Origin of the sequence: Nonomuraea endophytica, assembly GCF_014203235.1 — a bacterium.
GTDB lineage: Bacteria > Actinomycetota > Actinomycetes > Streptosporangiales > Streptosporangiaceae > Nonomuraea > Nonomuraea endophytica.
The window spans coordinates 113339-169362 of record NZ_JACHIN010000010.1 but is presented as its reverse complement, the minus strand read 5'-3'; the positions used below and the strand labels follow the sequence as shown (position 1 = coordinate 169362).

The following is a 56024-nucleotide window of genomic DNA, read 5'->3' as shown; positions in this document are numbered from 1 at the left end:
CGTAGACGGCCAGCGCGCGGCGCAGTGCGTCGGCCTGGCTGCTCAGCCTCCAGGTGGGCGGCACCCACCGCGGCGGTCGAGCGTCGGCCGCCACCGGCCCGCGCGACTCCCACGCGGTGCGGGCGGCGGCCATCAGGGCGTCTTTCCCGTCGGCACCACCTCGGCTCCGGTCGGCATCGCGGCGCCCTCCCGGTAACGGCCCGGGTCTGATGATCTGGTGTGGCGGGCCGCCCGGCCGCCGGGTGGACCGGCGCGGCCACGGGTGCCTGCGTGCGAGTTCGCGGCGCGTTTGGTGAAATGGCACCCATGACCGTCGCTGAAGAGCTGCCCAGCGGAACCGACCCGGCCGTGCTGCGCAAGACGCTGGACGAGGTCCGGCGTGTCATCGTGGGCCAGGAGCACATGGTGGAGCGCCTGGTCGTGGCCCTGCTCGCGCGCGGCCACTGCCTGCTCGAAGGCGTGCCGGGCGTCGCCAAGACCCTGGCCGCCGCCACGCTGGCGACGGTGGTGGGGGGCACGTTCGCCCGTATCCAGTTCACTCCCGACCTGGTGCCCAGCGACATCGTGGGCACCCGCGTCTTCCACCCGTCGAGTGAGAAGTTCGACGTCGAGCTCGGCCCGGTGTTCGTCAACTTCCTGCTGGCCGACGAGATCAACCGCGCCCCGGCCAAGGTGCAGTCGGCGCTGCTGGAGGTCATGGCCGAGCGGCAGGTCACGCTGGCCGGCGTCACGAACCCGCTGCCGAAGCCGTTCATCGTGCTGGCCACGCAGAACCCGATCGAGTCCGAGGGCGTCTACCCGCTGCCCGAGGTCCAGCGCGACCGCTTCCTGTTCCGCGTGCGGGTGCCGCACCCGAGCGCGCACGAGGAGCTGGAGATCCTGCACCGGATGAGCGTGACGCCGCCGGTGCCCGAGCGGATCCTCGACCCGGACACGCTGATGGCGCTGCAGGATCAGGCCGAGCAGGTTTCGGTGCACCAGCTCGTCGCCGACTACGTGGTGCGCCTGGTGATGACGACGCGCTCGCCCGCCGAGTACGGCCTGCCCGACCTGGCCGAGATGATCGAGATCGGCGTGAGCCCGCGGGCCACGCTGGGACTCGTGTCGGCCGGAAGGGCGCTGGCGCTGCTGCGGGGGCGCGACTACCTGCTGCCCGACGACGTACGCGACGTGGCCGTGGACGTGATGGCGCACCGGCTGATGCTGACGTTCGACGCGCTGGCCGACGGGGTCGATCCGGAACAGGTGGTCAGGCAGATCCTGCACGCCGTGCCGCCGCCTCTGGTGGTCTGGAACCAGAACCGATGACGGAGGCGGGAGCCGTACCCCCGAAGAAGCGCGGCGCCGAGCACGCGCTGCGGCGGCTGGAGCTGACCGTCACCCGGCGGCTGGACGGGCTGCTGCACGGCGCGCACCAGGGACTGCTGCCGGGACCCGGCAGCGAGGCGGGCGACAGCCGCGTCTACGTGCCGGGCGAGGACGACGTGCGGCGCATGGACTGGGCGGTGACGGCGCGCACGACGGTCCCGCACGTGCGGGACCTGATCGCCGACCGCGAGCTGGAGACGTGGGCGCTGGCGGACCTGTCGGCCAGCATGGACTTCGGCACCGCCGACACCGACAAGCGCGATCTGGTGGTAGCGGCGATCGGCGCGATCGGCTTCCTGTCCAGCCGGATGGGCGACCGGTTCGGGGCGCTGGTGCTGCACGAGGAGTTCATTCACCGGCTGCCGGCGCGCACCGGCCGACCGGCCCTGTACGGGCTGCTGCACGCGCTGATGGACGCGCCGCGCGGCCGTCCGCAGCAGGACGCGCCGGACCTGGCCGAGGGCATCGACGTGCTGGCGGCCACGCGCAGGCGGCGCGGCATGCGGCTGGTGGTCTCCGACTTCCTCGACGCCGAGCCGTCCCTCGACCCCGACGTCGAGCGCCCGTGGGAACGCCCGTTGCGGCGGCTGGCGGCCCGGCACGAGGTGCTCGCGGTCGAGGTGATCGACCCCCGCGAGCTCGAACTACCCGATGTCGGGCAAATCGCGTTCGCTGATCCGGAGAGCGGGAAGGTACGCGACGTGCACCTTTCACCCAAGGTACGGCAGGCCTACGCCGAGGCCGCGGCGCTGCAACGCGAGGGCACGCGGGTCGCCCTGCGCCGGGCCGGCGTCGCCCACCTGGTGCTGCGTACCGACCGCGACTGGGTGTTCGACGTGGCCCAGTTCGTGCTCCGCCGCCGCAGGATGGCGCACCTGGCCCACCGGAGGGGCGCGTGACGTTCCTGTCCCCGGCCTGGCTGTGGCTGTTCGCGCTGATCGTGGCGCTGATCGGCGGCTACGTGGCGGCCATGTTCCTGCGCCGGCGCTACACGGTGCGCTTCACCAACCTCGCCCTGCTCAACCTCGTCGTCCCCGAGGGCCCCGGCTGGCGCCGGCACGTGGCGCCCGCGCTGTTCCTGGTGATGATGTCGCTGCTGGTCATCGGCGCCGCCCGGCCGGCCGACCAGGTGCGGGTGCCGCGCGACCGGGCCACGATCATCATCGCGCTGGACGTGTCGCTGTCGATGGAGGCCGACGACGTCCAGCCCAACCGCATCAGCGCCGCCAAGGCCGCCGCCCAGGCCTTCGCCCGCGACCTGCCCGAGCGCTTCAACGTGGGCGTGGTCGCCTTCGCCCGCTCGGCCAACGTGGTCATCTCCCCCACCACCGACCACCAGGCCGTGGTGACCGCCATCGGCAACCTGACCACCCGGCCCGGCACCGCGATCGGCGAGGCCGTCTTCAACGCGCTCGACTCGATCCGCTCCTTCGACCAGCAGGCCGCCACCGACCCGCCGCCGTCGGCGATCGTGCTGCTGTCCGACGGCGACAACACCTCCGGCCGCTCGGTGCCCGAGGCGATCGAGGCCGCGACGTCCGGGCGGGTGCCCGTCTCCACCATCGCGTACGGCACGCAGGAAGGCACGGTCTCGATCGACGGCCGGGAGGTGAACGTACCGGTCAACAAGCAGACGCTCCAGTCGTTGTCCGAGGGCACCAGCGGCCGCGCCTACGCCGCCGAGTCGGGCACCGAACTGCGCGAGGTCTACGAGCAGATCGGCACCTCGCTCGGCTTCAAGCTCGTCAACCAGGAGATCAGCCAGTGGTTCATCGTGGCCGCGGTGCTGCTGGGCGCGCTGGTGGCCGGTGCCTCGGTCTGGTTCGGTGCCCGGATCCCGTAACGTTTCTGCACGTGGCCCACTATTTCTCCGAGCGGCCTGACACGAGCCACAAGCCGGGCTCGGTCAGCCTCGTGCTGCCCGATCTGCACCTGCGGCTGGAGACCGACAGCGGCGTGTTCTCCCCCGAGCGGGTCGATCTGGGCACGAAGATCCTGCTGGAGAGCGTGCCACCGCCGCCGCAGGAGGGCGACCTGCTCGACCTGGGCTGCGGTTACGGGCCGATCGCGCTGACGATGGCCACGCGGGCGCCCGGTTCGACCGTCTGGGCGGTCGACGTGAACCGGCGCTCGCTGGAGCTCACGGAGCGCAACGCCCAAGCCGCTGGCCTTTACAAAGTAAGACCGATTCATATCGACGACGCACCAGATGACGTGAAATTTCGGGCTATCTGGTCTAATCCGGCGATCCGGATCGGCAAACCGGCACTCCACGCCATGCTCACCAGGTGGCTGTCGCGGCTGACCCCCGACGGCGTCGCCTACCTGGTCGTCCAGAAACACCTCGGCTCCGACTCCCTGCAGCGCTGGCTCGGCGAGCAGGGCTGGCAGGCCTCCCGTGAGGCGTCCAGAGCCGCGTACCGAATCTTGAAGGTGACACGATGAGAAGGCAGCTTCGCCCCACGGACGTGAAGCGGCTCAACCGCACCTGGCGGCGCGGAACCGAGCACCGGATCGCCCTGATCCTCGAATCGGTGACCGGCCCGTTCAACGTCGGCTCGATCTTCCGCAGCGCCGCCGCGTTCGGCGTCGACACGATCTGGCTGGCCGGCAACGCGACCCCGCCCACCAACCCGAAGGCGGGCAAGACCGCGCTCGGCACCGAGCGCCTCGTCACCTGGCACGAGCCCATGCCCGCCGTGGACGCGGTCAAGGCGGCCCGCGAGGACGGCTACGCCGTACTCGCGATCGAGCTCACCTCCGACGCACAGCCGATCTTCCGCGCCGACCTCGGCCGCGACGTCTGCCTGGTCGTGGGCAGCGAGGACCACGGCTGCTCGCCCGCGCTGCTCGACGCCGCCGACGGCGCCTGTTACATCCCGCAGGTCGGCCGGGTCGGCTCGTTCAACGTCGCGGTGGCCGCGGCCATGGCGCTGGCCGAGACCCGCCGCCAGGAGTGGGCAGCCCTGCCTGATTCGTAACCCAAACGTTCACCCACGGAAGGCATACTCGACCCGTGCTCAGCCGTCGCTTCCCGTTCCTCGACCATCCGGGCCCCCTGGCCTTCGCCCACCGGGGCGGGGCGCTCGAAGGACAGGAGAACACCGCTGCCGCCTTCGAGCGGGCCGTCGCCCTCGGCTACACGTACCTGGAGACCGACGCCCACGCCACCTCCGACGGCGTGCTGCTGGCCTTCCACGACCACACGCTCGACCGGGTGACCGACCGGCGCGGCCGTATCGCCGACCTGCCCTACAGCGCGGTACGCCGGGCCCGCATCGGCGGCACGGACGAGATCCCCCTGATGGAGGACCTGCTCGGCAGCTTCCCCGAGGCCCGCTTCAACATCGACGTCAAGGAGTCCGGCGCGATCGCCCCGCTGGCCGAGGTGGTCAGGCGCACCGCCGCCCACGACCGCGTCTGCCTGACCTCCTTCTCCGACGAACGCCTCGAACGGGCCAGGGCGGCGATGGGCCGCGAGGTCTGCTCCTCCCTCGGGCCGCGCGGCGTGGCCGCCCTGCGCACGGCCGCCAGCACCTCCGGCTACGGCCGGCTGCTCACCCGCCTGGCCCGCTCCGGGGTCCCCTGCGCGCAGGTCCCGGTGGGCTTCCGCGGCCTGCCCGTGACGACCAGGGCCCTGGTGCACACCGCGCACGCCGTCGGCATGCAGGTGCACGTGTGGACCATCAACGACCCGCTCCGCATGGAACGCCTGCTCGACCTGGGCGTCGACGGCATCATGACCGACAACATCTCCGGCCTGCGCGACGTCCTCGACCGGCGCGGCCTCTGGCATCCCGGCTCTCTGGCCGCATAGGAGAAGCATGACCGTCCCCTCACCCCCCGCGGTCTTCGACGACTCCCCCGCAGCGCGCAAGCGCGAGCAGTGGGGCTGGTACTTCTACGACTGGGCCAACTCCGCCTTCCCGACGACGGTCCTGACCGTCTTCCTCGGGCCGTACCTGATCACGATCGCCGAGGCGGCCGCGAACGGCGCGCCGTACGTGGACGTGCTCGGCTTCGACGTACGGCCGGGCGCGTACTTCTCCTTCGTCGTCGGCGTCGCGGCGATCCTGCAGATCATCTTCATGCCGGTGGCGGGCGCGCTGGCCGACCACACCGGGCGCAAGAAGCAGCTGATGGGCTTCTTCGCGATCCTGGGCGCGCTGGCCACGGTCTGCTTCTGGTTCGTCGGCGACGGCCGCTACATCCTCGGCGGCCTGCTGTTCCTGATCGCGAACGTGGGCTTCGCGTGCGCGTTCGTCATCTACAACTCGTTCCTGCCCGACATCGCCACGCCCGACGAGCGGGACAAGGTCTCGGGCATGGGCTGGGGCTTCGGCTACCTCGGCGGCGGGCTGCTGCTGGCCGTACACCTGGGGCTGTTCCTGTTCGGCGAGGACCTGCTCGGCATCGACAAGGGCACCGCGGTGCGCATCGCGCTCGCCTCGGCGGGCCTGTGGTGGGGCGGCTTCACGATCATCCCGCTGCTACGGCTGCGCAACCGGCGCGGCGCCGCGCCACGTCGTGAGACGGCGGGCCAGGCGATCGGCGGCTCGTTCCGCCAGCTCGGCCGGACCGCGATCGGGCTGAAGGCCTACCCGCTGACGCTGGCCTTCCTCGTCGGCTACCTGCTCTACAACGACGGCGTCCAGACCGTCATCTCCTTCTCCGCGACCTTCGCCGAGAAGGAACTGGGCCTCGACACGACCGTGCAGATCGGCGCCATCCTGATGGTGCAGTTTGTGGCGTTCTTCGGCGCGCTGTTGCTGAGCTTCGTGGCCTCGCGGATCGGCGCGAAGAAGGTCGTGCTGATGGCGCTGGTCGCCTGGACGGTCGTCGTCGCGATCGCCTACTTCCTGCCCGCCGGCTCGGCCGCCGCCTTCTACGCGCTCGGCTTCGCGATCGCCATCGTGATGGGCGGCACCCAGGCGCTGTCGCGCTCGCTGTTCTCCCACGTGATCCCGAAGGGCAAGGAGGCGGAGTACTACAGCCTCTACGAGATCAGCGACAAGGGCTCGACCTTCCTCGGCTCGGCCACGCTCGGCATGGCCATCCAGATGTCGGGCAGCTACCGGCTGGGCATCATCTCGCTGGTCGTCTTCTTCATCCTGGGCGGCGCCATCCTGGCCGCCGTCAACCTGCCCAAGGCCATCCGCGCCGCCGGCAACGAGGTCCCGGACAAGCTCTAGTCCGGCTTGGCCAGCACCATCGTCCCCGGCCCCTGCGCGGCGCCGGGGCCGCCGACCATCGTGATCGTGTCCGCGCCGGCGGCGCCGCCGCAGTGCGGGCACGTCACCTCGGGCGTGAACTGCCGCCCGCAGGAGTGGATCAGCAACGCGGGCGGCCCGCCGGGCGGCGTCGCCCACCGGTCGCCCCACGCCATCAGCGTGATGAGCGCGGGCACGATGTCGCGGCCCGCCTCGGTCAGGTGGTACTCGTGGCGGGCCGGCCGTTCCTGATAGGCGACCTTCTCCACCACGCCCGCGGCCTGCAGGCGCTCCAGGCGCTGGGTGAGCAGGTTGCGCGAGATCCCGAGGTCCTCGCTCAGCTGGTCGAACCTGCGCAGGCCGAGGAACAGGTCGCGCAGGATCAGCGGCGTCCACGGCTCCGCCACCACGCCGACGGCCTGGGCGATGGAGCAATGCATGTCACCGAACCTGTTCATGACCCCAGCATAGTCAGTTGCTAAAGTGAACCCATGACAGTTCACTTTCAGGACTCACTCAACGAGGTCAGCCGGCGCTACCGCGAGGCGGGCGAGGCCAAGGACGTCGACGCCCTGATGGCCACGCTCTCCCCCACGGTCGCCTTCCACTCCCCGCTGAGCGCCCGCGCGGGCTTCTCCGGGCACGCCCAGGTACGCCAGCTGTTCACGGTGGCGCTCGGCGCGCTGCGCGAGCTGCGCTACCACACCGACGTCGGCGACGAGCGCACCCGCATGCTCGCCGCCACCGCCCGCCTCGGCAAGCACGAACTGGAGGAGGCCGCCCTGGTCAGGATCGGCGAGGACGGCCTCATCGAGGACGTCACCATGTGGATCAGGCCCCTGCCCGCGCTCACCGCCATGATGGCGGCGCTCGGTCCCGGCATGGCCCGCGCCGCCGGCAAGCCCGCCCTGGCGGCGCTGGTCGGCGCCTCGGTCAAGCCGCTCGCGTTCATGACCGACTTCGGCGACCGCACGCTGGTGCCCCTCGTCACTCCGAAATGACGCGTACGTGCGCGCAGTGGCGGAAGACGTCGTCCGGGTCCCAGGCCGACTTCACCCGCCGCAGCCTGCCGTAACGCTCCTCGCCCATCGCCCAGCGCACCCGGTCGTCGTCCGGCGCCTCCAGGTTCAGGTACGTGCCGGTCACCTCGTGGCCCCGGATCGCGGCGGTCACCTTGGCCGCCCAGGCCCGGTTGGCCTCGTCGTCGGCCGGGTCCGTCCAGACCGCCATGGGGTGGATGAGATAACGGCCGCCCTCCCGGCCCGGGTACGCCGAGTCGGGGCCGTTCCTGACCGCCTCCGGCATCGCCGCGACGACCAGCTGCGTCAGCGGGCTCGGGGCGGTCATCGCGGCGTCCTGCAGGTCGGAGACGAGGCCCGGCGGCAGGGCGCGGACGAGCTCGGCGCTCCACCGGTTGCGCCAGCCCGGCTGGGCGCTGCCGTCGATCATCGACTGCAGCGCCACGTAGGGCATCGGCTGGACGGCGTCGAACAGGGGCTCGGCCGCCGCGTACAGGGGCCTGATCAGCTCCTTTCCGGCGTCCGGGTCGCCCAGCCACACCGGCGCCACCGCGAGGATCGGCCGGCCGACCACGTGGCCGGGCACGAACGGCTCCGGCGGCGCGGTCATGAAGATCGCCGCCGGGTTGAAGTCGGGGAACTCCTCCAGCCCGGCCAGCGCGTCCAGGACGGCCGGCGCGTCGGCCACCCGGTAGCCGATCAGCCCGCCGAGCATCAGCGGCTCCACCGGATGCAGGCGGAAGGTGAAGGAGGTGACGACGCCGAAGTTGCCGCCGCCGCCGCGCAGCGCCCACATGAGCTCCGGCTCGTCCCGCTCGGTGACGGAGACCACGCGGCCGTCGGCGGTGACCATCTCCACGCCGATCAGGTTGTCGGAGGTCAGGCCGTGCCGTCCCGACAGCCAGCCGTGGCCGCCGCCCAGCGTGAGCCCGGCCACGCCGGTGTGGCTCACCCGGCCGCCGGGGACGGCCAGGCCGTGGGCCTGCGCGGCCTGGTCGACGTCGCGCCAGGTCGCGCCGCCGCCGACCACCGCGGTGCGCTCGCGGGCGTCGACGGTGACCCCGCGCAGCGCGGACAGGTCGATCACCAGGTCGCCGCCGAGCGCGAGCCCCGCCACGCCGTGCCCGCCGCCGCGCACGCTCACCTCGATGCCCCGGGCGCGGGCGTGGGCCAGCGCCACGACCACGTCCTCCGTGCCGCCGGCCCGCACGATCAGCGCGGGCCGCCGGTCGATCATGCCGTTGTAGAGCCTCCTGGCGTCCTCGTAGCCCGGGTCGTCGGGGGTGAGCGCTTCTCCTCGTACGGCGAGCCGCATCGTTGTCTCCTCAGGCCGTGAAACCGATGCCGCCCAGCCTGGACGGGCGACCTTCCACCTCCGTTTCACCGGCGTCTCACCGGCGAGCCTGGGATAATCCAGCCCATGTCATCGCCCTCCGGACTGGACGTCCTCGTGCTCGGACCGGTCGTGATCCGTGCCGGGCAGGCCCTGGTCCGTCTGGAGCGCCCGCTCGAACGCGCGCTCCTGGCCCGGCTCGCGCTGGCCGGCGGGCGCCCCGTGCCGGACGAACGGCTCGCCGCCGACCTGTGGGGCGAGGCCGAACTCACCCGCCCCACTGAACGGCTGCGCGTCCTGGCCTCCCGCCTGCGCACCGCCCTCACCACCACGCCATCCCCATCCCCGTCCCTGGCTGGGGCGCGGTCGGACGGAGCGCGGCTGGTCAGGGCGGCAGGTGGCTACTCCCTCGACGCGGGCCCCGCCGACCTGCGCGCCGCCCGTGAGGCGGCCGAGAGCCTGCACGCCGCCGCGCGCGCCGGTGACCACCGCTCGGCCAGGACTGCGGCGGCCGAGGCGCTCGGGCTGTGGCGGGGCTCGTCGCTGGAGGATCTGCGGGCCGTTCCCTTCGCGGCGGCCGAGGGCGAGCGGCTGGACGCGTGGCGCTTCGACCTGCTTGTGGAGCGGCTGCAGGCCGACCTGGCCCTGGGCGCCGCCGCCGAGGCCCGGCCCGAGCTGGAACGGCTGGCCGCCGACCATCCCCTGCACGAGCGGGTGCACGGGCTGCTGGCCACCGCCCTCTACCAGACCGGACGGCAGGCCGAGGCCCTGGACCGGCTGGCCAGGCTGCGCCGCACGCTCGCCGAGGACCTCGGCGTGGACCCGGCCCCGGAGACGGCGCGCCTGGAGTTGCTCATGCTCCGCCAGGACCCCTCCCTGCTCCACCAGCCGCCCGGCCCGGCGCGTGAAGCAGGCGGGCCGCCGGGGGCAGGCGGGCTGCCGGGAGCAGGTGAGTCGCCGGGTGGAGGTGGCTTGCCGGGCGAAGGCGGGGTGTCGGGAGATGGGGCGGTGCGGCTGCCTGGGCCCGGGACCAGTTTCGTGGGCCGTGACGGCGACCTGGCCGCCCTGGTGGGCCGGTTGGCGCGGCCGGGGCTGGTGACGCTCACCGGCGGACCGGGCAGCGGGAAGTCCCGGCTGGCGATCGAGGCGGCAAGATCGGTGGCCGGGCAGTGGCCCGCCACGGTGGCGGGACAGCGCCCGGTCGCGGTGACAGGGCACCCGGTCGCGGTGGCAGGGCAGCGGGCGGTCACTGTGGTGGAGCTTGCTCCGTTGCAGAGGGAGGACGCGGTCTGGGCGGCCGTCGGGGCCGATCCCGGTGACCCGGGCGAGGCGGCCGCGCGGCTCGACGGTTCGCTGCTGGTGCTGGACAACGCCGAGCACCTGGTCGAGGCGGTGGCGGAGCTGGTGATGGCGCTGCTGGGCCGTACAACAGGGCTGACTGTGCTTGTCACCTCACAGCGGCCGCTGCTGGCGCCCGGCGAGGAGTTGCACAGGGTCGGGCCGCTCGCGCCCGCGGCGGCGGCGCGGTTGTTCCTGCAGCGGTGCGCGCCCGACCAGAGCGGCGCCGACCCGGCAGCCGTGGCCGCGATCTGCGCCGCGGTGGACCGGCTGCCGCTGGGCATCGAGCTCGCGGCGGGACTCACCCGGGCGCTGACCGCCGCCCAGCTGGCCACGCGTGTGGAGGACCGGCTGCGGCTGCTGGTCGGTGGCGCGCGCGGCGCCGGCGGACGGCACACGAGCCTGCGCGCCGCCCTCGACTGGAGCCACGACCTGCTGGAGGAGCGCGAGCGCGCGGTCCTGCGCCAGGTGTCGGTCTTCAGCGGCGGCTTCACGCTGGAGGCCGCCGAGCACGTCGCCGCCGCGCGCATGCCGGTCGGCGACGTCGCCCCCGCGCTGGCCGAGCTCGCCGACCGCAGCCTGGTGACGGTGGAGACCGGCGGTGGCGAGCGCAGGTTCGGGCTGCTGGAGACCGTCAAGGACTATGCCACGGTACGGCTGGCCGCCGCCGGCGAGACCGAATCGGCCCGCGCCGCGCACCTGGGCTGGTGCCTGGAGTTCGTCAGGCAGGCCGGCGACCCGGACGACTTCGCCGCCGCCGAGGCGGTCGGCGCGGTGTTCGCCGAGTGGCCGAACCTGCTGGCCGCGCTGGACGGCGCCCCGGACACCGAACGCGCCGCCGACGGCCTGCGGCTCGCGCTGGAACTGCACACCCCGTGGCTGATCAGAGGCTGGTACGCCGAGGCCAGACGCCACTTCGCGGCCCTGTCCGACGCCCCCGGCAGCACCCGGGCCGAACGCGCTGCCGCCCTGTGCGACCACGGCTTCGTCACGACCATGGTCGGCCAGTTCGACGAGGCCGCCGCCCTGCTGGCCAGGGCCGCGGAGCTGGCCGACGACGACACGCTGACCATGAACGTCCGCTACTACCGCGGCATCGTGGAGATCGAGCGCGGGCGGCTGAAGGACGCCCTCGCCCCGCTGCTGGAGGGCCAGGAGCTGGCGGAGCGGCTATCCAACGCGCAGCGCAGGTCCGCGTTCGCCGACGCGCTGGGCACCCTGTACCTGTACACGGGCGAGGCCGAGGCGGCGCTCGACCGCTACGTCACCGCCAACGCCCTCGACCGGGCGAGCGGCGACGAGCACGGCCTGGCCAGGGGCCTGAGCAACCAGGCACAGGCGCTGCTGGCCATGGGCCGCACCCGCGAGGCGGTGGCCTGCGCCGACGAGTCCGGCCACTACGCGGCGCGGCTGGACGACCGGCAGATCCTGCCGCTGAACGAGCTGGTCAGGGGCAACGCCCTGCTCGCCGACGGCGACATGGGCGCGGCGCAGACGCACCTGCGCGCGGCGCTGGCCTACGCGGTCGAGGACGGCACCGGGGCGAGCATGGCGCACATCGACCTGGCCGACATGCTGATCCTGCGCGGCGACCTGGACGAGGCCGGTTCGCTGCTGCGGGCGGTCTACGCCGACGCGCCGGAGGGCAGCACGCCGTGGCTGGCCGCCAGGGCGGTCTCGGCGGCGCTGACGCTCGCCTCCGGCGACCGGGCCGGCGCCGGGGACCTGGCCGAGGCGACGGCCTCCGCGTACGCCGCCTCGGGGTTCGGCTGGCCGAGGTACACCGCCCGGCTGGCCGAGGTCCGCCGCGAACTGGGCCTCTAACCGTCGGTGATCTGGGCGTCGAGCGGCTCGCCGTACCCGCCGAGCTGGATCTTCACCGACGCGACGTTCTCGGGGGGCGCGGGCACCAGCCCCCACAGCGTCACCTCCGCGCCGGCGGGCAGCACGTCGAGCTTGCCCGGCATGAAGCCGGAGCTGAGCGTGCCGACGAAGTCGAAGTAGGTGGGCTCGGCGAACCCGCACAGCTCGTGCCGGCTGCCGGGGCCGCTGACCGACAGCTGTCCCGTGGTGAGCTCCTTGGGCGTGAAGTGGTTCTCGTACGACAGCGGTGCCGGATCGGAGCCGGGGTTGGTCACCTTCACCGAGGCCAGCAGGTAGCCCGACAGCCGGCGCACGCTGTCGACCTCGGCCCGCAGGCCGGCGTCGGACAGTTCGCCGCCGGAGACCGGCGCGGCGGGCTCGCGCTCGCCGTCCACCTCGACCTCGACGCGCCGGTTCTTGGCCCGTCCGCGGGGGTCGTCGCTGCCGTCCGGCTTGGCGTTCGGGGCGACGGGGTCGCTCTCGCCGTGGCCCTTGGCCCGGTAGTCGAAGGAGTCGCCGAGCGAGGGGCCGAGCGCCTGGCGGACCGCCTGTGCCCGGCGCTCGGACAGCGTCTGGTTGTCGGCGTCGCCGCCCACGCCGTCGGTGTGGCCGTCGACGGTGACGGTGCCGGAGGAGGCGCCGACCCGCTCGCCGAGACCGGTGATCGCCGATCTGGCCGCGGGTGACAGCTTGGCGCTGCCGAACTCGAACAGCACGTCGCTGGGCAGCGTGAACGCCTCCTTGCTGCCCTTGCCGACCTTGCAGACCAGCGCGCCCACCTGCGCGTCGCCCTGGCCCGGCGGCACCTCGCCGTCCTCGGGACCGGCGGCGCCGATCGGCACCATCACGGGACGCATGCCGTTGAGCGCCACGAGCAGTTCGGCGGTCTCCTGCGGCGGCGCGGTGAACACGGCCGTCACCGGCGTGCTCCCACCGGGCTCCACGTCCACGTCCTCGCTGATGCGCCCTTCGCCGGAGTTTCCCGCCAGGCCGTAGGCGGCGCCCGTGACCGGGTCGACGAGCGCCACCAGCCGTTCGCGGGCGTCCAGGCCGAGCGTGCCGAGCGACAGTTCCTTGTCCGTGCCGTTGAACAGGTCGAACCGCAGCGCCAGCTCCCTCTCCCCCGACCTGGCCAGGCGCAGGTTCCTGGCCTCGACGGGCAGCGCGGTGGAGACGGCGGGGGCGACGATGCCGGGATCGGGCCGGCCCGGCTGGGGCTTGTTCGCGGTCGGCCGCGCCTCGTCCTGCGCGGGCCGGGGCTCCTCCGCGGACGGGGGCTCCTGCGTGCCCCCCGCAAGGGCGGAGGGTTCGTCCTGGCCGGAGGTGGATCGCGGGAGCGCGCCGCAGGCTGACAGGGTGATGACGAGGGCCACGCCGCAGGCCAGGCGCCGGGTGTGAGGGGTCATGCCGCCAGCGTGCCGGGGGCGCGTTCCACGGACGTCTCACCGGCGTCTCACGCGAAACACCTCCCCGAGAGCAGTGCTCTTGACACAGGCGCTCTCTTTCGAGAGCATTGCTCTCACAACAGAGCACTGAACTTCAAGGAGACCCCGATGCCCGCCCCTCGCCTCACCTCCGCCGCCTTCGCGGCCACCGGCCTGATGTTCCTGCTCTATCCGGTTCTGCGCCCCTCGGGCGACGACGCGGCCGCCATGGCCTCGACGAACTGGGTCGTCGGGCACCTCGCGGCCATGCTCGGGTTCATCCTGCTGGGCCTCGCCGTACTCGGGCTCCACCAGCTTCTCGGCGACCGGCTCTCGCTGCGCGCCGCGGTCGTCACCTGGATCGGCGCCGGGCTGACCCTGCCCTACTACGGCGCGGAGGACTTCGGGCTCAACGTCATCGCCCAGCGCTCCCTGCGCGACGGCGCGCCCGCGCTGATGGAACTGGCGGAGGAGTTCCGTTACGGGACGGTGGCGGTCACGATGTTCGCCGGCGGCCTGCTGCTGCTCGGTATCGGCGCGGTCATGGCCGCGGTGGCCGTGTGGCGCACGGGCGTGCTGAGCAAGTGGAGCGCGGTGCCGCTGGCCACCGGGTTCGCCCTGTTCATCCCGCAGTTCTTCGCGCCGGTCTACGCCCTGCGCATCGCCCACGGGGTGCTCGTCGCGCTCGGCGCGGTGTGGCTGGCCGTGGAAATGTGGCGCTCGCGAACCGCGTGAAACAAGAACTTCCTCCCACTCCTGGCGGCCTGAGCGGTTGGATCACGCTCCGGGTGGGAATCCCATCACGGTACCAAGCGTTAGACACCGTGGGAGACAGACCCCCCATCTTAGTGGGGGCCCTGTAGGAGGCATTTAGACATGGGCGAGCGCGCACTTCGTGGCACCCGGCTCGGGGCAACCAGCTACGAGAACGACCGTAACACGGATCTGGCCCCGCGCCAGGAGGTGTCCTACACCTGTCCGAAGGGCCATCGCTTCGAGGTTCCGCTTGCCGCTGAAGCCGAGATCCCCGCCACCTGGGAGTGCCGCATGTGCGGCGTGACCGCGGTGCGCGTGGACGGCGAGCAGCCGGAGTCGAAGAAGGCGAAGCCACCGAGGACGCACTGGGACATGCTCCTGGAGCGGAGGTCCATCGAGGACCTGGAAGAGGTGCTCAACGAGAGGCTGGCCGTACTACGCGCCCAGCGTCGCAAGAGCGCCTGACACATTCTCACGGTGAAGCCCCCGGACCCTGACGGGTTCGGGGGCTTTGGCTTGCCCTGACGGTTCGGGAGCTTCGGTGTGTCCGCGACCGGCCGCTCAGCCGCCGTCGCGCTCCTCCCTGATGACCTCGCCGTGCACGACCTTGCCGCCCTCCCCCGCGGGGTCCTGGTCCACGCGCGGGAAGGGCACACCCAGGTTCGCGTACGGCGAAGCCGCCGCCATCGCCTTGACCCGGCGGGCGAAGAACCACGACCCCAGGCGGCGCATCATCGGCCGTGTGAACGGCAGCACGCACAGGAACCCCACGATGCCGGTCAGGAACCCCGGCGTCAGCAGCAGGGCCCCGCCTATGAGCATGAGCGCGCCGTCGGCCAGTTCCTTGTCCGGCATACGCCCCGACTGCAGCGACTCGTTGATGCTGCGCCAGGCCCGGCGGCCCTCGCGGCGCACGATCCACGCGCCGAACAGGCTGTCGGCGATCAGCAGCGCCACCGTCGTCCAGCCGCCGATCACGGAGCCGACCTGGATGAGCACCCAGATCTCCAGCACGGGCACGACCAGGAAGGCCAGGAAAAGCAGGAGCCGGACCATCGATTTCCTCATTCGGGCAGGCGGACGCCGTTTACGGTCGGTACAACGTCCGGGCCGCCCCGGACGTTCCACACAAGCACACACCCCGGCCGTCGCACACCCCAGGAGGCTCGGCACTAGCCGGGACGTTCCGCGCCCTGGGACATTCCGCACGGCCAAGACATTCCGCGCGAGCCGGGACGTTCCGCGACCCGGGACGGTCTGGGCGGGCGCGCCCCGGGATGTTTCGAGTGGGTGTGGGGTCAGCGGCGGCGGCGCAGGCGGGAGGGGAGCCCGGTGATGCCCCAGAGGCTCACCCGCCACAGCGCCTCGGTGATGACCTTGCCGCTCATCTTGCTGACCCCGTTGACCCGCTCCACGAACGTGATCGGCACCTCACGGGCACGCAGCCCGCTACGGACGGTGCGCAGGGTGAGGTCGACCTGGAAGCAGTAGCCCTGCGACTCCACGCCCGACACGCCGATCTTCTCCAGCGTGGCGGCACGGTAGGCGCGGAAGCCCGCCGTCGCGTCGCGGATCGGCAGGCCCAGGATGAGGCGGACGTAGACGTTGGCGCCCCGGGACAGGAACTCGCGGTGCGCCGGCCAGTTGACGACCTTGCCGCCGGGCACCCATCGCGAGCCGATCGCCAGGTCCGCGCCCTCGGCCAGCGCCTCCAGCAGCTTGGGCAGCTCTTCCGGCTGGTGGGACCCGTCGGCGTCCATCTCGACGAGCACGTCGTAGCCCTCGCTCATGCCCCAGCGGAACGCGGCGATGTAGGCGGCGCCGAGCCCCTGCTTGCCAGGCCGGTGCAGGACGTGGACGTGGTCGTCCTTGGCGGCCAGTTCGTCGGCGAGGTCGCCGGTGCCGTCGGGGCTGTTGTCGTCGACGATCATGAGGTGCGCGTCGGGCACGGAGGCCCGGATCCGTTCGGCGATCAGCGGCAGGTTGTCACGCTCGTTGTACGTGGGTACGACGATGAGCACCCGGCCAAGCGTCTCCATGGTCAGTCGTTACCTCATCCGATCGTCTCGGCGCCTGCCGCGCCACGCGGCGACGCCTACGGCCCCCACACCCATCACCATCAATGCCCATTCGGGCGCCGCGCCCACCGTGGTGGCGAGCGTGGCCCGGGTCCTTACGGGCACCTTGACCACGTTCATGTCGGCGACCCCCTCGCGGGTCTGCCAGGAGACCTTACCGTCCGGTGTGACGAAGGCGGAGATCCCTGTGGTCGCGGCGGTCACCACGGCTCGATTGTGCTCCACCGCGCGCAGCTTGGACATGGCAAGTTGTTGCGGGGGAAGATTGGACAGTGCGTAGGTGGCGTTGTTCGTCTGTACGGCCAGCGGCGTCCCACCAGCCCTGACGGTCTCCCGGACGGTCGCGTCGAAGGCCACCTCGTAGCAGTTGACGGCGCCGATGGTGACCGGCCCCATCCGGAGGTCGCCCGGCCTGGTCCCCGCCACCGACTGCCGCCCGACGAGCCTGGCCCGTTCGAACAGCGTCAGGAAGACCTCCTTGAACGGCGTGTATTCGCCGAACGGGACGAGCTGCTGCTTGTCGTAATAGGCGCCGGGGCCCTTGACCGGGTCCCAGACAAGGCTGCGGGTGGCGCGCTCCGAGTCGCCGATCGAGACGACCGCGCCGACCAGCGTGGGCACCCCGACGTCCTTGACCGACGCGTCGATGACCGAGCGGGCGAAGTCGCTGCGGTAGGGGTCGATGTCGGTGGAGTTCTCGGGGAGGATGACGATGTCCGGCTTGAGCACCTTGCCGTCGCGCGCGGCCTGGGCCAGGCGCTTGGTCTCGTTGGCGTGGTTCTGCAGGACGATGGCGGGTTCCTCGCCGAAGGCGTACATGCCCTTGCCGGGCACGTTGCCCTGGACGATGCCGATGTTGACGGACCTGCCCTCGTCTCCCGGCCGCGGGATCGCGAGCGCCGCCACGGGTACGGCCAGCGCGAGCGCCAGTGGCGCCACCGCCAGACGCCTGTCACGCGGCTCTGGGGCGCCGGTGGCCCGGCGTAGCGCCGGAAGGTGCCGGACGGCCGCGTAGGCGATCAGCGAGCCGCACAGCGCCACGACGAAGGTCACCAGCGGCACGCCGCCGAGCGCGGCGTACGGGGTGAACGGCGACTCGCCCTGGCTGAAGGCGACCCTGGCCCAGGGGAAGCCGCCCACCGGGAAGGTCGAGCGGCACCACTCCATGCCCACCCACAGCGCCGCCGACCACAGCGGCCACCAGGGCAGGCGCAGGGTGAGCCGGGTCAGGAAGGCCCAGGCGGCGTAGAAGAGGCTCTCGACGGCGACCAGCGCGATCCAGGCGTCGACGCCGATCGGGCTGACCCACCACAGGGTCGGCAGCAGGAAGACCACGCCGGCCAGGTAGCCGAGCCAGGCGGCGCGGCGGGGGCGGCAGCCGTACACGGAGATGACCAGGAGCGCGAGGCCGATCGGCGCGCTCCACCACCAGTCGAGCGGCGGGAAGGCGAGGAAGAGCGCGAGCCCTCCGGCGACGGCGGCGGCCACCCGGGCCGGCAGGCGCGCGGGCGGTTCCTTGATCCACTTCGCCGACTTCGCCGATGGTGTGGCGGGCGCGGCGGGGCCGGGGAGGGGCGAGGGCGGTGGGGCCGCCGCTTTCTCCTGCACCACGCCGGTCTCCTCGCGATCGCTTCAAGCCGTCGCGCAAACGGTACCGCCTGGCCGGGGCGATTGGCTCTGCGCCTGGCCAGGAGTGTCGTACCTGGCAGGGTGACCTCGCGACGCCGTCGGGCCGCGAGATCACCCGGCGCTTGTGGTGATCCGCTGGCACGGGAGCGGGAAGAGGGCCCGGAAACCCTTCGGACCGGACCCGTCTCGTCGGCGGCGAGCGCGGAATTCCGTTGTCTACTGGGCTACCGGGCCCGTCCCGGGTCCAACCCCCCGCCCGGTTGGGGTGCCCCGACTCGACGGACCGACGGCCCTGCACCTGGCTGTGTGGACGGAGTCGCGCACAATGAGTCACGCTCCGTCACGGACGCAGGATCCGACGATGTCAGAGACGGCCAACCGGCCAAGTCCCGTGCTGGACTGCGCAGCAAACTACCGACTCCAACTCAGATGTCAACCGTGTCCCGATCAGCGGAAACATCAAGTTTTCGCAGGTAGTCCATGGGAGCGGTACGGTGACGGGGCAGTGACCTCCCAAGGGGGCCGCCGCGCTAAAGCCCATTTGTCGGTCCATTTCCTCGCGGCCGCAAGCGGCTCAGGGCCGGGCCCAGCGGGCGATCGTGGGCGACGCCGAGGCGTTGTGTGGCGCGGGTCAGGGCCACGTAAAGATCGCTCGAACCGCGCGCCGACTGCTCGACGATCAGTTGCGGTTCCGTCACGATCACGGAGTCGAACTCCAGCCCTTTCGCGTCCGCCACGCCCATCACCGCCACCGGCGCGTCCAGCGCGGCCGCCCCGCCGCCCACGGCCGTGCCGGGCACCGCCGCCGCGACGCTCGCGCCCAGCGCGCCGACCAGGACGTCCGGGGCGACGACGACGACCTTGCCGCCCTCGCCCACCTCCGCCTTGACCAGTTCCGGCAGCTCCATCAGCGGCGCCGACCAGGGCGTCGCGCCGCTCTCGCGCACCGAGGTCGGCGCCCGCAGCTCGGGGTCGATGGTGGCCAGCACGTCGGCGGCGACCGCCATCAGCTCCACGGGCGTGCGGTAGTTGACGGTCAGCTTCTCCTGGCGCCAGCGCCCGGCCACGTAAGGGTCGAGGACGTCGGCCCAGGCCCGCGCCCCGGCCGCCGAGCCGGTCTGGGCGATGTCGCCCACGATCGTCATCGAACGCGTGGGGATGCGGCGCATGAGCGTCCGCCACGCCATCGGCGACAGTTCCTGCGCCTCGTCCACGATGACGTGGCCGTAGGCCCAGGTGCGGTCGGCGGCGGCGCGCTCGGCCGTGGTCAGGTAGGGGCCGCCGCCGCGCTGGCGCTCGGCCAGCCGCTCGGCCTCCATGACGTCGGACAGACCCGTCAGCTCCAGGACCTCGCGCGCGTAGGCGAGCTCCGCCTCGCGCTCGTGCTCCTCGGCCTGGCGGGCCGCGGCGAGGTCCTCCTCGGCCTGGGCGGCGCTGGCGCGCAGCACCTTCTCGTCGATCTCGCCCAGGAGCTCGGCCGCCTCGTCCAGCAGCGGGACGTCGGACTCGGTCCACTCCCCGCCCTCCCTGCGCAGCAAGGCGCGTTCGGCGGGGGTCAGGGCCGAGGCGGCGTAGTCGAGGCGTTCCGGCGAGCCGTACAGGCCGAGAAGAAGGCGCTGCGGCGTCAGATACGGCCAGAAGCGGTTGAGCGCGGTGCGCACCACCTGCTCGGTGCGCAACTCCTCGCGCAGGTCCGCCAGCTCGTCGTCGTCGATGAGGCCCTTGCCTATCTTCTTGGCCGCCTGGCGGGCCAGGGCGTTGAGTATGGAGCGGACGAACACCGCGCGCGCCTGGTTGTGCGGGCGGCGCGAGCGCACCGCCTTGTTGCGCGCGGCGTCGAGCATGCCCGGCTCGATCGTGAGCGTGTAGCGGCCCAGCGGGAGCTGGACGGGCTTGCGCTGGACGCGCTGGCGGTCGCGCACGGCCCGCGCGATCACCTCGGCCATCCTGATGTCGCCCTTCAGCGCCGCCGTCTCCGGACGGTCGCGGGCGGTGGCGTTCAGGCCCGGATAGAGCTCGCCGACCGTGGACAGCAGCACGTCGGTCTCGCCGAGCGAGGGCAGCACCTGCTCGATGTAGCGCAGGAAGGTCAGGTTGGGGCCCAGGATGAGCACGCCGCGCCGTTCCAGGCGCTCGCGGTGGGTGTAAAGAAGGTAGGCGGCGCGGTGCAGCGCCACGACCGTCTTGCCCGTGCCGGGGCCGCCCTGGACGACCAGCACGCCGTTGAGGTCGGCGCGGATGACGCGGTCCTGCTCGGCCTGGATGGTCGCCACGATGTCGCGCATGCGGCCCGTGCGCTTCTCGTCCAGCGCCGCCAGCAGGGCGGCCTCGCCGTTCAGGGTGGCGCGGTCGGCCTCGCTGATCCCGTCGAGGTCCAGCAGGTCGTCGTCAACCCCCACCACGGTACGGCCGCGCGTCTGCAGATGCCGGCGGCGGGTGACGCCCATGGGGGCGGCCGGCGTGGCGCGGTAGAACGGCTGGGCGACCGGCGCGCGCCAGTCGATGAGCAGCCGCTCCTGCTCGTCGTCGGTGAGGCCGAGCTTGCCGATGTAGAGCCGGCCTTCCTCCGTGTGGTCCAGCCGGCCGAAGACCAGTCCGCGCTCGACCGCCCACAAACGGGCGAGGCGATTGGCGTACATGTCGGCGAAGGTGTCGCGTTCGGAGCGGTTCTGCAGGGTGCCGACGGCTCCGGTGGCCAGGACGTCCTTCAGCTGGCTCTGGGTGCGCTCTCGCAGCACGTCAAGCCGGGTGTACAGGCGGGAGACGTACTGCTGCTCCTTGGCCAGCTCGGTTTGACGGGCGGTAGTGGGACCACTAGTGTTTGTGGTGTTAATGGGACACTCCGGGCCATTCTGCTAGTTGTTACGACAAATCACGACCTTAGCATGCCTGTTGAGACACCCAGGATCTTCCTTTCCTTGTGACGGTCACGTCTTGGTTTCACCTCTTGACCGATCCTGCCAGGACTCCGTACGTTCACACCAAGTTAGGAAACTTTCCTAACCCTCACCCCGGTAGTCGGGACCCCGGTAGTCGGGACCCCGGAAGTCGGGACCCCGGAAGTCGGGACCCCGGAAGTCGGGACCCCGGAAGTCGGGACCCCGGAAGTCGGGACCCCGGAAGTCGGGACCCGCAGGTCTTGTGGGTGGGGGTGGGGTGAGGACGTGGTGAGGGAGATGTCGTGAGTGGTCCGGTTCCTGGTACTCCAAGTCTGCTACGCGCGATCAACGACCGCGCGGCCCTGCAGGCGCTTCTGGAGCGAGGGCCCCTGACGCGCCCCGAGATCGGCACCCTGACCGGCCTGTCCAAGCCCACCGCCTCCCAGCTCCTGTCCCGTCTGCAGGACGCCGGCCTGGTGGTCCTCGACGGGATCAGGGAAGGACTGCCGGGCCGTACAGCAGAGGTTTACCGGATCAACCCCGCCGCCGCCTACGTCGGCGCGCTCGACGTCACCCCCGACCGTATCCAGGCGCGGGTCGCGGACATCACCGGCGCGGTCGTCGGCGAGTACACGCTGGCCACCACGCGCCGCCCCGCGGGCACCCTCGTCGAACGGCTGCGCGCCGCGCTCGACGGCGCCAACGCGCCAGGACGGCTGCGCCGCGTGGTCATCGGCGTCCAGGGCGCCATGGACCCGACCACCGGCCGCCTCGGCTTCGCCACCGCCAAGGACGTGCCGGGCTGGCTGATCCCCGATCTGGTGCCCACGCTCGCCGAAGGGCTGGACGCGCCGGTCGACGTGGAGAACAACGTCAACCTCGTGGCGCTGGCCGAGCAGGCGCACGGCGTGGCGCGCGGGCACGGCGACTTCGTGCTCCTGTGGGCCGACGAGGGCATCGGCATGGCCATCGTGCTCGGCGGCCGGATGCACCGGGGCGCCACCGGCGGCGCCGGCGAGGTCGGCTACATGCCGACGCCCGGCGCGCCGACCGCGCGGGAGGCCGGGCGCTACGCCAACCACGGCTACCAGGCGCTCAGCGGCGGCCCCGCCGTACACACACTTCTTCAGTCCTACGGCGTGCGCGGGTCGGACTTCCGTCAGGCCATCGCCAACGCCACGCGCGCCGCCCAGGGAAGCGGGCAGCGCGCCGACGACGCCAGGGCGGGGCTGCGCGATGTCGCGGCCCGGCTCGCGGTGGGGCTGGCCTCGATCACCTCGGTGATCGACCCGGCGCTCATCGTGCTGACCGGCGGCACCGTGCTGACCGGCGGCGAAACCCTGCGTGAGCTCGTCGAACACGAGCTTCACGCGCTCACAACCCTTCGACCTCAGGTGCGCTTGTCGACCATGGAAGGCAATCCCGTCCTCGCCGGCGCGCTCGACCTGGCCCTCGACACAGCCCGTGACGAGGTCTTCAGCAGTACGGTTTCCACGCCATGAGGAGGCACCCCCCGTGCGCTTCGTCCCCCTGGCGGTCGCCGGGCTCACAGCCCTGGTCCTGACCGCCTGCACAGCGGGCAAGGAGGCGGCGCCGTCGCTCGGCGCCCAGCCCAAGCCCTCAGGATCGGCCTCGCAGGCGCTGCCCGCGGCCACCCTCGAACTCTGGCACGGCTTCGCCACCGATGCCGAGGCCAAGGCGTTCGAGGACTCCATCGCGGCCTTCAGCAAGAAGTTCCCGCAGATCACCGTCAAGACCAAGAAGGGCGTCCAGGACGACCAGATCACCGCGGCCATCCGCGGCGGCAAGGCGCCCGACGTGGCCGCGTCCTTCACCACCGACAGCGTCGCCCAGTGGTGTAAGTCGGGAGCGTTCCAGGATCTCACGCCGGTCATCAAGCAGGACGGCATCGACCTGTCGGTGCTGCCCGAGGCCTCGCGCACCTACACGGAGTTCGAGGGCAAGCGGTGCATGATGCCGCTGCTGGCCGACGCCTACGGCATGTACTACAACCGCGCCCTGATGAAGGGCAGCGAGCCGCCCAAGACGTTGTCGGAGCTGACCGAGCTGACCAAGAAGCTCACGGTCCGCGACGCCAACGGCGACATCAAGGTGGCCGGCTTCATCCCCAGCGCGCAGTACTACGAGAACAGCCCGTCGCACCTCGGCCCCATGGTTGGCGCCAAGTGGTACAACGACGACGGCACCTCGGCCATCGGCTCCGACCCCGCCTGGAAGCAGTTGCTGACCTGGCAGAAGGAGCTGGTCGACTGGTACGGCTACGACAAGCTTGAGAAGTTCCGCAAGGGCCTGGGCGACGAGTGGGGCGCCGAGCACCCGTTCTTCAAGGGCAAGGTGGCCATGATCCTGGACGGCGAGTGGCGCAACGCCATGATCGCCAATGACCCCAAGGCCAAGGGCCTGGACTACGGCACCGCCCCCCTGCCGGTCGCCGACGACAAGCCCGACCTGTACGGCAGCGGCTTCACCGCCGGAACCGTCATCGGCGTCTCCAAGGGCGCCAAGAACCCGCAGCAGGCCTGGGAGCTGATCAAGCACCTGACGACCGACACCGACTCGCTGGTGACGCTCTCCAACGCGCTGCGCAACGTGCCCACGACCAAGGCCGCGATGGAGTCGCCCAACCTGGCCAAGGACGACAACTTCAAGACCTTCCTCGACATCTTCTCCCACCCGAAGACCTCGACGCTGCCCGCCAACGTCAACAGCGTCTTCAACCAGGACGCCTTCTCCACCTTCATGGCCTCCTGGGAGAAGGGGCAGGTCAAGGACCTCGACGCCGGGCTGAAAGAGGTCGACAAGCGGATCGACGACAAGATGAAGCTGTCCGGAGGCTGATGTGGCTTCCCGCGCTCACGCTGCGCCGCCGTCCCGGTGGCGGCGCAGCGAGGGCCTGCGCGCCCTCGTGTGGCTGTCGCCCTGGCTGGTCGGGATCTCGATCTTCTTCGTCTACCCGCTCGTGGCGACCGTCTACTTCTCCTTCCACCGCTATGACCTGTTCACGCTGGAGTTCATCGGCCTGGACAACTGGCGCTACCTGTTCAAGGACGACCGGGTCTGGACGTCGATCCAGAACACGCTGTGGCTGGTCGTGTTCATGGTCCCGGCGCAGCTGATCTTCGCGCTCGGCGTGGCCCAGCTCATCACCCGGCTGAAGTCCGGCCTCGGGCTGATCCGCACCATCGTCTACCTGCCCTCGCTGGTGCCGATGGTGGCCGGCACGGTGGCGTTCGTCTTCCTGATGAACCCCTCGACCGGCCCGTGGAACCAGCTTCTGGCGCTGGTCGGCATCACCGGCCCCGACTGGTTCGGCAACCCCGCCTGGTCGAAGCCGAGCCTGACGCTGCTGGCCATGTGGAGCTGCGGCAACATGATCGTCATCTTCATGGCGGCGCTGCTCGACGTGCCCAAGCACCTGTACGAGGCGGCCTCCATCGACGGGGCGAACGCCTGGCGGCAGTTCCGCAGCGTCACGCTGCCGATGATCTCGCCGGTGCTGCTGTTCTCGACGATCACCGCGGTCATCTACGCCCTGCAGTACTTCACCCAGGCGATGATCGCCTCCCGGGTCGCGTCGGGCTCCACCGACTCGGCCGGGTCGGTGTTCACGCCCGGCTATCCCGACCAGTCGCTGCTGACCCTTCCGCAGTGGCTCTTCCACGCCGGCTTCCGCGACTTCTCCATGGGTTACGCCTGCGTGATGGCGCTCCTGCTGTTCGCGGCGGCGATGTTGTTCACCACGGTCCTGCTGCGCAGGTTCCGTTACGCGGAGGAGGTCTCATGAGCGCCACCGCGACCGCACCCGCCCGGCGGCGCGCCGTACGCGCCAGACCGGCGGCCGGCGCGCGGCGCAAGACGCTCCTGTGGATCGCCAAGCACGCGATCACCATCGTGCTCTGCATCATCTTCATCGCGCCGCTGGTCTTCGTGTTCCTGACCGCGCTGATGACCGACGAGCAGGCGCTCACGAGCGAATTGTGGCCGCAGACGTGGAACTGGTCGAACTTCGCCGCCGTGTTCGCCAAGTCGAAACTGGTGCAGTGGACGCTCAACACGTTCCTGTACGCCGCGCTGGCGACGACGTTCACGCTGCTGTCGTCGATCCCGGTCGCCTACGCGCTGGCCCGCTTCCGCTTCCGCGGGCGCAAGCTGGCGTTCCTGCTGGTCATCACCACGATGATGCTGCCGCCCCAGGTGGTGGCCGTCCCGGTCTACCTCATCTGGGCCCGCTTCGACCTGACGGACTCACTGTGGCCGCTGATCCTGCCGATGCTGCTGGGCGACGCGTTCTCGATCTTCCTGTTGCGCCAGTTCCTCGTCACGATCCCGCGCGACTACACCGACGCCGCCCGGGTGGACGGCTGCTCGGACGTCAAGACGCTGTTCAAGGTCATCCTGCCGATGGCCCGCCCGGCGATCGCGGCGGTCGCGCTCTTCCAGTTCTTCTACTGCTGGAACGACTACTACGGCCCACTCCTGTATGCGGGAGTCGACCAGGAGGGGTGGACGCTATCGCTGGGTCTGGCCACCTTCAAGGCCTTCCACAGCGTGCAATGGAACCTCACCATGGCGGCCACGCTGCTCGTGACGGCTCCGGTCATCGTCATCTTCTTCCTCGCGCAGAAGGTGTTCATCGAGGGGGTGACATTGACGGGGGTGAAGGGCTGATCCTGGCCGTCGACGGGGGCAACAGCAAGACCGACGTCGCTCTGGTCGCCGCGGACGGCCGGGTCCTGGCCACCGCACGCGGCGGCCCGTTCACGCCGCACACCGACGGCGTCCCCGCCGCCGTCGCCACAGTCCTCCACACGGTACGGCAGGCCGGCATCACCACCTCCCCCACGCTGGTCGCGGCCTTCCTGGCCGGCGCCGACCTGCCGGCGGAGGAGGAGGTCCTGGCCGCCGAGTTCGCCCTCCAGGGCTTCTCCGGCCAGATCGTGGTCCGCAACGACACGTTCGCGCTCCTGCGGGCCGGCGCGTCGGGACCGTGGGGCGTGGCCGTCGTCTGCGGCGCCGGCATCAACGCGGTCGGCGTCTCCCCCACCGGCCGGGTGGCCCGCTTCCCCGCCCTGGGGAAGATGTCGGGCGACTGGGGCGGCGGGCAGGACGTGGCGGAGGAGATGCTCTGGCACGCCGTGCGCGCCGAGGACGGCCGCGGCCCGGCGACCTCGCTGAGCACGCTGGTCACGCGGCAGTTCGCGGTCGGGTCCGTCGAGGAGCTCGTGCTCGACATGCACTTCGGCCGGATCGATCCGGCCCGCGTGCTGGAGCTGGCGCCCGGGCTGTTCACCGCCGCCGCCGCGGGCGACGAGGTGGCCGCGTCCCTGGTGCGGCGGCTGGCCCACGAGGTGGTGGGGATGGCGGAGGTGTGCCTGCGGCGGCTCGATCTGCTGGAGACGCCCACCGAGGTGGTCCTGGGCGGCGGCATGCTGACCGCGCGGGACCCGCTGATGACGGCGCTGCTCGACGGCGAGTTCGCCGGGCGGGCCCCTCGGGCCAAGCTGCTCGTCGCCGACGTGCCGCCGATCGCCGGGGCGGCGCTGAGCGGCCTGGACCTGCTCGGCGCCACCGAGGAGGCCAAGGCCCTCCTGCGCGCCCACTACGCGCCCCGGCGGCCCTGAACGGCTTCCCCGCTGCCTGCGGGGAGCCTGTTTAGGCGTTCTGAGCTGCGGATACTAATCACCACGGCATGAGTTTCGCGACTCTGGGTGATGGTGTGACCACGTTTCGTTCGCAGATTCGGTCCGCGCGGTGGCCGGCGGTGCTGGCCGCGTTCTGGTTGTGCGCCGCGCTGTGGTCACCCGGTCACGCCGTCTGGGCGGCCGAGCCTGTCGCGGTGGCCTCCGCCGTACACCTTGGTGAAGAGTGCGGCGCCGACGAGGCCGGGCCGCGCGGCACCCGCCGCCCGCCCGTGAAGCGGCCGCGCACCGCAGCCGCCCGCCCTTTTCCCGAGGTACGGCGGGCCGCGCCGGCCACCCGGGCGGCCGGGCACGCCGAGCGCCTGGTCCTGCTGAGCGTCTGGCGGCTGTGAGCCGGCGGGAGACCACTCCCCCGCCCGTCAGCCATCCGCACCGAACGCCAGGAGGGTGCTTCGCCATGCGCGAAACCGACGTCTTCTCCGAAATCTGGACCTTCTTCTGCCAGCGTTGCTCACACGTCTGGCAGGACGAGTACGAAGCCCGCCACCTCGACGACGGGCACGGCGGCGACACCGTCGCCTGGCGCCACCACGGCGTGCACAGCATGCCGCCGTGGGCGCACGCGACCTGCGTGAGCTGCAACGGCGTCATGGTCACCGTGTTGCCGGCCATTCCCGGCCAGCGCTGAACACCCCGGCGGCCTCTCCGTCCGCCGGGGAGGCCGCCTCCGGGTCAGCCGACGGGTTCCGCGTCGCCCTCCAGCGGCGGGGGGCGGTGCTCGTACGGGGTGCTCAGGACCACGGTCGTGCGCGTGGAGACGTTGGCCGCGGCGCGGATCTGCTGCAGCAGTTCTTCCAGGCCCACCGGTGACGCCACGCGGACTTTGAGTATGTAGCTCTCGTCACCGGCGACGCTGTGGCAGGCCTCGATCCCGTGCAGATGCGCCAGCCGGTCGGGGGCGTCGTCGGGCGCGGCGGGGTCGATGGGTTTGATCGACACGAACGCGGTCAGCGGCAGCCCGATGGCGTCGTGGTCGATCACGGCGGTGTAGCCGCGCACGATGCCGCGCTTTTCCAGGCGGCGCACCCGCTGGTGCACGGCCGAGACGGAAAGCCCCGTCTCCCTGGCCAGATCGGTGAAGCTCATCCGGCCGTCCTTGGCCAGCAGCGTGACGATCCGGCGGTCGATCTCCTCCATCGGTCAAAGGTAGCGGCTTCGTGTCACGGCGCGGTTCCGACGGGCTCGGCGCCCGACCGCAGCGCGTGCTCGACCAGCGTGATGAGCACCTCTTTGCCCGAGTCCTTACGGCGGGCGTCGCACAACACGATCGGGATCTCGGGCTCCAGCTCCAGCGCCCGGCGCACCTGGCCGACGGTGAAGGGACGGGCGCCGTCGAAGCAGTTGAGCGCGACGACGAAGGGGGTGCGGTGGCGTTCGAAGTAGTCGATGGCCGGGAAGCAGTCGGCGAGGCGCCGGGTGTCGGCCAGCACGACCGCGCCCAGCGCGCCGAGCGCCAGCTCGTCCCAGACGAAGTAGAAGCGCTCCTGGCCGGGGGTGCCGAACAGGTAGAGCATGTAGTCGTCACGGATGGTGATGCGGCCGAAGTCCATGGCGACCGTGGTCGTGGGCTTGGTCTCGACGCCCGACAGATCGTCGACACCCGCGCTGACGTGGGTGATCATCTCTTCGGTGCGCAGCGGGCGCGTCTCGGAGACGGCGCCGACCATCGTGGTTTTGCCCGCGCCGAACCCGCCGGCGATCAAAATCTTGATCGCGGTCGGCAGTCGCCATCGTTCAGAGCGACCGAAGTCCATCGAGCACCGCCCTGTGAAGTGCCCTGGTCAGAGTGACCTGTCAAGGCGCAGAGAAAAGGTCCCATCCACTTACCTGGCAACGAGACACCCTAGCAACGCCACAATTTCCACTCAAGGCACAATCCATCACAGGAAGCCATATGTCCCTCTTTGTCGCCTAGAGCACGGTAATACATGGCGGCTCCTTGCGCTCGTAAACTCCAGAGTCAGCGAGCTGTCAGGCCATGAGGCCCGAAATGCCATGAAAACCGGTATTAAATCCGATCTGACGGCGCAGGTACGCGGCCGTCAGCGGGCTCACCTCGCGCAACGGCCCGATCAGGGCCGCCGCCTCCTGGGCCAGAACGGTCATCCGATCGGTCACGTCGCCGTGACTGACACCCAGCATCAGCACGTTGAGGTCGCCCCAGCTGACATCCCGGCGATAGGAGGCCAGGTCACCCAGCAGGTGCAGATACCGCTGCACGTGCCGGCTGGCCGGCTCCAGCTCACCCAGATGCCGCCGCGCCCAAGGGTCGCCCGCGTAGATCCAGTGTGACAGATCCACGAAGCTCGAACCGCAGCTGTCAGCGTTGTCGAGATAACGCCCGAGCGAGGGCACCATCCCCGCCTCCCGCCACACCCAGGCCCGCTCCATCGCCGTCAGCATGCGCTCCAACTGCGCCCGCCACCGCCCCCGCAGCCCCTCGAACCCCTTGACGGTCGCCATCTCATCCCGCAGATCCGCCAGGAACCGAGTAGCGGGCACCCTCGGCGCCGCCCCGTCGGCCACGCCCATGCAGTCGCGGCTCAGCTCGTCCACCTCGTCCCGGGTGGCGGCCGCATGCTCCACCAGCCACCCGACGGCCCGCACCCACAGCGCCGCCCGATTGGCCACCTTCAACCGCTCCGCCGCCGACCAGGGCGAACTGAACGCCGTGGACAGACAGAGCGCATGATAAAGATCAGGATCAAAGGCCGCTCTGGGGAACAGTCCGCCGTACATCTCAACGCACCGGCGCAGGTCACGGGCGCATTCGGCGGCGAGCGCACAGACGCGACCAAGCTCGGAGGCCTCGCCCAGCTCGTCGCCCGCCACCCTAGGGCCGCTCGCTCAGCGTTCGCACCATGACGCCGACCCCCACACCGCGTGTATCGACCTGTGGGCGAATTGTCACATGATCGCGCACTACCGATCAAGGTATGCCCCCGTTCCTTCCCCACCACATCCCACCCCCCAACCCCGACCCCACCACCCCTGGCCGTCCCTCCTCACCCGCCCAACCGCCCAAACCCCATGGGGTGAAGCGCACCGGCTACCGGCACACGGAGGTGGCGCGGCGACGCCCGGTCTGCTTGGTGGCCAGTACCGGCGCACGCGGACACGGGCCAGCAACGCCTGGTCGGCCCAGCAGCCAGAAGACCATGGGCGAGTTGGCGCCCCGGTAACCCGCTGGCCCGGCGACACCCAATCTGCTCAGCGGCCAGACGGTCGTGGGCACGTTGACCGCCCGGTGACCGTGTGGCCCGGTGGCCCGCTGGCCATGGCCGGTGGCCGTGCCCGTAACCCGGTGACCGTGACCGTGGGCGGGTAACCGTGACCCGGTGACCGTGACCGTGGACGGGTGGCCGTGGCCGTGGGCGGTGGGCGTGGCTGGGTGGTCTGTTTGGTTGTCAGGGGGTGGTGGGTGGGTGGGGCTACTTGAGGGTGTCGAGGAGGCGGTTGAGTGGGCTGTCGAGGTCGTAGCGGTCGGCGAGCTGGACCAGGGTCTCCGGATCGCGGGGCTTGGCGGGCAGGGTGAGGTCGGCAGGAGGCAGCGGGGCGTCGGGGGCTACCTCCACCACGGCGGGGGCAACCCGGAGGTAGTCGCGGGCGGCGGCCAGCTTGGTGCGGGCGCCGGCCGGGAAGCCTTCGGTGGCGCCCTCGTCTAGGGCGGTCAGGAGAGCGTCCAGGGAGCCGAAGCGGGTGATCAGCGCGGCGGCCGTCTTCTCCCCCACGCCCGACACGCCGGGCAGGCCGTCGGACGGGTCGCCGCGCAGGGTGGCGAAGTCGGCGTAGGAACGGCCGGGAATGCCGTACTTGGCGGTTACGAACGCCTCGTCCACGACCTGGAGGTTGCGGATGCCGCGCGCCGTGTAGAGGATGCGAACCGGCCTTGAGTCGTCGACCAGCTGGAACAGGTCCCGGTCGCCGGTCACCACGTCCACCGCGCCGCCGCCGGCCGCGTGGGTGAGGGTGCCGATGACGTCGTCGGCCTCGTACCCGGGCGACTCCAGGCGGGCGATGCCGACCGCGTCCAGCACCCGCTCGATCACCGGGATCTGCGGCACCAGCGTGTCGGGCACCTCCTCGGTGTCACCGTGGGCCACCCGGTGCGCCTTGTAGGTGGGTATCGCCGCCACCCGGAACGCCGGGCGCCAGTCGGCGTCCATGGTCGCCACGAGCTCGGCCGGGCGGTACTTGCGCACCAGGGTGGCGATCATGTCGATCAGCCCGCGGACCGCGTTGACCGGCATGCCGTCGGGCGCGGTCATCGACTCCGGGATGCCGTAGAAGGCGCGGAAGTAGAGCGAGGGTGTGTCGAGAAGCATCAGCACCCGCCCATGTTCGCACTCCGCCCCGACATTCCGCGCTGGGTTCGCGGGGCCGCCGTTGGTGTCGGGCCTGGGCTTGCCCTGGAGCCGGCCCAGGGTGGAGTCGTTACAGCAAGCAGCCTGGGTTTGCCGTGGCGCGGGCCCAGGATGGCGTCGTGGGGTTTCCGTGGCGCGGGCCCCGGGCGGAGTCGTTACGGCGGGCGGCCCGTGAGCCTCACGACCGGCGCTCGACGGGCGGTCACGCACGACGGCGGGGCGGGTGGGGCGGCTTGCCGTAACGGATGGGCGGGACAGAGCGCCGTAACGGATGGGCGGGACAGAGCGCCGTAACGGATGGGCGGGACAGAGCGCCGTAACGGATGGGCGGGACAGAGGGCCGTAACGGATGGGCGGGACAGAGCGCCGTAACGGATGGGCGGGACAGAGGGCCGTAACGGATGGGCGGGACGGAGCGCCGTAACGGACCCGCAGCAAGGAACAAGAAAGAAAGCAACGGAAGAAAAAGATCAGATCCCAACCCCCACCGCCAGGAGGCAGGCATCGTCCTCCGGGTTGGGGCCGCCGATGTCGGCGAGGAGGCGGTCGAGGCCGGCGTCGAGGTCGGAGGTGAGGAGGTGGGCGGCGGCCGACACCGCCAGGTCCAGGCCCTCGTCGATGTCGCGGGTACGCCGCTCGACCAGGCCGTCGGTGAACAGCAGGAGGAGGTCGCCGTCGCGGAGTTCGACGCTGGCCAGGCGGTAGGGCTGGTCGCAGGTGGCGCCCAGCAGGACGCCTCTCGGCTGTGTCAGGGTTTCGGCCTTGCCGTCGCGGACCAGGATGGGCGGCAGATGCCCGGCCTGGCTCCAGGTGAAGATCCGGGTCGCGGTGTCGAGGTGGCCGATGATGGCCGTGGCCGTGGTTTCCTCGAGGCGGTGCAGGACGAGTTCGTTGAGCCAGGCGAGGAGCTGATCGGCGGGCTGGCCGGTCATGGTGAGGCCGACGAGGGCGTGGCGGAGCTGGGCCATGTGGGCGATCGCGGGCAGGCCGTGGCCGGAGACGTCGCCGATGGCGAGCATGACGCGGTCGTCGGGCAGGGCGGCGGCCTCGAACCAGTCGCCGCCCAGGTTGGCGGTCTTCTCGGCCGGCACGTAGCGGACGGCGATCCTGGTGCCGGGCAGGTCGAGGCGGCCGGTCGGCTCGGGGAGGATGGCCTCGCGCATGGCGAGCATGACGTGGCGTTCCTCGGCGGCGCGTTCGCGGGCCTCCAGGAGCTGGCGGCGTGATTCGGACATGATGCGTTCGGCGCGGCGGCGGCCGGTGATGTCCTGGACGACGCCGTGCACGCCGATGGGGCCGCCGGGGGCGACGAGGGGTTCGAGGACGACGCGCAGGTTGCGCACTTCGCCGCCGCGCCGGATGCGGAACTCCGCCTGGACCGGCTCCACGCCCTGCACGACGCTCCACAGGAGCTGGTCGAGGGCGCCGAGGTCGCAGGGTTCGACGTAGCCGGCGAGCTCGGGCAGGCCGAGCGGGCCGTCGGCGCGGTCGCGGCCGAAGATGACGTAGACGTGGTCGGACCATACGGCGTCGCCCGTGCGCAGGTTCCACTCGGCCCAGCCCATGTTGCCGAGCCGTTCGGCGTGGGACAGGCGCACGGCCAGCATGGCGGCGTCGTGCTCGCCGGCCTGCTGCTGGGTCAGGTGTCCGATGAGCTCGGCCGCGCTCATCGGACGGTGGTCCGGTGATGGGAGGGGTGGCTGATGGCCGCCCGTAACGTCGACCATAGTTCACTCGCAAACGACATGGATCGGGACAAGAGGTCCCACAGTATGTGATCGTCCTTGAACGGAGTGTAGCGATGGCTTGCCGTGTTGTGAGAGCTTTTCGCGGATTTTAGATGAGCGGTGACGAGTAGATTGGGGCCCGTGACGTCCGAAGACTTGTATCCCGTGTCCCGTCTGGCCGCCGCCCAGGAGGCCACCGCCAAAGCCGGGCTCGACGCCCTGCTGCTCACCCCCGGACCCGATCTGCGCTACGTCAGCGGCTACCAGGCGCTGCCGCTGGAACGGCTCACCTGCCTGGTGGTGCCGGCGGCGGGCGAGCCGTACATGATGGTGCCGCGGTTGGAACTGCCGGCCGCGCAGGCCTCGCCCGCGTCGCGGCTCGGGCTGGAGTTCGTGGCGTGGGACGAGACCGACGATCCGTACGAGATCGCCGCCAGACGCCTCGGTTCGGTGGCCCAGGTGGGGCTGGCCGACCGGATGTGGGCGATGGCCTCGCTGGCCTTCCGCGCCGCGATGCCGGGCACCGAGCAGGTGCTGGCCGGGACGGTGCTGCGCGAGCTGCGCATGCGCAAGTCGGCGGCCGAGGTGGAGGCGTTGCGCGAGGCCGGGGAGGCGATCGACGCCGTGCACCGGCAGGTGCCCGGTTTCCTGCGGGCGGGGCGGACCGAGCGTGAGGTGGGCCGGGACATCGCCGACGCGATCCTGGCCGCCGGGCACGAGACGGTCGACTTCGTCATCGTCGCCTCGGGACCCAACGGCGCCAGCCCGCACCACGAGCTGTCGGACCGGGTCATCCAGGCGGGCGAGCCTGTCGTGGTGGACATCGGCGGGCAGTTGCACAACGGCTACTGCTCCGACTCCACGCGCAACTATTGCGTCGGCGAGCCGCCTGCCGAGTACGCGGCGTACTTCGAGGTGCTGCGCCGCGCCCAGGACGCCGCGTGTGAGGCGGTACGGCCCGGCGTGTCGTGCGAGTCGGTCGACGCCGCGGCCCGCGAGGTCATCACCGAGGCCGGGTTCGGGGAGAAGTTCATCCACCGCACCGGGCACGGGATCGGCATCGAGACGCACGAGGAGCCGTACATCGTGGCGGGCAACGGCGAGCTGATGGAGCCGGGCTTCGCGTTCTCGGTGGAGCCGGGCATCTATCTGGCGGGCTCGCACGGGGCGCGGATCGAGGACATCCTGGTCTGCACCGACTCGGGCGGTCTGCGGCTCAACAACACACCGCGCGACCTAGTAATCATTTAGCCCGGCCAGCCCGGTTCGAGCAGGTCGAAGATGGCGTGCATCGCGGCCAGGGGGTCGGGCTCGGCGCCCGCGAGTTCGGGGATCTCCAGCACGTAGCGGGCCAGCGCGCGCACCGCCATCCCGGACGGGTCCTGGCCGCTCTCGGCCGCGATGGCCGCCGCCAGGGCCGGTTCGCCGGCGATCCACAACGTGCGCGAGTACGCGCGCAGGGCGGGCGTGTTCACGATCAGGTCGCGTTTGCGCCGCAGCTCGGGCGGCAGGTCGCCGGCGAACGGACCACCGGCGGCCAGGCACCGCCGCAGCGCGCGCGGCACCGGCTCGCCGGGCGGCCGCTCGCGCACCGCCCGCGCGAGCCGGTCGCCGCGCCCGGCGCCGTCGTCGAAGATCAGCGCCTCCTTGCCGTCGGGGACGTGCGCGAACAGGGTCGCGATGGAGACGTCGGCGGCTTCGGCGATCTGGGCGACGGTGACGCCGTCGTAGCCGTGCTCGGCGAACAGCCGCACCGCCGCGTCCGCCAGCGCCTTGCGCGTCTGCGCCTTCTTCCGTTCGCGGCGGCCCGTCGTCATCACCATGCGCCCCACTGTAGCGACAAATCCAGAATGACTATAGTTTTAGAGTCGTTTCAGATTTTTTCGCGATAAAGGGGGCGTCATGGCATGGAACGTGCACCGGCCGCCACGGGCGGAGGGCAAGACGGTCCTGGTCACCGGCGGCAACGCGGGCATCGGGTACTTCGTGGCCGAACAGCTCGCCGGAGCCGGGGCCGAGGTCGTGCTGGGCAGCCGGGACGCGGCCAAGGCCGCGCTCGCGAAACAGGCGATCCTGGCCAGGGTGCCCGCCGCGCGGGTGCGGCACCTACGGCTGGATCTCGGCGACCTGTCGTCGGTACGCGCCGCCGTACACGAGCTGAACCACCTGGACGCGGTGGTCTGCAACGCCGGGGTGCATCTGGACCGGCCGCCGAGACGTGAGACGGCAGCCGGCCACGAGCTGATGTTCGCCACCAACCACCTCGGGCACTTCGCGCTGGTCGGATGGCTGGCGCCGCTGCTGGCCGACGGGCGGGTGGTCACCACCGGCAGCTTCACCGCGAAGTCCGTGACCCTCGACCCCGCCGACCTGCAGAGCCGGCGCGACTACGAGCCGAAGCGCGCCTACTCGCGCTCGAAGCTGGCCCAGATGCTGTTCGGCTTCGAGCTGGACCGCCGCCTGCGCGCGGCGGGCGCCGCGACGCTCAGCGTGGTCACCCATCCCGGCGGCGCGCTGGACGGCCTCACCCCGTCCCGTCCGCCGCTGCGCCGCCGGTCGGCGGGCGAACGGCTGCGTACCCTGCCCGCCGGGCTCCTCCTCCAGAGCAAGCAGGCGGCGGCGTGGCCGGCGGTCCGCGCGGTCCTCGACCCGGACGTGCGCGGCGGCGAGCTGTGGGGGCCGAGGGTGTTCGGCGTGCGCGGCCGGCCCGCCCGCGAACCGGTGCGCGGCCCGCTGGCCGACCCCGGGCTCGCGGCGGCCGTGTGGGCGGCGAGCGCCGAGCTGACCGGCGTCGACCCGGCCTGGAGCCTGCGCTGACCGTCAGCCGGCGCCGAACCGCGGCACCGGCAGGTCCTCGGTCGCCAGGTGCACGATCGGCGAGACCGTGTACACGTCGATGCTGTGCCGCCCGCCCTCGCGGCCCAGGCCGCTGGCCTTCACCCCGCCGAAGGGCGTGCGCAGGTCGCGGACGTTCTGGGAGTTGACCCAGAGCATCCCGGTCTCGATCGCCTGGGCCATGCGGTGGGCACGGCGCAGGTCGTTGGTCCACAGGTACGCGGCCAGGCCGTACCGGGTGGCGTTGGCCAGTTCGATCGCCTCGGTCTCGCTGCCGAACGGGGTGACGCACACGACCGGGCCGAAGATCTCCTCCTGGAAGATGCGCATGTCCGGGGTGACGTCGGCGAAGACGGTCGCGGCCAGGAAGTTGCCGTGAGGCAGGTGCGGTGGCCGGGCGCCGCCGGCGGCCAGGCGGGCGCCCTCCTCGACGCCGAGCCGTACGTAATCGGTCACCCGGGCGTAGTGCTCGGGGTGGATGAGCGCGCCCAGCTCCGTGCCGGGGTCGGAGGGGGCGCCGACGCGTACCTGGGCGGCCCGCGCGGCCAGCCGTTCGGTGAACTCGGCGTAGATCGAGGCGTGCACGAGCACGCGGGAGCTGGCGGTGCACCGCTCGCCGTTGAGGGAGAAGACGCCGAAGACGGCGGCGTCCAGCGCGCGCTCCAGGTCGGCGTCGTCGAACACGATCAGCGGGGACTTGCCGCCGAGCTCCATGGACAGGGTCTTCAGCGTGCCGGCGGCGTTGCGCATGATGGCCTGGCCGGTGGCGCTCTCCCCGGTGAAGGAGATCACCGGGACGTCGGGGTGCGCCACGAGCGCCGCGCCGGCCTCTTCGCCGATGCCGTGCACCAGGTTGAACACCCCGGGCGGCAGGCCCGCCTCCTCCATGATGTCGGGCAGCAGCCCTGCCGACAGCGGCGACCACTCGGCGGGCTTGAGCACCACGGGGCAGCCGGCCGCGAGCGCGGGCGCCAGCTTCCAGGTCTCCAGCATGAACGGCGTGTTCCACGGGGTGATCAGCCCGGCCACGCCGGCGGGTTTGCGCAGGACGTAGTTGAGCTGGGCCGAGCCGACGCGGTAGACGTCCTCGCTGAGCGTGGTGACGACGTCGGCGAAGAAGCGGAAGTTCTGCGCCGCGCGCCTGGCCTGGCCGCGGGCCTGGGTGATCGGCAGGCCGGTGTCGCGGCACTCCAGCGCCGCGAGGCGCTCGTCGCGCGCCTCGATGGCGTCGGCGATCCTGCGCAGGGTCACGGCGCGTTCCTCGCCGGGCAGCCGCGGCCACGGACCGTCGCTGAAGGCCTTCCTGGCCGCGGTCACGGCCGCGTCGACGTCCTCGGCGCGCCCCGCCGACACCGTCAGGTACGCCTCGTTCGTCGCCGGTTCCACGGAGGTGAAGGTGGCGCCGGAGATGCTGGGGACGCGGGCCCCGTCGATGTAGTGCTCCAGGGTCATCGGGTCAGATCCTCACAGTCGGCCAGCAGCGCCTCGATCCGGGTGATTCCGGCCGGGGTCGGCGGGATGAGCGGTGGCCGCACGTGTCCCGAGGCGATCCGGCCCCGGAGTTCCAGCACCCACTTGGCCGGGGCGGGGTTGGTCTCCACGAACAGCAGCTCCACGAGCGGGTGCAGGGCGTAGTGCAGGTCGAGCGCGGTCCGGTGGTCGCCTTCCGTGTACGCGGTGTACATGCGGGCCACGGCCGCCGGAGCCAGGTTGGCCGCCGCGCTGACGAACCCGGTGCCGCCGATGGCCAGCAGAGGCAGGCAGAGCAGCTCGATGCCCGACCACATGAGGAAGTCGCGGCCGCACCGGTGGAGCACCTGCGAGAAGTGCTCGAAGTCGCGGGTCGTCTCCTTGATGCCGACGATGTTGTCGTGCGCGTGGCGGAGCCTGGCGACCGTGTCGGGCGCGATGTCGACGGCCGTGCGGGAGGGCACGTTGTAGATCACGATCGGCAGGCCGGGGAACTCTGCGGCGATCGTGGAGTACCAGCGGAACAGCGCCTCCTGGCTCGGCCTCGCGTAGTAGGGGGTGATGACGAGGACGGCGTCGGCGCCGAGCCGTTCGGCCTCGGCGGTGAGCAGGAGGGTCTCGTCCAGCTTGGCCGAGCCGGTGCCGGGCAGGAACGGCGCCCGGTCGCCGACCTCCTCGGCGACGGCGGCCATGGCGGCGATCCGCTCCTCAGCCGACTGCGCGCCGGGCTCGCCGGTGGAGCCGCCGATGGAGACGCCGTGCGAGCCCTGGCCGAGCTGCCAGCGGACCAGGCCGCGCAGCGAGGCGAGGTCGAGCGCGCCGTCGGCGGTGAACGGCGTTACCACCGGCGCGATGGACCCCCTGATGGCGGCGGGGTCGGAACGGTACTTCACGCGTCTCCTCCTTGCTGCCAGGCCCGGTAGGACTCGCGCCAGGACTGGTTCATCGGGTAGAGGCCGTCGATCGAGGCGCCGGCCGCGACCCGCTGGTAGATGAAGCGCTCCTCGTCCTCCTGCCCGGCTGCGGCGCCCGCCACCTCGGCGGCCAGGGCGGGCGGCAGCACGACGACGCCCTCGGCGTCGCCCACCAGCACGTCGCCCGGCATGACGAGCACCCCTCCGCACGCCACGGGCACCTGCGACTCGACGGGCACGTGCCGGCGCCCGAGCACGGCCGCGTGCGGCACCGCGAAGTAGGCGGGCAGGTCCAGCTCGGCGAAGGACGGGCTGTCGCGCAGCCCCCCGTCGGTGACCACCCCGGCCGCTCCCCTGCGCAGGGCGCGCATGGCGAGGATGTCGCCGAGCGTGCCGGCGCCGTGCTCGCCGCGCGCCTCGATCACCAGCACCTCCCCCGGCCTGATCTCCTCGACGGCCCGTTTCTGGGCGTTCATGCCGCCGCCGATCTCGGCGAAGACGTCCTCGCGCAGCGGCAGGTAGCGCAGGGTCCGCGCGAGGCCGACCATGCGCAGGTCGGGCCGGGTGGGCCGGACGCCTTCGATGAAGTGGTGGTCGATGCCGCGTTTGCGCAGCTGCGAGGAGAGCGTGGCGGTGGAGACCGAGCGCAGCGCCGCGATCGTCGGATCGTCCAGGGGGTACGGCGCCGCCGTCCGCCCCCGGCCGAAGGCGGCGGCCCGGCTCTCCTCGTCGGCCCTCGGCTGCGCGCCCCACGCGGCCGGGGCGGCGCGGGGCTCGGCGACGACCTCGTTGCGCAGCCGTCCCGCGTCTTCGAGCTCGACCTCGACCACGTCGCCAGGCTTCACGACGGTCGAGCCGGCGGGTGTGCCGGCGAGGATGAGGTCGCCGGGCTCCAGCGTCATGTAGCGCGACAGGTCGGCGATGAGCAGGTCGAAGCCGAACAGCAGCTCGCCGGTGTCGGCTTCCTGCGCGAGCTCGCCGTTGACGTAGGTGCGCAGCCGCAGGGCCCCGGGGTCCACGCCGGTGAGGATCGCGGGCCCGACCGGCGTGTAGCCGTCCTGGCCCTTGGCCCGGAGGTTGGATCCCCGGTCGGCGTGCCGGAAGTCGTACACCCCGAAGTCGTTGGCGGCGGTGTAGCCCGCGACGTGCTCCAGCGCCCGCTCCGGCGGCACGCAGCGGGCGTGCCTGCCGATGACGACGGCGATCTCGCCCTCGAAGGTGAGCAGCTCGCACCCGGCCGGGCGCACGACGGGGCGGCCCGACCAGGACAGCGAGGAGGGTGGCTTGAGGAAGTAGGAGGGGGCCGAGGGGAGGCGTCCCCGTTCGGCGGCCCGGCCGCGGTAGTTGAGGTGAACGGCGATGATCTTCCCCGGCGCCAGGCCGAGCGGGTGATCCATGGCGACTCCAGATCATATACGACATCGTGGATGATAGCGGATCCGAAGGATGGAGTACTATAGACAAAGATATCTGAGTTCGTACATGATTTTGCGATGCCGGGGGGTGGAACAGGCCCCCCGCCCTTCGGCATACTCAGTGAGCCGATGCCGGGCCTGGGAGGATGCGCATGGGAGAGATCGTCCTGGCAGCCAAGATCACACACGTCCCGTCCATCTGGCTGTCCATCCAGCCGGGCAAGCACTACGGGATCCGCCGGCCGGCCGAGATGGCGCTGACGGAGATCGGCAGACGCGCCCGCGAGCTCGGCGCCGAGACCTTCCTGGTGGCCGACACCCACTGGATGAACAGCATCGGCTTCCACCTCAACGGCAAGGAGCGCCACCGCGCCTCCTACGCCAGCCACGAGCTCCCGCACTTCATCCACGACCTCAAGTACGACTACGACGGCGACCCCGAGCTGGCCGAGCTCATCGGCGAGGAGATCGTCGCCGGCGGCCAGAAGGCGCACGTGCACACCTACAAGGACCTCGGTCTCGAGTACGCCACGCTCGTGCCCATGTACTTCGTCAACGGCGACGCCGCCATCAGGGTGCTGCCGATCGGGTGCAACATCTACTCCTCCATCGACGAGAACCGCCGGATCGGCGAGGCGCTGCGCCGCGCGATCCTGCGCAGCGGCCGCAAGGTGGCCTTCCTGGCCAGCGGCTCGCTCTCGCACGCCTTCCCGCCCAACGAGATCGCCGAGACCCTGCTCAACGAGGTCAGCAGCGCGTTCAACCGCAAGACCGACATGGCGGTGCTCGACCTGTGGACCGAAGGGCGGATCGCGGAGTTCCTGGAGATGCTGCCCGACTACAACCTGCGGTGCACCGGCGAGGGCGCCATGGCCGACACCGCCATGCTCTTCGGGCTGCTCGGCTGGAAGGACTACACGGGCAAGGGCGAGCAGCTCTGCCCGTACTTCGGCAGCAGCGGCACCGGGCAGGTGGTGGTCGACTTCCCGGTGCCCTCGTGGAGTAACATCTGAAATCGTATGTGAAAGGTGCTGGAGTCATGGGAGAGCTGGCCGTACGCGTGTTCGCCGCCAAGGTGACGGCCGGTCCCCCGGTGCTGCTTCTGCACGGGTTCGCCGCCGACGGGCAGCGCGACTGGGTGGCGACCGGGATGGCGGACGCGCTGGCCGCCACCGGCCGCCGGGTCGTGGTCGCCGACCTGCCGGGACACGGGGACAGCCCGGCGCCGGACAGCCCCGCGCACGCGGGGGCCGGCCGGATCGCCGAGGCGCTGGTGGCGGTGATGGACGCGGGGGTGTTCGACGTCGTCGGCTACTCGCTGGGGGCCAGGATCGCCTGGGAGCTGCCCGGCGCGGCGCCCGGCCGGGTGCGCCGGGCGGTGCTGGGCGGGCTCAGCCCGTTCGACCCGTTCACCGCCGTCGACGTCGAGGCGCTGCGCCGGGCCGTCGCGGGAGGCGGCCCGCCCGCCGACCCGCTCACGGCCATGATCGCTGATATGGTCCTCGCCCAGGGCCACCGGGCGGCCGGGCTGGTGACCTGCGTCGAAGGACTGCGCGCCACCCCGTTCGAGCCGGGGGCGTGGACCGGCGCCGAGCCTCCGGTGTTCGTCGCGGGGCAGGAGGACGTGGTCGTGGCCGGAATCGAGCGTATCGTCGGGCAGGTGACGGGTGCCCGGCTGGTCACCGTCGCGGGCGACCACTTCCAGGCGTTGTCCGGTCCCGGCCTGCGCGAGGTCGTGACCACCACGCTGGCGCCTTGACAACGAGGGGGATCTCGACATGAGGGGAATGAGGAAAGAGCGGTGAGTTCCGCGAAGGGGTCCACGCGGGCCAATGCGTCCAAGGCCGAGATCAGCTACGAGCTGCTGCGCTCGCGCATCCTCGACGGCACCTACGGTCCCGGCTACCGGCTGGTGATGGACCAGCTCGCCCGCGAGACCGGGGTCAGCACCATCCCGCTGCGCGAAGCCGTACGGCGGCTGCAGTCCGACGGCCTGGTCGAGGTGGTGCGCAACATCGGCGCCCGGGTGGCCGTCTTCGACGCCGCCCAGGTCGAGCACGCGCTGCAGGTGCTGGCCCGGCTGGAGGGTTATGCCACGGCCATCTCCGCGCCGCTCATGACCCCGGAGCAGCTCGCCCGCGCCCGCGCGGTCAACGACCGGATGGTCGAGGCGCTGGAGGAGTTCGACCCGGTCTCGTTCACCGCGCTGAACAGGGAGTTCCACTTCGCCATCTACGCCCAGTGCCCGGACGAGCACCTGCGGGCGCTGCTGGAGGCGGAGTGGGCCAGGCTGGACCACATGCGGCGCTCCACGTTCAGCCACGTGCCGGGGCGGGCGCGCCGTTCGGTGGAGGAGCACGAGCACATGCTCGACCTGATCCAGGCGGGCGCGCAGGCGCAGGAGATCGAGCGGGTTGCGTGCGCCCACAAGATCGCCACGGCCGACGCCCTGCACAAGGCCCAGGCCAAAAACCGCGGCTGACCTCAGGTGAGGAGCTGGCCGCCGTCCACCTGGACGACGGTGCCGGTGATGTGGCGGGCGGCGGGCGAGGCGAGGAAGACGACCAGCGGCGTGATGTCGCCGGTCCCGGCGATCCTGCCGAGCGGGATGCGCGACTCCCAGGCGGCGCGGGCCGCGGGGTCGGACATGAGGCCCGCGGTCATCGGGGTCAGCACCGGGCCGGGCGCGACGCCGTTGGCCCTGATCCCGTAGGGGGCGAGCTCCAGCGCGGCGGTCCTGGTCAGAGCATCCACGGCGGCCTTGGTGGCCTCGTAGTGTCCCAGGCCGGCGGTCGGCTGGCGGGCGCCGATCGAGCTGATGTTGACGACGCAGCCGCCGCGCCCGGCCGCGATCATGCCGGCGGCGACCGCCCGGGTGACGGTGAACGTGCCGCGCAGGTTCACCGCGACGACCCGGTCGAAGACCTCCAGCGGCAGCTCCACCAGCGGACCGCCACCGGCGACCACCCCGGCGTTGTTGACCAGGACGTCGATCGTCTCCCCCACCTGGGCCAGCGCGGAGTCCACCGACGCCGCCTCGGTGACGTCCATGGTCACCGAGGCGGCCCCGATCTCGGCGGCGGCCTTCTCCCCCGCCTCCCCGTCCACGTCGGCGATCACCACCCGGTCCCCGGCCTGCGCGAACGCCCGCGCCACCGCCTTCCCGATCCCCCTGGCCCCGCCGGTGACCAGCACCAGCCGCCGTGCGCCGTCGTCCGGGCTCATCGGGCGTACGCCACGATCACGCGGGGGCAGCCGGGCAGGCACAGGGTCTGGCCGGGTTCCCAGCCCGACTCGGTGAGCCAGCCGCGTACCTCGTCCTCGGGATAGACCGTGGTGCCGTCGATGACCAGGTACTCGGCCGCGTGCAGGGCGTCCACGACCCGCTGCACCGGGTCGGCGTCGAGGAAGAAGTCCAGCAGGAGCAACGTGGCGCCGGGTGCGGCGAGCTCGCGGGCGCGTTCGGCGTAGCGGATGTTGCGTTCCGGGCCGAAACGGTGCACGACGTGCTCCAGCAGGACGAGGTCGTAGCCGGTGGTCAGGTCCGCGGTGAAGGGGTCGGCGGCGGCCAGTTCGGCGCGGTCGCCGACGCCCGCCTCGTCCAGCGTCCGCTTCGCGAAGACGGCCAGGTCGCCCTCGGCGCAGAACGTGCCGCGCAGTTCCGGGGCCGCGTTCATGGCCTGGGCCAGGAACGCTCCGGACAGGCCGCCGAGGTCCAGGGCGCGGCGGTGCGGGGTGAAGTCGTAGTGCGCGGCGAGCGTCCTGGCGTGCAGGGAGTTGTAGGTCATCACGCCGGTGAGGAACACCTCCATCCGCTCGCCGTCCAGGTCCAGCGGGGCGGGCTCCCCGGTACGGGCGCTGGCGCCGAAGCCCAGCCAGTGCGGGTAGCTGATGGCCTCCAGGAAGGTGAGGAAGGGGCGCAGGTCGAGCTCCCCCGCCGCGCCGGTCAGGTGGCGGTCGGTGGCGGGCGTGTTGGTGTAGACGCCGCCGGTCCGGGTGAGCAGGCCGAGCCCTGACATGGCGTCGGCGAGGATGCGCACGGTGCGCTCCGGCAGGCCGGTGCGCCTGGCCAGGTCGGCCGCGCTCGCCGGGCCGGAGGCCAGCGCGGCGAACAGGCCGAGCTCTCCGGCCGCGAAGAGCTGCTTGGCGGCCATGTATCCGGTGGCCACCTCCACGATGCGCGCCGCGCCGCTGCTGTCCTGGTAAAGCGACATGTGACACCCCTTCAGGAGCGAACAGTATCGGGAATGATATACGATTCTTCCGTGTGGCCGCCAGGCCCGACGTCGCTCGGCTCAGGGAGGTGTGCGGTGCGGTATTCCGGTGCGGTGCCCAGGCGCAGGCTCGGCATGCGGGGACCCGTGGTCCCCATGGCCGGGCTCGGCTCGTGGAACACCTGGGATCGGATGGAGTTCGGCGCGGCGGTCGAGCTGATCGGCGCCGCCGTACGCCATGGGGTGAGCCTGTTCGACGTCGCCCACTACAACGCCGGGCCGCACGCCGAGGACGCGACGACCGACGTGATCTTCGGCAAGGCGGTCAGGGAGGCGGGGATCGCGCGCGAGGAGTACACGCTGTGCGGGAAGCTCTGGCTGTGGGACTACCCCGCCAGCTCCTTCGCCGCGCAGATCGAGACGTCGCTGGAGCGGATCGGCACCGACCGGGCCGACCTCGTGGTCGTCGGCGACTTCCTCGGTGAGCTCGACCTGCGCTCGGTGCTGACCGACGTGTCCGAACTGGTGCGGGCGGGGCGGTTCGCGGCCTGGGGGGTCAACAACTGGGCGGCGCGCGATCTCGGCCGGGCCTGCGCGCTGGCCGCCGCCGAGGGGTTCACGCCGCCGTCGTTCGCCCAGCTCAAGTACAGTCTGGCCCGGCGTTCCGTTCCCGAGGGCCTGCCGTACGGCCGGCTGCTGTCGCAGGCGGGGCTGGGGCTGCAGGCCTCCGACGTGTTCGAAGGCGGCATCCTGGCGGGCCGCCTTCACCCGAGGCGCAAGATCGGCGCGGACCCGGGCGGCATCCGCGAACGGATCCGCGCCTCGTTCCCGCTGGTCATGCGGGCCGCCGAGCGCTTCGGCGCCACCCCGGCGCAGCTGGCCGTCGCCTTCTGCTTCACGCACCCGGCGGTCGCGACCGTGCTGTTCGGCGCGAGCGGCGTACGCCAGCTAGAGGAGAACCTGGGCGCGCTCACCCTCCTCGAACGCCACGGCCCCGAACTCCGCGAAGCCGTCGCGGACCTGTGGCTCGACCGCGACGTGGTCAACCCCGAAGCCTCCTGGGGCACCGCCTAGGCCTGGTGGACGACGCGGCCGTCCACCATTGTCAGGGCGATGGGCACCTCGGGCAGGGCGGACGGGTCGATGGTGCGCAGGTCGCCGCCGAGCACGCACAGGTCGGCCACCTTGCCCGCCTCCAACGTCCCTTTCCAGGCCAGTGCGCCGTCCTGCCAGGCCGGGACGACCGTGTACGCGCGGAGTGCCTCGTCCATGGGCAGTCCTGCCTGGGCGACGCCCACCCGCCAGTCGGGTGTGAGCACGGGCGCGTCCGAGCTGAGGCAGAGCCGTACCCCCGCCGACAGGGCGTCGCGCAGGGGCCAGGCTCCGGCCAGCGCCTCCTGGCCCAGTGCGGCGGCGAGCATGTCGCCGGTGGCCACGGCGATCCCGGGCTGGGTGTTGAGGCCGATCCCCGCATCGGCCATCGCCGTGAGCGTCTCGGGAACGACCAGGTCGCCGTGGATGATGTAGTGGCGCCGGTCGCGGCCGTCGCGGGCGGCGGCGGCGCGCATCGCCTCGACCGCGGTGCGCACGGCTCTGCCGCCGGTGGCGTGCACGCCGACCTGGTATCCGGCCGCGTGCGCCGCGGCGATCATCTCGGTCAGCGCGGCGGCTCGGGCCTCGGGTGAGGGGCCTTCCACCAGGAGCCCGCCGTGGCCGCCGTGCGTGTACGGCTGGTCGGTCCAGGCGGTGCCCATCGGCGGGATGCCGTCGGCGAAGATCTTGACCCCGGCCACGCGCAGCCACCCCGGCACCTCGGCTGGGGGACGGAAGGCGCGCAGACCCTCCCGCAGGGCGGTCAGGGTGCTGGGGCCGTCGAGCTGCCCGAACAGCATCAGCGCGGTGACTCTCGCCGTGAGCCTCCCGTCCGCGGCCAGCTGCGCGTAGTCGTGCAGCGCCGCGGACCCGAAGCAGCCGGTACGGCCGGCGTCCTCCCCCGGCCCCAGCCCCGGCTCGGTGTAGCTGGTGACGCCCAGCGAGGCCAGCAGCCGCCCGGTGCGCAGGATGGCGGCGCGGCGCTGCCGTTCGTTCTCCAGACGGACCGGCGCGCCTTCGTGCTCGCCCTCGGCCAGTTGCTCCATGAGCAGATCGGGCCACATCGCCCCGAGCCACACGCCGTGCAGGTGCGAGTCGTTGATGCCCGGCAGCACCGATCGGCCGCGCAGGTCGATCACCCGGGTGTCGGGTCCGATGAGCGGCGCGACCTCGCGGGCTGAGCCGGCGCGGGCGATGAGGCGGCCGCGTACCGCGAGGGCCTCGACGACACGATCTTCCTGGTCGAGCGTGTGCACCACTCCGCCCGTGAGCACTGTGCCGGCGGGCCGGGAACCGTTGCGCAACATCTTCCTCCCCACTCTGGACACCACCGCGTGGATGCCCATAACGTACACGGAATCAGATACGATTCGAGTTCTGACCCCGGGTGCGTCTCTCACCCAGGCGAGCGGAGGTAGGCATGCCTTTGCATCCCGACGCGCAGGCGATCATCGACCGCACTCCCGCCATAGAAGCAGGACAGCCCGTGGTGCTGGACCCCCAGACCATGCGCGAGCAGTTCCGTACCACCTGGCGGCTGCCCGACATCCTGCCCGCCGTGCACCGGGTGCGCGACACCGCGATCCCCGGCCCGGCCGGTGAGATCCCCGTGCGCGTCTACACCCCGGAGGGCGCCGGGCCCTTTCCGGCCTTCGTGTGGTTCCACGGCGGCGGGTGGACGATCGGCAGCCTTGACGAGAACGAGTACGCCTGCCGTACCGTCTGCGCGCGGGCCGGTGTGGTCGTGGTCTCGGTGGACTACCGGCTCGCGCCCGAGAACCCCTATCCCGCGGCGGCCGACGACTGCTTCGCGGCTGTGCGCTGGGTGCACGGGCACGGGGCGGAGATCTCGGCCGATCCGGGGCGGATCGCCGTCGGCGGGGAGAGCGCGGGCGGCAACCTCGCCGCCGTGGCCGCGCTGAAGGCCCGTGACCTGGGCGGGCCGCGGCTTTCGCTGCAGGTGCTGGTCTCGCCGGTGCTCGGACATCCGGACGACGGGCGCGCCTCCTATCGGGACTATGCCGAGGGATATTTCCTGTCTCGGGCGAGCATGGAGTGGTTTTTCACCCTTTATCCGCGTGATCCGACGAACCTGCGTGACCCCTACCTGCTGCCGCTGCGGGCCGATGACCTGTCGGGCCTGGCCCCGGCGCTGGTGCTGGGGGCGGAGTACGACGTGCTGCGCGACGAGGGCGAGGAGTACGCGGCCCGGCTGCGCGAGGCCGGGGTGCCGGCGGAGGTGGTGCGCTACGACGGGCTGATCCACGGCTTCTTCGGGCTGCTGGCCACCGAACTGCCCGCCGCGCGCGCGGCGCACGACCGGGTCGCCACCGCGCTGCGGACGGCGTTCGGCGGAGGCGACCGGTGAGCGGGAGCGGGAGCACCCCCGGCCCGGACCCGGCCCAAAGCCCGGCCCCGGCCCCGGCCACAAGCTTGGACGCGCACGTCAGTCCGGACCCGCACCACGGTCTGGACCCGCACATCGGGTCGGACGCGGTTCTCAGTCTGGATGGGGTCGGCGTCAACCGGGGCGAGGCCGAGATCGTGCACGAGGTGTCGCTGGAGGTCGGGCCCGGGACGGTGACCGTCGTCCTGGGCTCGAACGGGGCGGGGAAGACCACGCTCATGGACGGCATCGCCGGGGTCGCGCAGGTGTCGTCGGGCGCCATCCGGCTCAGTGGCAGGCCGATCGAGAAGCTGCCGACCTACCGGCGGGCCCGCGCCGGCCTCGGCTACGTCGAGCAGTCGCGCACCGTCTTCCGCACCCTCACCGTCGAGCAGAACCTGCTGGTCTCGCGCAGCGGGCAGGGCGAGCTCGACCGCGTGTTCACGCTCTTCCCCGAGCTGGAGCGCCGCAGGAACCTGCAGGCCGGGCACCTGTCCGGCGGCGAGCAGCAGATGCTCGTGCTCGGCCGCGCGCTGGTCGCCGACCCGAGGGTCATGCTCATCGACGAGATGTCCATGGGGCTGGCGCCCGTGGTGGTGCGCCGGTTGATGGGCGCGGTGGGCGACCTGGTCGGCCTCGGCATCTCGGTCCTGCTCATCGAGCAGTTCGCGGCGCTGGCGCTGGAGATCGGCACCCGCGCGTACGTGCTGCGCAAGGGCCGGGTGGTTTACGACGGCTCGTGCGCGGAGCTGAGGCGGGACCCGGAGCTGCTGCACGAGTCCTACTTCGGGGCGGCGCCGGTATGAACCCGCGCGCCTTCGCGATCGGGCTGGGCGTGGCCGTGGCGGTCTGTGTCGCGGTGCCCGCCGTGTTCTCCGCCCACTGGGTCTTCCTCGCGATCACCGCCGTCGTCGTCTCGATCATCATGCAGAGCTACGGCGTGATCGTGGGCAGGGCCGGGATGATGTCGCTGTGCCAGATGTCGTTCGCGGCCATCGGCGCGTGGGTGGTGCTGAAGCTCAACCTGCACGACGCCCCTGGCGGGTTCCTGCTCTGGCTCGTGCTGGGCGGGCTGGCCGCGGTGCCGGTGGGCGTCCTGATCGGCCTGCCCGCGCTGCGTATCCGCGGCGTCAACCTGGCCGTGGTCACGTTCGGGTTCGCGGTCTCGACCGACATCGTGCTGAACGCCAACCAGTTCCCCGGCACCGGTGAGCTGAAGACGGTCGTGCGGCCGGAGCTGTTCTCCGGCGACCGGGCCTACTTCGTGCTCACGGTGATCGTCTTCTGCCTGGTGGCGATCGGGCTGAGCCTGTTCAACCGCACCCGGCTCGGCATGTCGTGGCTGGAGCTGAAGCACTCCGAGCGGGCCGCGGCCGCGCACGGGGTCTCGGTGGCACGCAGCAAGCTCGCCGCGTTCGCCATCAGCGCGTTCGTGGCGGCCATCGGGGGCGGGCTGATGGCCGGGCAGCTCGGCCTGGTGGTCGCGCAGAACTTCTCGATGGGACAGTCGCTGGCGTTCTTCGCCGTCGCGATCCTCATCGGGCCGCATCACGTGGACGGCGCGATCATGGGCGGCGTCTTCGGCGCGGTCATGGCCACGATCCTGGAACGGCTCAGCCTGCCGCAGGACCTGGGCGGCATGCTGTTCGGCGTCTTCGCCGTGCTCGCGCTGCGCTCCGGGGTCAGCCAGACCGACTTCGTGCAGGCCCGCAGGCGGGAGCGGGCGGCACGGCCACTGCTCGAAGGGCGCGCGGAGGCCCCCGAGACCGCGCCGCTGTCACCGTCGTCCCAAAAACCGTCCAAAACGCCATCCGAGCCGCCGGGGCGCCCCTTGCTGCAGGTCAGCGGGCTCACCGTGCGCTTCGGCGAGGTCACCGCGCTGGACGAGGTCACCCTGACCGTGCCCGAGGGCGCGGTGGCGGGTCTCATCGGGCCCAACGGCGCGGGCAAGAGCACGTTCATCGCCGCCGTGACCGGTTTCCTCGGCGGCTACCGGGGCTCGATCGTGCTCGCCGGACAGCCGCTGGACGGCCTGCGGCCCGACGTCAGGGCCGGGCGCGGGCTGCGCCGTACCTTCCAGACCACCACGATCCCGGCAGAGCTGACCCAGTACGAGTATCTGACGATCGGGGCCGGGCGCCGCCTGGACCTCGGCGAGGCCGGGGAGCTGCTGGACTTCTTCGGCTGCCCGCCGGCCCAGGTCCCGGTGTCGCTGCTGGACGCCGGGACCCGGCGGCTGCTCGACGTGGCCGCCGCCGTCGCCGCCCGGCCCAAGGTGGCGCTGCTGGACGAACCGGCGGCCGGTCAGTCGGGCGCGGAGTCGCTGCGCTTCGCGGCGCGGCTGGCCGAGGTGCCGGCCCGCTACGGCGTCGCCGTCCTGCTGGTCGAGCACGACATGGAGCTCGTCACCGCGGCCTGTTCGCAACTCACCGTCCTCGACTTCGGGCGGGTCATCGCCTCCGGCCCCACCAGGGACGTCATGGAGGACCCCGCCGTCGTCAACGCCTACCTCGGCATAGCGGCTGCCCCGCTGGCCTGATCTCCCTGAGGAGGAAGCACGCACATGGAGCTTTCACACAGGCTCGCCGCCGCGTTGGGGGCCGCGGCGCTCGCGCTGGCCGGATGCGCCGCCGACGGCGGCACGGACGGGCCCATCAAGGTCGGCTCGATCAACGGCGTCACGGGCCAGTTCCAGGCGCCCGAGGTGCCCAAGGCCGTGCAGGCCGTCTTCGACGAGGTCAACGCGGCGGGCGGGATCGGCGGCCGCAAGATCGAGTTCATCAGCAAGGACGACGCCATGAACCCGCAGCGCTCCACCGAGGCGGCCGTGGAGCTGATCGAGTCCGAGGGCGTGGTGGCGCTCGTCGGCTCGTCCAGCGCCGTCGACTGCGGCCTGAACCGGGCCAAGTACGGCAGCGCCGGCATCGTCTCCATCCCGGCCGTCGGCGTCGACCCGGCCTGCTTCACCAGCCCGAACATCGCCCCCGTCAACCCGGGCCCCTACAAGCTGCTCACCGCCGCCCTGTACTTCCTGTCGCAGACCAAGAAGCACGAGAAGGTCTGCGCCTACCTGACGGTCCTGCCGGGCAGCGGCGACGGCATCGAGAACGCCATCAAGGAGTGGTCCACGGTCACCGGCAAGCAGCTGACCGTGAAGGAGACCTCCGTCGGCACCGGCGACCCGACCCCCTACCTGGTCAAGGCCAAGGAGGCGGGCTGCGCGGGCATCGTCTACAACTCCCAGGTCGGTCCCTGGTTCGCCCAGGCCAAGACCCAGGGCATGACCGCCGTCGACTTCGCCATGCTGGCCAACAGCTACACCGACGCCAACGCCCAGGCGATCCCCGAGGGGCTCAACGTCTACTCGGCGACCGAGTGGCAGCCCTACACCGACGAGAGCCTGCCGGGCAACGACCGGTGGGCCAAGATCGTCGGCGCGAAGGGGATCCCGAAGACGGCCTTCAGCCAGGGGGCGGTCATGGCGGCCGACGTCTTCGTCCAGGTGCTCAAGGGCATCCAAGGGCCGATCACCCGCGAGTCGGTGACCAAGGCCTTCAAGGAGATGAAGCCGGTGGACTATCCGATGGTCGGCACGCCGTACGTCTTCGGGCCCGGCGACGCGCACAACCCGGTCGAGGGCGCCAGGTTCGTGAAGGCGGAGAACCGCGCGTGGCGGGTGCTGCCCGAGGGGTTCGTCATCCCCGGCAAGGGCTGAGCAATGCTCAACTCCCTGATCGCCGGGCTGACCAGCGGCGGCGTGTACGCGCTGCTCGGGCTGTGCGTGGTGCTGACCTACCGGCTGGTCGCCGTGGTGAACTTCGCCATGGCGGCCACGGGGGCGGTGGGCGCGTACGTGATGGTCTCGCTGATCGGCGTGGGCGTGCACGGGGCGCTCGCACTGGCGGCGGGGGTGGTGGCGGGGGCCGCGCTGTCGGCGCTCGTCGGCGCGATCCTCGTGCGGTGGTTCGGCGAGCACAGCGAGCGGACCAAGGCGGCGGTGACCGTCGCGCTCTACGTGGCCGTCATGGCGATCGGGCTGCGCGTGTTCGGCAGCGCCACCACGGGCACCCGGCGCTTCCCGGCGCCGCTGGACGGGCCCGCGTTCGTCCTGGGCGACGTCGTGGTGCCGGTGTCCACGCTGGTCTCGCTGGCCTTCGCCGCGCTCATCACCGCCGGGGTGGGGCTGCTTTTCAGCCGGACCCTGCTGGGGCTGCGGCTGCAGGCGCTGTCGGAGCGTCCCACGACCGCGCAGGTGGTCGGCATCGCCGTGCCACGCCTGGCCATGGCGGTGTGGGCGGTCATCGGCGGGCTCAGCACGCTCGTCATCGTCCTGGTCGCGCCCCGGCTGGGCGGCGACTTCGCCACGCTCGGCAACCTCATCACCACCGCGCTGGCCGTGGCCATGGTGGGCGCCTTCCGCAGCCTGCCCATGACGCTGGCCGGCGGGCTGATACTCGGGCTGCTGGAAGGCGTCGCCGTGTCGCTGAGCGGCCTGCAGGCCGACCGCGGCGTGGTGCCCTTCCTGGTGATCCTGGTGCTGCTGTGGTGGCGCAGCAGGAACGAAGTCTGGGACACCGCCCACACCCGCTGAGAAAGGACCCCGATCGTGCCTGTCCCGACCGCCACCCGCGCCGCGGTGCTCCGCGAGCACGGCGAGCCGCTGGTCATCGAGGAGCTCCCGCTGCCCGGGGAGGTGGAGCCCGGCGCGGCCATCGTCAGGATCGGCTGCGCCACCCTGTGCGCCACCGACGTGCACATCTGGTCCGGGGCGATGTCCTGGCCGGGGATGCTGCCCATGGTGCTCGGCCACGAGATGTCCGGGACGGTCGCCGCCGCCGGACCCGGCACCCTGGACGCGCTGGGCCGGCCGGTGCGGGCCGGGGACCGGATCGGCTGGTCGGAGTCGACGTGCGGGCACTGCCACGGCTGCACCGTGCTGCGCACCCCGGTCGCCTGCGCCCAGCGCGGGTACGGGTTCACGCAGCGGGCGGACGCGTGGCCGTACTCCACCTGCGGGCTGGCCGAGTACTCCTACGTCCGGCCGGGCGCGCTGAAGCTCCTGCTGCCCGACGACGTTCCCGACATCTGGGCGGCCGCGGCGGGCTGCGCGGTCAAGACCGTCGTGCACGCGTACGGCAGGGCCGGCGGCATCCGCCCCGGCGCCGCGGTCGTCGTCCAGGGCGCCGGCGCGCTCGGCCTGGTGGCCACGGCCATGGCCGCCGCGTCGGGGGCGGGCACCGTCATCACCGTCGGCGCCCCGGCGGCCCGGCTGGAGCTGGCCCGCGGCTTCGGCGCCGACGTCGTGATCGGCCTGGACGGCACGCCGCCGGAACGCCTCGGCCAGGTTCTGGAGGCCACCGACGGGCGTGGCGCAGAGCTGGTGCTCGACCTCGCGGGCGCGCCCGGCGTGGCCGCGGAGGCGGTGGACATGGCCGCCTGGGGCGGCACGTTCGTGGTCGTCGGCAGCACCGGCCCGCGCCCCGACCCGGTCCCGATGGGCACGGTCATGGGCAAGGAGCTGAACGTCCTCGGCTCGCTCAACGGCGACGTCGGCGACTACCACCGGGCCCTGGAGTTCCTGCGCGGCTTCCGTGCGCGCTTCGACTGGAACGCCATGTTCGGCGCCCCCGCCGGGCTGGGCGCGGCCACCGGCGCGCTCCGGTCGATGTCGAGGCTCGACGAGGTCAAGGCCGTCATCCATCCGTGGCTACCGTGACGAGGAGTCCCATGCACACCGTTCCCCGCCGCACGATCGGCACGCACGGGCCGGAGGTCTCGGTCCTGTCCCTGGGTTCCTGGCACGTCTACGACCGGATGGACTTCGCCGAGGCGGTCGCCATGGTGCGCCACGCCGTCGACCTGGGCGTCAACCTGTTCGACATCGGCGTGTACGGTATGCCGGGGGCGCCGCCGGTCTACACCGACGTGCTGTTCTCGGCCATCGTGCGCGCCGCGGGCGTGGCCAGGGACGACTACCTGCTGTCGGAGAAGCTCTGGCTGGAGCGCTACCCCGAGCAGCCGCTGCGCGCGCAGCTGGAGCACGCGCTGTTCCGGGTCGGCGCCGACCGCGCCGACCTGGTGGTGCTCGGCGACGTCCGGCGCGACGACCTCGATCTCGTACGGCTGGCCGGCGACCTGGCCGAGCTGGAGCGCGACGGGATCATCGGCTGCTGGGGCGTCAACAACTGGTCGGCCAGCACGATCCGGACGATCCGCGAGCACGCCCTGGCCGCCGGCTCCCCCGGGCCCCAGCTCGCGCAGCTCAAGTACAGCCCGTGCCGCCGCTCGATCCCGGACGGCGGGCCGTTCGCGCCGCTGTTCGCCGACGGCCTGTCGCTGCAGGCGTCCGACGTGATGGAGGGCGGCATCCTGGCGGGCAGGACCAACCCAACCCGGCAGATCGGCCGCGACCCCGGCGACATCCGCGAGCAGATCGTCCAGGCGGTCCCCGGTCTGACCGAGGCGGCCGCGAGCGTGGGCGCGACCGCGGCCCAGCTCTGCGTCGCCTTCGCGTTGTCGCACCCCGCGACCGCCACCGTGCTGTTCGGCGCCAGCAGCACCCGGCAGCTCGTGTGCAACGTCGGCGCGCTGGCCGTGCTGGAACGCGTCGGCGCGCAAGGGATCAGGGACCTGGTGGAGCCCTTCTGGGCCGACCGGGACGCGGTCGACCCAGAAGGTCCCTAGCCGCCTAGTGCGTGCCGCAGTACGGCCCGGGCGGCACGCCGGGCGCGTAGAACGACATGCACACCACGTCGCCCGGCACCAGCGCCGGTGTCGGGTAGTAGACGCCCTCCAGGTAGGTGGGCGTGCGCCAGGTGGAGATCGCCCCGCTGCGGGGCACCCCGTTGACCGTGGCCTGCATCGACAGGCTGGCCGGCGGGGGCTTGATGGTGAAGACGAACCGCCCGTTGTCGAGGCCCGCGCACACCGGGGCCTCGGGGACACAGAACGGCCCTGCCGCCTGAGCGGGCGCGGCGGTCAGGACGAAGGCGAGGGACAACGACAAACCCAGAATGATCCGTGCTGCGCTGATGACGCACCCCCTGCGGGTCCGCGGGATGACTTCGGGCGTGCCGCTCCGACCGTAACCCGGCCGGGCGGGCGGGTCCAGCGCCCGGCAGCGAGCCTGCTGGGAAATGCTGCGGCGCCTACCTAGGGTTGTGCGGTGAGCGCGGATCAGGTCCTTGAGGTGGCGACCAAGCTTTTCGCCGAACTGGGTTACGACGAAACGGATGTCGGGCTCATCGCGCGGGCGGCCGGGGTCGAGCCGGCGTTCATCGGCCGGGAGTTCGGCGGCAAGGCGGACTTGTACAAGACCGTCATGCTCAAGGCCGACGAGGCGGAACACGCCGCGATATCGGCGGCGCTCGCGGAGTTCACGGGCACGCCCGAGGCGTTGCACCGCATGGTGGACGCCTATCTCGACTTCTTCGCCGCCAATCCGATGCTGGTGCTGCTGTGGATGCATCGCTGGATGGGCGACGCGGCGGACATCCCGGAACTCGAGGAGGCCTACACCCGGCCGCTGCTGGACGAGATTCTCCGGGCGATCTCGCCTTTGCTGCCGCCCGGGGTCGAGACCCGTTACTTCGTCTGGATGATCGTGTGGTGCGTCTACGGGTTTCTCACCGGCGGCGTTCTGGAGCGGCGGCGCAGCGAGCGCACGGTGAAGCCCGCGGAACTGGCGCGCTTCCGCACCTACCTGCACTGGGTGATCGGCCGGCTGGTCGCCTGAGTGAGGGGGGCCTGGCGGGTGGAGAACCCCCATAGTGTCCACGCCGCAGGCCCCACCACAGCATAGAGTGATCGGACAGCCACCGAGGGTGGTTTCACGCCCTGATTTCACACCCCTGGCACGGGGGGACAGAATTGGCTGAATACCACCATCGGCCAGATGGCGGCGAGGGGTTCGCGATCATAACGTGGGCTCATGAGCGCCTGGTATGCGATGGACGCCGCCGAGACGGCCGAGCGGCTGAACGTTGACCCGTCCCGTGGGCTGAGCGGGGCGGAAGCCGTAGAGCGCAGGGAAGAGCACGGCGCCAACCGGCTGCCCGAGGCGCCGCGCGAGCCGCGCTGGCACGCCTACTTGCGGCAGTTCCAGGACCTGCTGATCGTGACGCTGATCGGCGCGGCGATCGTGAGCTTCGCGGTGACCCGCGAGTGGGAGACGCCGGCGATCATCGTGCTGGTCGTGATCCTGAACGCGACGATCGGGTTCGTGCAGGAGTCCAGGGCCGAGGCGTCGCTGGAGGCGCTGCGCAAGATGCTCCACACCGAGGCCACAGTGCTGCGGGGCGGGGCGGCCATGCGGCTCGACGCCGCCGATCTGGTGCCGGGCGACGTCGTGGACCTGGAGGCGGGCGACCGGGTGCCCGCCGACGGGCGGCTGGTGTCCTCGTCGTCGCTGGAGGTTCAGGAGTCGGCGCTGACCGGCGAGGCGGAACCGTCGGCCAAGTCCGCCGCCGCGGTCGTGGCGCAGGACGCGCCCCTGGCCGAGCGCCACAGCGCAGTGTTCATGAACACGACCGTCACCCGTGGCCGGGCCCGCATGATCGTGACCGCGACCGGCGCCTCGACCGAGATCGGGCAGATCGCCGGGCTGCTCCAGCAGACCAAGCAGGCGCCGACCCCGCTGCAGCGCCAGATCGACACGCTCGGCAAGACCCTGGCGCTGATCGCGCTCGCGGTGATCGCGGTCGTGTTCGTCCTGGGCCTGCTGCGCGGGCAGCCGATCGGTGACCTGTTCACGACCGCGGTCTCGCTGGCGGTGGCCACGGTCCCCGAAGGGCTGCCCGCCGTCGTGGCCTTCACCCTCGCCATGGGTACGGCCCGCCTGGCCCGCCGGGGCGCCATCGTCAAGCGGCTGGCCTCGGTGGAGACCCTGGGCAGCACCTCCCAGATCTGCACCGACAAGACCGGCACGCTGACGCTCAACCAGATGACCGCCCGCGAGGTGTACCTGGCCGACCGCCGCTTCACCGTCTCCG

At 71.8% G+C, this 56024-nt stretch carries 53 protein-coding genes (1 of these 53 cut by a window edge); 33 read left to right on the top strand and 20 right to left on the bottom strand.

Annotation, left to right across the window (positions count from 1 at the left end; translation table 11 throughout):
• Window positions 1-306 precede the first annotated feature (306 nt).
• From HNR40_RS33310 to HNR40_RS33280, 7 genes are read left to right on the top strand one after another with little or no spacing between them, the layout of a single operon-like run.
• Window positions 307-1308, top strand: coding sequence for an AAA family ATPase (locus HNR40_RS33310; protein ID WP_184968447.1), 1002 nt, complete (start codon window positions 307-309; stop codon window positions 1306-1308).
• Window positions 1305-2267 (top strand): DUF58 domain-containing protein, encoded by a 963-nt coding sequence (locus HNR40_RS33305; protein WP_184968445.1) that lies wholly within the window; start codon window positions 1305-1307, stop codon window positions 2265-2267. Before HNR40_RS33310 ends, HNR40_RS33305 begins: the two co-directional genes overlap by 4 nt.
• Window positions 2264-3211 carry a VWA domain-containing protein gene (locus HNR40_RS33300; protein WP_184968443.1) on the top strand — a complete coding sequence of 316 codons (948 nt, stop codon included), beginning with the start codon at window positions 2264-2266 and terminating at the stop codon, window positions 3209-3211. Before HNR40_RS33305 ends, HNR40_RS33300 begins: the two co-directional genes overlap by 4 nt.
• Window positions 3212-3222: 11 nt before the next feature.
• Entirely contained in the window at window positions 3223-3813 is a 591-nt protein-coding gene (locus HNR40_RS33295; protein ID WP_184968441.1) for a class I SAM-dependent methyltransferase, read from the top strand.
• On the top strand, window positions 3810-4349 hold the full coding sequence (locus HNR40_RS33290) for a TrmH family RNA methyltransferase (RefSeq protein WP_184968439.1): 540 nt from the start codon (window positions 3810-3812) through the stop codon (window positions 4347-4349). The genes HNR40_RS33295 and HNR40_RS33290 overlap by 4 nt, the downstream gene beginning before the upstream one ends.
• A 35-nt stretch (window positions 4350-4384) precedes the next feature.
• Window positions 4385-5185: a glycerophosphodiester phosphodiesterase family protein gene (locus HNR40_RS33285; protein WP_184968437.1), complete on the top strand. Its 801-nt coding sequence runs from the start codon at window positions 4385-4387 to the stop codon at window positions 5183-5185.
• A gap of 7 nt (window positions 5186-5192) precedes the next feature.
• Window positions 5193-6560 (top strand): MFS transporter, encoded by a 1368-nt coding sequence (locus tag HNR40_RS33280; protein WP_184968434.1) that lies wholly within the window; start codon window positions 5193-5195, stop codon window positions 6558-6560.
• On the opposite strand, the gene HNR40_RS33275 is transcribed toward HNR40_RS33280, so the two are convergent.
• Entirely contained in the window at window positions 6557-7036 is a 480-nt protein-coding gene (locus HNR40_RS33275) for a winged helix-turn-helix transcriptional regulator (protein WP_184968432.1), read from the bottom strand. The genes HNR40_RS33280 and HNR40_RS33275 overlap by 4 nt on opposite strands.
• A gap of 33 nt (window positions 7037-7069) precedes the next feature.
• On the opposite strand from HNR40_RS33275, the gene HNR40_RS33270 reads away from it, so the two are divergent.
• Window positions 7070-7579 carry a nuclear transport factor 2 family protein gene (locus HNR40_RS33270; RefSeq protein ID WP_184968430.1) on the top strand — a complete coding sequence of 170 codons (510 nt, stop codon included), beginning with the start codon at window positions 7070-7072 and terminating at the stop codon, window positions 7577-7579.
• On the opposite strand, the gene HNR40_RS33265 is transcribed toward HNR40_RS33270, so the two are convergent.
• Entirely contained in the window at window positions 7566-8912 is a 1347-nt protein-coding gene (locus tag HNR40_RS33265) for an FAD-binding oxidoreductase (RefSeq protein WP_184968949.1), read from the bottom strand. The two genes, HNR40_RS33270 and HNR40_RS33265, sit on opposite strands and share 14 nt — an antisense overlap.
• Window positions 8913-9017: 105 nt before the next feature.
• Between HNR40_RS33265 and HNR40_RS33260 the strand changes: the two genes are divergently transcribed.
• Window positions 9018-12092, top strand: coding sequence for an AfsR/SARP family transcriptional regulator (locus tag HNR40_RS33260; protein WP_184968429.1), 3075 nt, complete (start codon window positions 9018-9020; stop codon window positions 12090-12092).
• Here HNR40_RS33260 and HNR40_RS33255 read toward each other — a convergent pair.
• Complete coding sequence (locus HNR40_RS33255) at window positions 12089-13537, bottom strand: OmpA family protein (protein ID WP_184968427.1); 1449 nt, start codon at window positions 13535-13537, stop codon at window positions 12089-12091. The genes HNR40_RS33260 and HNR40_RS33255 overlap by 4 nt on opposite strands.
• A gap of 147 nt (window positions 13538-13684) precedes the next feature.
• Here HNR40_RS33255 and HNR40_RS33250 point away from each other — a divergent pair, with 147 nt between their 5' ends.
• Both HNR40_RS33250 and HNR40_RS33245 read left to right on the top strand, forming a co-directional pair.
• A complete protein-coding gene (locus HNR40_RS33250; protein ID WP_184968425.1) occupies window positions 13685-14290 on the top strand; it encodes a hypothetical protein in 606 nt (201 codons plus the stop codon).
• A gap of 141 nt (window positions 14291-14431) precedes the next feature.
• A complete protein-coding gene (locus HNR40_RS33245) occupies window positions 14432-14776 on the top strand; it encodes an RNA polymerase-binding protein RbpA (protein WP_184968423.1) in 345 nt (114 codons plus the stop codon).
• Between the two features lie 96 nt (window positions 14777-14872).
• On the opposite strand, the gene HNR40_RS33240 is transcribed toward HNR40_RS33245, so the two are convergent.
• From HNR40_RS33240 to HNR40_RS33225, 4 genes are all read right to left on the bottom strand, one after another.
• On the bottom strand, window positions 14873-15367 hold the full coding sequence (locus HNR40_RS33240; protein ID WP_184968421.1) for an FxsA family protein: 495 nt from the start codon (window positions 15365-15367) through the stop codon (window positions 14873-14875).
• A 242-nt stretch (window positions 15368-15609) separates the two neighbouring features.
• The gene (locus HNR40_RS33235) at window positions 15610-16350 is read right to left on the bottom strand and encodes a polyprenol monophosphomannose synthase (RefSeq protein ID WP_184968419.1); all 741 of its coding nucleotides are present in this window, start codon (window positions 16348-16350) and stop codon (window positions 15610-15612) included.
• A gap of 9 nt (window positions 16351-16359) precedes the next feature.
• Complete coding sequence (lnt, locus tag HNR40_RS33230; RefSeq protein ID WP_184968417.1) at window positions 16360-18000, bottom strand: apolipoprotein N-acyltransferase; 1641 nt, start codon at window positions 17998-18000, stop codon at window positions 16360-16362.
• Between the two features lie 548 nt (window positions 18001-18548).
• On the bottom strand, window positions 18549-20804 hold the full coding sequence (locus tag HNR40_RS33225; protein ID WP_221341204.1) for a helicase domain-containing protein: 2256 nt from the start codon (window positions 20802-20804) through the stop codon (window positions 18549-18551).
• 395 nt (window positions 20805-21199) lie between these two features.
• Here HNR40_RS33225 and HNR40_RS33220 point away from each other — a divergent pair, with 395 nt between their 5' ends.
• From HNR40_RS33220 to HNR40_RS33190, 7 genes are all read left to right on the top strand, one after another.
• Window positions 21200-22399, top strand: coding sequence for an ROK family transcriptional regulator (locus tag HNR40_RS33220; RefSeq protein ID WP_184968415.1), 1200 nt, complete (start codon window positions 21200-21202; stop codon window positions 22397-22399).
• A 13-nt stretch (window positions 22400-22412) separates the two neighbouring features.
• Complete coding sequence (locus tag HNR40_RS33215) at window positions 22413-23756, top strand: ABC transporter substrate-binding protein (protein WP_184968413.1); 1344 nt, start codon at window positions 22413-22415, stop codon at window positions 23754-23756.
• Window position 23757: 1 nt separating this feature from the next.
• Entirely contained in the window at window positions 23758-24702 is a 945-nt protein-coding gene (locus tag HNR40_RS33210) for a carbohydrate ABC transporter permease (RefSeq protein ID WP_184968411.1), read from the top strand.
• Window positions 24699-25586, top strand: coding sequence for a carbohydrate ABC transporter permease (locus HNR40_RS33205; RefSeq protein ID WP_184968409.1), 888 nt, complete (start codon window positions 24699-24701; stop codon window positions 25584-25586). The genes HNR40_RS33210 and HNR40_RS33205 overlap by 4 nt, the downstream gene beginning before the upstream one ends.
• Window positions 25472-26539, top strand: coding sequence for an N-acetylglucosamine kinase (locus tag HNR40_RS33200; RefSeq protein ID WP_184968407.1), 1068 nt, complete (start codon window positions 25472-25474; stop codon window positions 26537-26539). The genes HNR40_RS33205 and HNR40_RS33200 overlap by 115 nt, the downstream gene beginning before the upstream one ends.
• A gap of 95 nt (window positions 26540-26634) precedes the next feature.
• Complete coding sequence (locus tag HNR40_RS33195; protein WP_184968405.1) at window positions 26635-26949, top strand: hypothetical protein; 315 nt, start codon at window positions 26635-26637, stop codon at window positions 26947-26949.
• 65 nt (window positions 26950-27014) lie between these two features.
• A complete protein-coding gene (locus HNR40_RS33190) occupies window positions 27015-27245 on the top strand; it encodes a hypothetical protein (protein ID WP_184968403.1) in 231 nt (76 codons plus the stop codon).
• A gap of 44 nt (window positions 27246-27289) precedes the next feature.
• On the opposite strand, the gene HNR40_RS33185 is transcribed toward HNR40_RS33190, so the two are convergent.
• From HNR40_RS33185 to HNR40_RS33165, 5 genes are all read right to left on the bottom strand, one after another.
• Entirely contained in the window at window positions 27290-27754 is a 465-nt protein-coding gene (locus tag HNR40_RS33185) for an Lrp/AsnC family transcriptional regulator (RefSeq protein ID WP_184968401.1), read from the bottom strand.
• 23 nt (window positions 27755-27777) lie between these two features.
• A complete protein-coding gene (locus HNR40_RS33180) occupies window positions 27778-28371 on the bottom strand; it encodes a GTP-binding protein (protein WP_184968399.1) in 594 nt (197 codons plus the stop codon).
• A gap of 217 nt (window positions 28372-28588) precedes the next feature.
• Window positions 28589-29449 carry a terpene synthase family protein gene (locus HNR40_RS55215; RefSeq protein ID WP_184968397.1) on the bottom strand — a complete coding sequence of 287 codons (861 nt, stop codon included), beginning with the start codon at window positions 29447-29449 and terminating at the stop codon, window positions 28589-28591.
• A 599-nt stretch (window positions 29450-30048) separates the two neighbouring features.
• Window positions 30049-30942, bottom strand: a complete 894-nt coding sequence (locus HNR40_RS33170; protein ID WP_184968945.1) for a 5'-3' exonuclease — start codon at window positions 30940-30942, stop codon at window positions 30049-30051.
• Window positions 30943-31451: 509 nt separating this feature from the next.
• Window positions 31452-32651 (bottom strand): PP2C family protein-serine/threonine phosphatase, encoded by a 1200-nt coding sequence (locus HNR40_RS33165; RefSeq protein WP_246509729.1) that lies wholly within the window; start codon window positions 32649-32651, stop codon window positions 31452-31454.
• Between the two features lie 198 nt (window positions 32652-32849).
• Here HNR40_RS33165 and HNR40_RS33160 point away from each other — a divergent pair, with 198 nt between their 5' ends.
• A complete protein-coding gene (locus tag HNR40_RS33160; RefSeq protein WP_184968393.1) occupies window positions 32850-33959 on the top strand; it encodes a M24 family metallopeptidase in 1110 nt (369 codons plus the stop codon).
• Here HNR40_RS33160 and HNR40_RS33155 read toward each other — a convergent pair.
• Window positions 33956-34531, bottom strand: a complete 576-nt coding sequence (locus HNR40_RS33155; protein WP_184968391.1) for a TetR/AcrR family transcriptional regulator — start codon at window positions 34529-34531, stop codon at window positions 33956-33958. The two genes, HNR40_RS33160 and HNR40_RS33155, sit on opposite strands and share 4 nt — an antisense overlap.
• 79 nt (window positions 34532-34610) lie before the next feature.
• On the opposite strand from HNR40_RS33155, the gene HNR40_RS33150 reads away from it, so the two are divergent.
• Window positions 34611-35525: an SDR family NAD(P)-dependent oxidoreductase gene (locus HNR40_RS33150; RefSeq protein WP_184968389.1), complete on the top strand. Its 915-nt coding sequence runs from the start codon at window positions 34611-34613 to the stop codon at window positions 35523-35525.
• Window positions 35526-35528: 3 nt separating this feature from the next.
• Here the strand turns inward: HNR40_RS33150 and hpaE are convergent, their stop codons facing one another.
• The 3 genes from hpaE to HNR40_RS33135 are packed head-to-tail and all read right to left on the bottom strand — an operon-like array spanning window position 35529 to window position 39324.
• Window positions 35529-36995 carry a 5-carboxymethyl-2-hydroxymuconate semialdehyde dehydrogenase gene (gene hpaE / locus HNR40_RS33145; protein ID WP_184968387.1) on the bottom strand — a complete coding sequence of 489 codons (1467 nt, stop codon included), beginning with the start codon at window positions 36993-36995 and terminating at the stop codon, window positions 35529-35531.
• A complete protein-coding gene (gene dapA / locus HNR40_RS33140; RefSeq protein ID WP_184968385.1) occupies window positions 36992-37906 on the bottom strand; it encodes a 4-hydroxy-tetrahydrodipicolinate synthase in 915 nt (304 codons plus the stop codon). The genes hpaE and dapA overlap by 4 nt, the downstream gene beginning before the upstream one ends.
• Window positions 37903-39324, bottom strand: coding sequence for a fumarylacetoacetate hydrolase family protein (locus HNR40_RS33135; RefSeq protein ID WP_184968383.1), 1422 nt, complete (start codon window positions 39322-39324; stop codon window positions 37903-37905). The genes dapA and HNR40_RS33135 overlap by 4 nt, the downstream gene beginning before the upstream one ends.
• Before the next feature lie 170 nt (window positions 39325-39494).
• Here HNR40_RS33135 and hpaD point away from each other — a divergent pair, with 170 nt between their 5' ends.
• The 3 genes from hpaD to HNR40_RS33120 are packed head-to-tail and all read left to right on the top strand — an operon-like array spanning window position 39495 to window position 41824.
• The gene (hpaD, locus tag HNR40_RS33130) at window positions 39495-40355 is read left to right on the top strand and encodes a 3,4-dihydroxyphenylacetate 2,3-dioxygenase (protein ID WP_184968381.1); all 861 of its coding nucleotides are present in this window, start codon (window positions 39495-39497) and stop codon (window positions 40353-40355) included.
• Between the two features lie 26 nt (window positions 40356-40381).
• Window positions 40382-41101 (top strand): alpha/beta fold hydrolase, encoded by a 720-nt coding sequence (locus HNR40_RS33125; protein ID WP_184968379.1) that lies wholly within the window; start codon window positions 40382-40384, stop codon window positions 41099-41101.
• 42 nt (window positions 41102-41143) lie between these two features.
• On the top strand, window positions 41144-41824 hold the full coding sequence (locus tag HNR40_RS33120; protein ID WP_184968377.1) for a GntR family transcriptional regulator: 681 nt from the start codon (window positions 41144-41146) through the stop codon (window positions 41822-41824).
• 2 nt (window positions 41825-41826) lie between these two features.
• Here HNR40_RS33120 and HNR40_RS33115 read toward each other — a convergent pair whose 3' ends face one another.
• Window positions 41827-42567, bottom strand: coding sequence for an SDR family NAD(P)-dependent oxidoreductase (locus tag HNR40_RS33115; RefSeq protein ID WP_184968375.1), 741 nt, complete (start codon window positions 42565-42567; stop codon window positions 41827-41829).
• On the bottom strand, window positions 42564-43556 hold the full coding sequence (locus HNR40_RS33110; RefSeq protein ID WP_184968373.1) for a methyltransferase family protein: 993 nt from the start codon (window positions 43554-43556) through the stop codon (window positions 42564-42566). The genes HNR40_RS33115 and HNR40_RS33110 overlap by 4 nt, the downstream gene beginning before the upstream one ends.
• 96 nt (window positions 43557-43652) lie before the next feature.
• On the opposite strand from HNR40_RS33110, the gene HNR40_RS33105 reads away from it, so the two are divergent.
• Window positions 43653-44630 (top strand): aldo/keto reductase, encoded by a 978-nt coding sequence (locus tag HNR40_RS33105; RefSeq protein ID WP_312896616.1) that lies wholly within the window; start codon window positions 43653-43655, stop codon window positions 44628-44630.
• On the opposite strand, the gene HNR40_RS33100 is transcribed toward HNR40_RS33105, so the two are convergent.
• Window positions 44627-45955, bottom strand: coding sequence for an amidohydrolase (locus HNR40_RS33100; RefSeq protein ID WP_184968371.1), 1329 nt, complete (start codon window positions 45953-45955; stop codon window positions 44627-44629). The two genes, HNR40_RS33105 and HNR40_RS33100, sit on opposite strands and share 4 nt — an antisense overlap.
• A 113-nt stretch (window positions 45956-46068) precedes the next feature.
• On the opposite strand from HNR40_RS33100, the gene lipP1 reads away from it, so the two are divergent.
• The 7 genes from lipP1 to HNR40_RS33065 are packed head-to-tail and all read left to right on the top strand — an operon-like array spanning window position 46069 to window position 53718.
• Window positions 46069-47016 (top strand): LipP1 family hormone-sensitive lipase, encoded by a 948-nt coding sequence (lipP1, locus tag HNR40_RS33095; protein ID WP_184968369.1) that lies wholly within the window; start codon window positions 46069-46071, stop codon window positions 47014-47016.
• Entirely contained in the window at window positions 47013-47840 is an 828-nt protein-coding gene (locus tag HNR40_RS33090) for an ABC transporter ATP-binding protein (protein WP_312896615.1), read from the top strand. The genes lipP1 and HNR40_RS33090 overlap by 4 nt, the downstream gene beginning before the upstream one ends.
• Window positions 47837-49573, top strand: coding sequence for a branched-chain amino acid ABC transporter ATP-binding protein/permease (locus tag HNR40_RS33085; RefSeq protein ID WP_184968367.1), 1737 nt, complete (start codon window positions 47837-47839; stop codon window positions 49571-49573). Before HNR40_RS33090 ends, HNR40_RS33085 begins: the two co-directional genes overlap by 4 nt.
• A gap of 24 nt (window positions 49574-49597) precedes the next feature.
• Entirely contained in the window at window positions 49598-50749 is a 1152-nt protein-coding gene (locus HNR40_RS33080; RefSeq protein ID WP_184968366.1) for an ABC transporter substrate-binding protein, read from the top strand.
• Window positions 50750-50752: 3 nt separating this feature from the next.
• Entirely contained in the window at window positions 50753-51625 is an 873-nt protein-coding gene (locus HNR40_RS33075; RefSeq protein ID WP_184968364.1) for a branched-chain amino acid ABC transporter permease, read from the top strand.
• A 15-nt stretch (window positions 51626-51640) separates the two neighbouring features.
• Window positions 51641-52750: a zinc-binding dehydrogenase gene (locus HNR40_RS33070; protein ID WP_184968361.1), complete on the top strand. Its 1110-nt coding sequence runs from the start codon at window positions 51641-51643 to the stop codon at window positions 52748-52750.
• Between the two features lie 11 nt (window positions 52751-52761).
• Window positions 52762-53718: an aldo/keto reductase gene (locus HNR40_RS33065; RefSeq protein ID WP_184968359.1), complete on the top strand. Its 957-nt coding sequence runs from the start codon at window positions 52762-52764 to the stop codon at window positions 53716-53718.
• A gap of 4 nt (window positions 53719-53722) precedes the next feature.
• Here HNR40_RS33065 and HNR40_RS33060 read toward each other — a convergent pair whose 3' ends face one another.
• On the bottom strand, window positions 53723-54040 hold the full coding sequence (locus HNR40_RS33060) for a hypothetical protein (RefSeq protein WP_184968357.1): 318 nt from the start codon (window positions 54038-54040) through the stop codon (window positions 53723-53725).
• Between the two features lie 159 nt (window positions 54041-54199).
• On the opposite strand from HNR40_RS33060, the gene HNR40_RS33055 reads away from it, so the two are divergent.
• Together HNR40_RS33055 and HNR40_RS33050 are read left to right on the top strand one after the other, a co-directional pair.
• Window positions 54200-54769, top strand: coding sequence for a TetR/AcrR family transcriptional regulator (locus HNR40_RS33055; protein WP_184968356.1), 570 nt, complete (start codon window positions 54200-54202; stop codon window positions 54767-54769).
• Between the two features lie 195 nt (window positions 54770-54964).
• Window positions 54965-56024, top strand: the 5' portion of a protein-coding gene (locus HNR40_RS33050; protein ID WP_184968354.1) for a calcium-translocating P-type ATPase, PMCA-type. 1601 nt of this gene lie beyond the right edge of the window; only the first 1060 of its 2661 coding nucleotides appear in the window; the start codon lies at window positions 54965-54967; its stop codon lies off the right edge, out of view.

Bases quoted from the DNA above. Each gene is read 5' to 3' on its own strand.
- HNR40_RS33310 (WP_184968447.1), top strand. From the start codon at position 307: ATGACCGTCGCTGAAGAGCTGCCCAGCGGAACCGACCCGGCCGTGCTG.
- HNR40_RS33305 (WP_184968445.1), top strand. From the start codon at position 1,305: ATGACGGAGGCGGGAGCCGTACCCCCGAAGAAGCGCGGCGCCGAGCAC.
- HNR40_RS33290 (WP_184968439.1), top strand. From the start codon at position 3,810: ATGAGAAGGCAGCTTCGCCCCACGGACGTGAAGCGGCTCAACCGCACC.
- HNR40_RS33280 (WP_184968434.1), top strand. From the start codon at position 5,193: ATGACCGTCCCCTCACCCCCCGCGGTCTTCGACGACTCCCCCGCAGCG.
- HNR40_RS33275 (WP_184968432.1), bottom strand. From the start codon at position 7,036: ATGAACAGGTTCGGTGACATGCATTGCTCCATCGCCCAGGCCGTCGGC.
- HNR40_RS33270 (WP_184968430.1), top strand. From the start codon at position 7,070: ATGACAGTTCACTTTCAGGACTCACTCAACGAGGTCAGCCGGCGCTAC.
- HNR40_RS33265 (WP_184968949.1), bottom strand. From the start codon at position 8,912: ATGCGGCTCGCCGTACGAGGAGAAGCGCTCACCCCCGACGACCCGGGC.
- HNR40_RS33260 (WP_184968429.1), top strand. From the start codon at position 9,018: ATGTCATCGCCCTCCGGACTGGACGTCCTCGTGCTCGGACCGGTCGTG.
- HNR40_RS33255 (WP_184968427.1), bottom strand. From the start codon at position 13,537: ATGACCCCTCACACCCGGCGCCTGGCCTGCGGCGTGGCCCTCGTCATC.
- HNR40_RS33250 (WP_184968425.1), top strand. From the start codon at position 13,685: ATGCCCGCCCCTCGCCTCACCTCCGCCGCCTTCGCGGCCACCGGCCTG.
- HNR40_RS33245 (WP_184968423.1), top strand. From the start codon at position 14,432: ATGGGCGAGCGCGCACTTCGTGGCACCCGGCTCGGGGCAACCAGCTAC.
- HNR40_RS33240 (WP_184968421.1), bottom strand. From the start codon at position 15,367: ATGGTCCGGCTCCTGCTTTTCCTGGCCTTCCTGGTCGTGCCCGTGCTG.
- HNR40_RS33235 (WP_184968419.1), bottom strand. From the start codon at position 16,350: ATGGAGACGCTTGGCCGGGTGCTCATCGTCGTACCCACGTACAACGAG.
- HNR40_RS33205 (WP_184968409.1), top strand. From the start codon at position 24,699: ATGAGCGCCACCGCGACCGCACCCGCCCGGCGGCGCGCCGTACGCGCC.
- HNR40_RS33200 (WP_184968407.1), top strand. From the start codon at position 25,472: ATGGAACCTCACCATGGCGGCCACGCTGCTCGTGACGGCTCCGGTCAT.
- HNR40_RS33190 (WP_184968403.1), top strand. From the start codon at position 27,015: ATGCGCGAAACCGACGTCTTCTCCGAAATCTGGACCTTCTTCTGCCAG.
- HNR40_RS33185 (WP_184968401.1), bottom strand. From the start codon at position 27,754: ATGGAGGAGATCGACCGCCGGATCGTCACGCTGCTGGCCAAGGACGGC.
- HNR40_RS33180 (WP_184968399.1), bottom strand. From the start codon at position 28,371: ATGGACTTCGGTCGCTCTGAACGATGGCGACTGCCGACCGCGATCAAG.
- HNR40_RS33170 (WP_184968945.1), bottom strand. From the start codon at position 30,942: ATGCTTCTCGACACACCCTCGCTCTACTTCCGCGCCTTCTACGGCATC.
- HNR40_RS33165 (WP_246509729.1), bottom strand. From the start codon at position 32,651: ATGAGCGCGGCCGAGCTCATCGGACACCTGACCCAGCAGCAGGCCGGC.
- HNR40_RS33155 (WP_184968391.1), bottom strand. From the start codon at position 34,531: ATGGTGATGACGACGGGCCGCCGCGAACGGAAGAAGGCGCAGACGCGC.
- HNR40_RS33150 (WP_184968389.1), top strand. From the start codon at position 34,611: ATGGCATGGAACGTGCACCGGCCGCCACGGGCGGAGGGCAAGACGGTC.
- hpaE (WP_184968387.1), bottom strand. From the start codon at position 36,995: ATGACCCTGGAGCACTACATCGACGGGGCCCGCGTCCCCAGCATCTCC.
- HNR40_RS33135 (WP_184968383.1), bottom strand. From the start codon at position 39,324: ATGGATCACCCGCTCGGCCTGGCGCCGGGGAAGATCATCGCCGTTCAC.
- hpaD (WP_184968381.1), top strand. From the start codon at position 39,495: ATGGGAGAGATCGTCCTGGCAGCCAAGATCACACACGTCCCGTCCATC.
- HNR40_RS33125 (WP_184968379.1), top strand. From the start codon at position 40,382: ATGGGAGAGCTGGCCGTACGCGTGTTCGCCGCCAAGGTGACGGCCGGT.
- HNR40_RS33115 (WP_184968375.1), bottom strand. From the start codon at position 42,567: ATGAGCCCGGACGACGGCGCACGGCGGCTGGTGCTGGTCACCGGCGGG.
- HNR40_RS33110 (WP_184968373.1), bottom strand. From the start codon at position 43,556: ATGTCGCTTTACCAGGACAGCAGCGGCGCGGCGCGCATCGTGGAGGTG.
- HNR40_RS33100 (WP_184968371.1), bottom strand. From the start codon at position 45,955: ATGTTGCGCAACGGTTCCCGGCCCGCCGGCACAGTGCTCACGGGCGGA.
- lipP1 (WP_184968369.1), top strand. From the start codon at position 46,069: ATGCCTTTGCATCCCGACGCGCAGGCGATCATCGACCGCACTCCCGCC.
- HNR40_RS33085 (WP_184968367.1), top strand. From the start codon at position 47,837: ATGAACCCGCGCGCCTTCGCGATCGGGCTGGGCGTGGCCGTGGCGGTC.
- HNR40_RS33080 (WP_184968366.1), top strand. From the start codon at position 49,598: ATGGAGCTTTCACACAGGCTCGCCGCCGCGTTGGGGGCCGCGGCGCTC.
- HNR40_RS33075 (WP_184968364.1), top strand. From the start codon at position 50,753: ATGCTCAACTCCCTGATCGCCGGGCTGACCAGCGGCGGCGTGTACGCG.
- HNR40_RS33065 (WP_184968359.1), top strand. From the start codon at position 52,762: ATGCACACCGTTCCCCGCCGCACGATCGGCACGCACGGGCCGGAGGTC.